General features: G+C 71.3%; 39 protein-coding genes, 1 tRNA gene and 2 pseudogenes. 11 read left to right on the plus strand and 31 right to left on the minus strand.

From position 1 onward, the window contains the following. Window positions 1–208 precede the first annotated feature (208 nt). The 11 genes from BJP40_RS16410 to BJP40_RS16445 all read right to left on the minus strand — a co-directional run bounded on the left by BJP40_RS16410 (window position 209) and on the right by BJP40_RS16445 (window position 14,735). Entirely contained in the window at window positions 209–1,726 is a 1,518-nt protein-coding gene (locus tag BJP40_RS16410) for an ABC transporter permease (RefSeq protein WP_226962527.1), read from the minus strand. A gap of 281 nt (window positions 1,727–2,007) precedes the next feature. Next, window positions 2,008–2,520, minus strand: a complete 513-nt coding sequence (locus tag BJP40_RS35615) for a hypothetical protein (protein ID WP_226962528.1) — start codon at window positions 2,518–2,520, stop codon at window positions 2,008–2,010. Further along, window positions 2,517–3,185, minus strand: coding sequence for an ABC transporter ATP-binding protein (locus BJP40_RS16415; protein ID WP_079171229.1), 669 nt, complete (start codon window positions 3,183–3,185; stop codon window positions 2,517–2,519). Before BJP40_RS16415 ends, BJP40_RS35615 begins: the two co-directional genes overlap by 4 nt. A gap of 90 nt (window positions 3,186–3,275) precedes the next feature. Next, window positions 3,276–3,593, minus strand: a complete 318-nt coding sequence (locus BJP40_RS35620) for a hypothetical protein (protein WP_308310491.1) — start codon at window positions 3,591–3,593, stop codon at window positions 3,276–3,278. A 1,149-nt stretch (window positions 3,594–4,742) separates the two neighbouring features. Next, window positions 4,743–5,423, minus strand: a complete 681-nt coding sequence (locus BJP40_RS16425) for a hypothetical protein (RefSeq protein WP_071281002.1) — start codon at window positions 5,421–5,423, stop codon at window positions 4,743–4,745. Beyond that, window positions 5,420–5,980: a hypothetical protein gene (locus BJP40_RS33650; RefSeq protein ID WP_143065957.1), complete on the minus strand. Its 561-nt coding sequence runs from the start codon at window positions 5,978–5,980 to the stop codon at window positions 5,420–5,422. The genes BJP40_RS16425 and BJP40_RS33650 overlap by 4 nt, the downstream gene beginning before the upstream one ends. Before the next feature lie 135 nt (window positions 5,981–6,115). After that, complete coding sequence (locus BJP40_RS16430) at window positions 6,116–7,693, minus strand: class I SAM-dependent DNA methyltransferase (protein ID WP_256220754.1); 1,578 nt, start codon at window positions 7,691–7,693, stop codon at window positions 6,116–6,118. Continuing rightward, a complete protein-coding gene (locus tag BJP40_RS31880; protein WP_079171230.1) occupies window positions 7,693–9,249 on the minus strand; it encodes a restriction endonuclease subunit S in 1,557 nt (518 codons plus the stop codon). Before BJP40_RS31880 ends, BJP40_RS16430 begins: the two co-directional genes overlap by 1 nt. After that, window positions 9,246–12,821 carry a DEAD/DEAH box helicase family protein gene (locus BJP40_RS16435; RefSeq protein WP_071281121.1) on the minus strand — a complete coding sequence of 1,192 codons (3,576 nt, stop codon included), beginning with the start codon at window positions 12,819–12,821 and terminating at the stop codon, window positions 9,246–9,248. The genes BJP40_RS31880 and BJP40_RS16435 overlap by 4 nt, the downstream gene beginning before the upstream one ends. A 197-nt stretch (window positions 12,822–13,018) precedes the next feature. Next, window positions 13,019–13,501 (minus strand): NUDIX hydrolase, encoded by a 483-nt coding sequence (locus BJP40_RS16440; protein ID WP_218153212.1) that lies wholly within the window; start codon window positions 13,499–13,501, stop codon window positions 13,019–13,021. 10 nt (window positions 13,502–13,511) lie between these two features. Next, a complete protein-coding gene (locus BJP40_RS16445) occupies window positions 13,512–14,735 on the minus strand; it encodes a helix-turn-helix domain-containing protein (protein ID WP_071281122.1) in 1,224 nt (407 codons plus the stop codon). A 206-nt stretch (window positions 14,736–14,941) separates the two neighbouring features. On the opposite strand from BJP40_RS16445, the gene BJP40_RS16450 reads away from it, so the two are divergent. The 3 genes and pseudogenes from BJP40_RS16450 to BJP40_RS16460 all read left to right on the plus strand — a co-directional run. Continuing rightward, entirely contained in the window at window positions 14,942–16,189 is a 1,248-nt protein-coding gene (locus BJP40_RS16450; protein WP_071281004.1) for a methionine adenosyltransferase, read from the plus strand. Beyond that, window positions 16,189–16,512: a hypothetical protein gene (locus BJP40_RS16455; RefSeq protein WP_071281005.1), complete on the plus strand. Its 324-nt coding sequence runs from the start codon at window positions 16,189–16,191 to the stop codon at window positions 16,510–16,512. Before BJP40_RS16450 ends, BJP40_RS16455 begins: the two co-directional genes overlap by 1 nt. After that, window positions 16,440–17,387, plus strand: a pseudogene (locus tag BJP40_RS16460) (tyrosine-type recombinase/integrase); the annotation flags it as partial. The gene BJP40_RS16455 and the pseudogene BJP40_RS16460, both read left to right, overlap by 73 nt. A 122-nt stretch (window positions 17,388–17,509) precedes the next feature. Here the strand turns inward: BJP40_RS16460 and BJP40_RS16465 are convergent. The 11 genes and pseudogenes from BJP40_RS16465 to bldG form a co-directional block, all read right to left on the minus strand. Then, window positions 17,510–17,583: transfer RNA gene (locus BJP40_RS16465), tRNA-Thr, on the minus strand. A 95-nt stretch (window positions 17,584–17,678) separates the two neighbouring features. Next, the gene (locus tag BJP40_RS16470; RefSeq protein ID WP_071281006.1) at window positions 17,679–19,226 is read right to left on the minus strand and encodes an alpha/beta hydrolase; all 1,548 of its coding nucleotides are present in this window, start codon (window positions 19,224–19,226) and stop codon (window positions 17,679–17,681) included. A 586-nt stretch (window positions 19,227–19,812) separates the two neighbouring features. Next, window positions 19,813–21,024 carry a DNA polymerase III subunit delta' gene (locus BJP40_RS16475; RefSeq protein ID WP_071281007.1) on the minus strand — a complete coding sequence of 404 codons (1,212 nt, stop codon included), beginning with the start codon at window positions 21,022–21,024 and terminating at the stop codon, window positions 19,813–19,815. An 83-nt stretch (window positions 21,025–21,107) separates the two neighbouring features. Beyond that, window positions 21,108–24,416: pseudogene (gene tmk / locus BJP40_RS16480) on the minus strand (dTMP kinase). Between the two features lie 149 nt (window positions 24,417–24,565). Further along, window positions 24,566–27,424, minus strand: a complete 2,859-nt coding sequence (gene topA, locus BJP40_RS16485) for a type I DNA topoisomerase (RefSeq protein ID WP_071281008.1) — start codon at window positions 27,422–27,424, stop codon at window positions 24,566–24,568. 449 nt (window positions 27,425–27,873) lie between these two features. Beyond that, on the minus strand, window positions 27,874–28,071 hold the full coding sequence (locus tag BJP40_RS16490) for a hypothetical protein (protein ID WP_071281009.1): 198 nt from the start codon (window positions 28,069–28,071) through the stop codon (window positions 27,874–27,876). A gap of 497 nt (window positions 28,072–28,568) precedes the next feature. After that, window positions 28,569–30,116: a methyltransferase gene (locus tag BJP40_RS16495; protein ID WP_071281010.1), complete on the minus strand. Its 1,548-nt coding sequence runs from the start codon at window positions 30,114–30,116 to the stop codon at window positions 28,569–28,571. 111 nt (window positions 30,117–30,227) lie between these two features. Continuing rightward, window positions 30,228–30,908, minus strand: coding sequence for a small secreted protein (locus tag BJP40_RS16500; RefSeq protein ID WP_071281011.1), 681 nt, complete (start codon window positions 30,906–30,908; stop codon window positions 30,228–30,230). A gap of 232 nt (window positions 30,909–31,140) precedes the next feature. Beyond that, window positions 31,141–33,525 carry a sodium-translocating pyrophosphatase gene (locus tag BJP40_RS16505; protein WP_107416790.1) on the minus strand — a complete coding sequence of 795 codons (2,385 nt, stop codon included), beginning with the start codon at window positions 33,523–33,525 and terminating at the stop codon, window positions 31,141–31,143. A gap of 241 nt (window positions 33,526–33,766) precedes the next feature. Further along, window positions 33,767–34,225, minus strand: coding sequence for an ATP-binding protein (locus tag BJP40_RS16510; RefSeq protein WP_071274039.1), 459 nt, complete (start codon window positions 34,223–34,225; stop codon window positions 33,767–33,769). A 469-nt stretch (window positions 34,226–34,694) separates the two neighbouring features. Beyond that, window positions 34,695–35,048 carry an anti-sigma factor antagonist BldG gene (gene bldG, locus BJP40_RS16515; protein WP_071274042.1) on the minus strand — a complete coding sequence of 118 codons (354 nt, stop codon included), beginning with the start codon at window positions 35,046–35,048 and terminating at the stop codon, window positions 34,695–34,697. A 79-nt stretch (window positions 35,049–35,127) separates the two neighbouring features. Here bldG and BJP40_RS16520 point away from each other — a divergent pair, with 79 nt between their 5' ends. After that, entirely contained in the window at window positions 35,128–37,596 is a 2,469-nt protein-coding gene (locus tag BJP40_RS16520; RefSeq protein ID WP_079171231.1) for a DEAD/DEAH box helicase, read from the plus strand. Here BJP40_RS16520 and BJP40_RS36335 read toward each other — a convergent pair. The 7 genes from BJP40_RS36335 to ssd form a co-directional block, all read right to left on the minus strand. Continuing rightward, window positions 37,576–38,334, minus strand: coding sequence for an Rv3654c family TadE-like protein (locus BJP40_RS36335; protein WP_079171254.1), 759 nt, complete (start codon window positions 38,332–38,334; stop codon window positions 37,576–37,578). The two genes, BJP40_RS16520 and BJP40_RS36335, sit on opposite strands and share 21 nt — an antisense overlap. Before the next feature lie 59 nt (window positions 38,335–38,393). After that, entirely contained in the window at window positions 38,394–38,717 is a 324-nt protein-coding gene (locus BJP40_RS35630; RefSeq protein WP_302848968.1) for a TadE family type IV pilus minor pilin, read from the minus strand. A gap of 142 nt (window positions 38,718–38,859) precedes the next feature. Beyond that, window positions 38,860–39,027 (minus strand): DUF4244 domain-containing protein, encoded by a 168-nt coding sequence (locus BJP40_RS16530; RefSeq protein WP_226962894.1) that lies wholly within the window; start codon window positions 39,025–39,027, stop codon window positions 38,860–38,862. Window positions 39,028–39,152: 125 nt separating this feature from the next. Beyond that, the gene (locus tag BJP40_RS16535; RefSeq protein ID WP_371258646.1) at window positions 39,153–39,710 is read right to left on the minus strand and encodes a type II secretion system F family protein; all 558 of its coding nucleotides are present in this window, start codon (window positions 39,708–39,710) and stop codon (window positions 39,153–39,155) included. 209 nt (window positions 39,711–39,919) lie between these two features. Then, window positions 39,920–40,795, minus strand: coding sequence for a type II secretion system F family protein (locus BJP40_RS16540; protein ID WP_079171232.1), 876 nt, complete (start codon window positions 40,793–40,795; stop codon window positions 39,920–39,922). Next, the gene (locus BJP40_RS16545; protein ID WP_071281016.1) at window positions 40,789–41,940 is read right to left on the minus strand and encodes a TadA family conjugal transfer-associated ATPase; all 1,152 of its coding nucleotides are present in this window, start codon (window positions 41,938–41,940) and stop codon (window positions 40,789–40,791) included. Before BJP40_RS16545 ends, BJP40_RS16540 begins: the two co-directional genes overlap by 7 nt. After that, the gene (gene ssd, locus BJP40_RS16550; protein WP_071281017.1) at window positions 41,937–43,040 is read right to left on the minus strand and encodes a septum site-determining protein Ssd; all 1,104 of its coding nucleotides are present in this window, start codon (window positions 43,038–43,040) and stop codon (window positions 41,937–41,939) included. Before ssd ends, BJP40_RS16545 begins: the two co-directional genes overlap by 4 nt. Before the next feature lie 563 nt (window positions 43,041–43,603). Here ssd and BJP40_RS16555 point away from each other — a divergent pair. After that, a complete protein-coding gene (locus BJP40_RS16555; RefSeq protein WP_071281018.1) occupies window positions 43,604–44,482 on the plus strand; it encodes an HAD family phosphatase in 879 nt (292 codons plus the stop codon). A gap of 391 nt (window positions 44,483–44,873) precedes the next feature. Here the strand turns inward: BJP40_RS16555 and BJP40_RS16560 are convergent, their stop codons facing one another. Continuing rightward, window positions 44,874–45,692, minus strand: coding sequence for a Fic family protein (locus BJP40_RS16560; RefSeq protein WP_071281019.1), 819 nt, complete (start codon window positions 45,690–45,692; stop codon window positions 44,874–44,876). A 103-nt stretch (window positions 45,693–45,795) separates the two neighbouring features. Between BJP40_RS16560 and BJP40_RS16565 the strand changes: the two genes are divergently transcribed. Then, window positions 45,796–46,782 (plus strand): ATP-binding protein, encoded by a 987-nt coding sequence (locus tag BJP40_RS16565; protein WP_071281020.1) that lies wholly within the window; start codon window positions 45,796–45,798, stop codon window positions 46,780–46,782. Between the two features lie 344 nt (window positions 46,783–47,126). Here the strand turns inward: BJP40_RS16565 and BJP40_RS16570 are convergent, their stop codons facing one another. After that, entirely contained in the window at window positions 47,127–48,419 is a 1,293-nt protein-coding gene (locus BJP40_RS16570; RefSeq protein ID WP_071281021.1) for a hypothetical protein, read from the minus strand. 356 nt (window positions 48,420–48,775) lie between these two features. Between BJP40_RS16570 and BJP40_RS16575 the strand changes: the two genes are divergently transcribed. From BJP40_RS16575 to BJP40_RS16595, 5 genes are all read left to right on the plus strand, one after another. Further along, on the plus strand, window positions 48,776–51,199 hold the full coding sequence (locus BJP40_RS16575; protein ID WP_071281022.1) for a bifunctional SulP family inorganic anion transporter/carbonic anhydrase: 2,424 nt from the start codon (window positions 48,776–48,778) through the stop codon (window positions 51,197–51,199). Window positions 51,200–52,015: 816 nt separating this feature from the next. Next, a complete protein-coding gene (gene acs / locus BJP40_RS16580) occupies window positions 52,016–54,028 on the plus strand; it encodes an acetate--CoA ligase (RefSeq protein WP_177204404.1) in 2,013 nt (670 codons plus the stop codon). A gap of 346 nt (window positions 54,029–54,374) precedes the next feature. After that, complete coding sequence (nhaA, locus tag BJP40_RS16585) at window positions 54,375–55,868, plus strand: Na+/H+ antiporter NhaA (RefSeq protein WP_079171235.1); 1,494 nt, start codon at window positions 54,375–54,377, stop codon at window positions 55,866–55,868. Window positions 55,869–56,022: 154 nt separating this feature from the next. Beyond that, window positions 56,023–56,580 (plus strand): phage holin family protein, encoded by a 558-nt coding sequence (locus BJP40_RS16590; RefSeq protein WP_079171236.1) that lies wholly within the window; start codon window positions 56,023–56,025, stop codon window positions 56,578–56,580. Beyond that, entirely contained in the window at window positions 56,577–57,527 is a 951-nt protein-coding gene (locus BJP40_RS16595; protein WP_071274075.1) for an alpha/beta fold hydrolase, read from the plus strand. Before BJP40_RS16590 ends, BJP40_RS16595 begins: the two co-directional genes overlap by 4 nt. Window positions 57,528–57,671: the final 144 nt, after the last annotated feature.

Consider the following 57,671-nt stretch of genomic DNA (forward strand, 5'->3'; position numbering starts at 1 on the left):
GCCGACCGGGGGCGCCGCCGGCCGCCGGTCGGGGCATGGCCGGGCCGACGGCGGGCCGGGCGGCGGCGCGCAGTGGGCCCCAGCGGGCGGCGCGGCGCGTGCCGGCAGGCGGTTCGCACGCGGCCGACGGGCGTTGCCGGTCCCGCACCGAAGGGCGCGGTCAGTCGCGTACCCATAGGGGTTGCCGGTCCCGTACCGAGGGGCGCGGTCAGTCGCGTCTGATCAGCTCGGGGTCGATGCGGCGGCCCACCAGCGGCAGGGTGCCCAGGACGGCCACGGCCACGACGCCGACCGACGCGGCGGCGAGGACGGGGAGGCCGGCGGTGTCCCACTGGATCTCGCTCCCGCCGGTGATGAGGTAGCTGGACTCGGCGAGCTTGCCGCAGACGAGGGCCAGTGCGAGGCCGACGGCCAGGGGCAGGACGACCTGCACCACCTGCACGGCCCGCAGCGTCCGAGGCCTGGCGCCCATCAGCGTGACAGCGGTGACGTGGGCACGCCGTTCCACGGCCCGGTCCGTCACCGACACCAGGAACGCACCGACGCCGATGACCAAACCCATGATCATCCCGAGGGCGAGCAGGGTCTCTATGACAGCGATCTGCTGGAGGCCCTGGATGTTGACACCGACCAGTTCGATCTCCGCGATGGGGGTGACGGCCGCGATGCCGTCGAGCACCTGCCTCACCTGCGCGGGTTCGGAGCTTCCGGCGAGGACGAGCAGGCCCGCCTCCGGGCCGGCGCCGGCCGGCAGCGCCGACGGTGGGACGATCAGCGCCGCGTTGCCGACCGCGGACGGCGTGTGGGCGCTGTACACGACCTGTTCCGCGGGCAGGACGACGTCGACCGTCCTCCCCGTGCCCTTGCCGCCGTCGCCGTCGCCGTCCATACGGAAGGTGAAGCGGGTGCCGGGCGCCAGATCGGATCCGACACTGGAGTTGGGGTCGGTGAGCCGCATGGGCCGGCCGTCGACGCAGCCTTCGGAGTGCCGTACCAGCGCCGCGAGTTGGCCGCAGGTGGCGACGAGTGCCGTGGCCTGGTCGGGGACCGCGTCGTCCGGCAGGGTGTCGAGGTCGACCCAGGAGTCCATCAGCAGCGCGTGGGCACGGACGCCGGGCACCCGGCTGAGGTCGTGCTGCTGCTGGGGGGTCAGGCCGCGCAGGGCGAGGGAGTAGTCCTGCACCGGGCTCGACGGCCGGGTGACCTGTTCCAGCTGGATCAGGACGCCTTGGGCGAGCGACGCGGCGAAGACGAGGACGACGAGGCCGCTGACGACCCGCATGGTGCTCCCCGGTTCGACCTCGTTGCGGCGCATGGCCAGGTTCAGGGTGAGGGAACCGGTGCGGTCGGCGACACGGCGGGCCAGCACGTACGAGACGAGGGGGAGGCTCAGCACCAGTCCCAGCCCCGTGAGGAGCACGCCGGCGGGCACGAGGAAGGCGTTGGGTCCCGTACTGGAGGCCGGGCGGCCGGCCAGTGCGAGGCCGCAGTAGCCCACGACGATGCCGAGCCCGCAGAGCAGGAGCAGGCCACCCCGGGCAGCGGGCCGTGCCGGAGCTGCGACGCGGCGCACGGCGAGCGGGGTGGTGGCAGCGGCGCGGGCGCCGGCCCGTCCGGCGAACCAGGCGAGGGCCGGGCAGCCGAGCAGGCAGACGGCGACCGTGGCCGCGGAGAGGTCACCGTCCTCCGGGTACCAGCGCAGGCTCGGCAGACCGGTACGGGTCATCACCTGGTTCAGGACCTCGTACTCGCCGAGGCCGAGGAGGGCCCCGAGCAGGGCGGCGGCGACGTTCTCGGCGGCGTTGACGCGCTGGGTGCTGCGGGCGCTGAGGCCGAGGAGGCGCAGGGAGGCCAGGCGGCGGGTGCGGGTCGCGGCGGACAGGCGGGCGCAGACGGAGAGGAAGAGGGCGAGGGGAAGGAGGACGAGGGTGCCGAGCGCGAAGCGCAGGATGGTCAGGGTGCCCGGTTCGACCGCGGGGAAGGGCGCGTAGTCGTAGCCGAAGCCCTTCAGGGCGCGCCCTTCGCCGGCGAGGCGTCGGGCGTCGTGCCGACGTAGGCGAGGAGTTCGTCGGGGTGCGCGAGGCCGGCGGGCCGGATGACTCCTGCCTCGTTCCCCGGGAGCAGCGCCTTCACGTCGGGTTCGTCGCGCAGCAGGTCGTGTACGCGGGGTGAGACGAACAGCTCGCCCGGGCCCGGCAGTCGGTCGATGCCGGGGGGCGCGGCGTCCCGGCCCCGGGGGTCGCCCTGCCCCGGGGCGACGAAGACACGGGTGAAGGGACGGGAGCCGTACGGGTCGGAACGCTGGACGATCAGGGTGGCCTGCGCCGACCGGGCGGAGGTGGTCCTCGGTTCGCGGGCGGCGGCACGGCCGTCGTGGGCGTCGAGGATCGACGGGATGGTCAGGACGAGGGCGAGGCAGCACACGCCGACGGAACTGCCTGCGGCCATGAGCAGGAAGCGGATGCGGTTGCTGCGGCCGGCGCCGAGCAACAGGCGCAGGCCGAGCAGGAAGTCCCTCACGCGGCCGCTCCCCGGGAGGTGAGGACACCGTCGGCCATCACGTAGCGGCTGTCCGCCTGGGCGGCGACGGCGTGGTCGTGGGTGACGAGGATGACCGCGGTGTCCTGCGAGCGGGCGAGCTCCAGGAACTCGGCCAGCACGGTCCCCGCGTTGGTGCTGTCGAGCGACCCGGTGGGCTCGTCGGCGAACACGACGGCGGGCCGGTGGACGAGGGCGCGGGCGACGGCCACGCGCTGGCTCTGACCGCCGGACACCTGGGAGGGGCGCCGTCCCCGGAGGTCCCCGAGCCCGAGCCTCTCCAGCACTTCCGCGGCTGCCGCGAGGGCCGGCTTCTTGCGCCGGCCGGCCAGGCGCAGGGGGAGCGCGGTGTTCTCCTCGATGGTGAGTTCGGGAAGCAGCTCCCCGTACTGGAAGACGAAGCCGAACTGCTCGCGGCGCAGGGCGCTGATCTCCTCGTCGCCGAGGCCGCCGAGGACCCTGCCGTCGAAGCGGACCCGGCCGAGGGTCGTGGGCAGGACACCGGCGAGGCAGTACAGCAGCGAGGACTTGCCGGATCCGCTCTGCCCGGTGATGGCGACGACCTCGCCTCTGGCGACCGAGAGGTGGGCGTCGCGGACGGCGGTCTGGCTGCCGTAGGAGAGGTGGACCCCTTCGGCGGTGAGGATCTCTGACGTGTTGATGGTTCCCCCAGGAGGCGACGAGCCGGGCCCCGGTGTGCACCACGGGGCCCGGCGTCGGATGTTCGCTACGGCTCGTTACGGCCGGTAGTGCTTGGTCGGCGAGCAGTTGTCCGGGTTGAAGGAACCCTTGTCGCGGCAGACGCGGATGTAGGCGTCGTCCGTGTAGCGCTGGGCGCCGTCCCAGTTGAGCCGGTTCAGCGACACGGACGACTTCTGCTTGCCGTTGTACCGGCTCCAGGCGTAGCCCTCGACCTTGACCTGCATGTAGACGTTGTGGCCGTCACGGTGGTTGGTGTCGTTGAGCTTGCCCTTCCACTGGAAGGCACCGTGGTTCACACCCGCGGGGTGGAAGGTGTACTGGCCGCCGGTGAAGGACGCGCCGCTGGTGGTCATGGTCGGAATGGTCCTCCACGAGGCAGCCACCGCTGAGGTCGCGCCCACGAGGAAGAGACCGGCGGCGAGAACGCCGGTGGTCAACTTGCGCACTATATATCCCGTTTGATGTATCCGCCCTGGTTGGTCGTGTTGCATGCAGGGCGCGACGGAAAGCTACTGCACAGAAACATGCCGATTGTGCGCTTTTGAGGCGATCGCTGACCACTAGTGATCTTGCCCGGCACGCTTTCCTTGCCGAGAACTGACCATTACATGACAGGAACATCCTTCCGGTACTGATTGCCCGTCAGGTCAGCGCCCGACGTGGCACGACGCCGGCACTGCGCGACTCCCGCGTCACGCCGAGCCCCGGGCACCCGGCGGCGGCCTCTTCCCAGGCGAGGCGAGCGCCGTCGCCCGCGGAGGGAACGGCACGTGCCGGGCGGCCGGGGAAAGGCGATCCCCGCACGCCCACCGCGCAGACAGCACGGCGAGACGCCCGGCGCGGCCGCGCCCTCGACACGGACGGCAACCGACCAGGCGGCACGCACACCGACGCGGCCCGCTCCCGACCGGTGGCAAAGGCGGGCATCGCCTGGTGGGAGAGCGCCCCCTCACTGCCCTCGCACGCCCACAAGGACGAACTGGCACAGGCCGTCGGCCACCGTCCCCGCCGGGGCCCACGAGGCCGAGAAGCCCACCGAGACGACCCGCCGGGCAGGCCGCCCGGCCCCTCACCACGTGCTCGCGTTCGCCCGGGCCGCCGAGCCGACCGCGGCCGCGACTCCACACGGGCCGGAAGCGGGCGTCCGGACCGCGACGGCCCAGCGGCTCCGCCCCACGCCTGCCGCCTCACAGCAACCGGACCGGGCGGACTCCGGGGCGCCTCGGCGAGGGCACGCCCCGGAAACGGAAGAAGGCCAGGTCAGAGAGAATCTGACCTGGCCTTCGGCTGAGCCGCCTTCGGGATTCGAACCCGAGACCTACGCATTACGAGGGCCCGCAAGATCATCCCGGATGGTGTCGGACGGTGCCGCAGAATCCCGTTTCCCCAGGTCAGAGACGTTCGACTGTGATCACCATGATGCTGGGTCCCCCCTAGTGCCACCCAGTCCGCTCACGCAGCGCTCACGCAGATCGCAACAGACGCAGGATCGATCGACTGCTTCAGATCACCGTTGAGGGCGAGTGCTTGTTCAGGTAGCTCTTGAAGGTCTTTCTGATCTCTCCCTGCAGGTACCCCGCCTGCGGTGAGTTGGGCACTACATCACGCTCGAAGCCTCGCTTCCGAGCATCGAGGTACCTCACGATGCTTGGCGACCCGATGTTGGAGACGAAGAGCTCGCTCTGGGTACGGATGTCAGCTCGCAGACCCTCGAAGTTCCGTGCCAGCCCGATGCCGAGGTTGGACACGTAGTACTTGCACTCGACGATGAGGATGCTCTGACTTCCCCGTGGCGCGACGTCCTGCTCACGGCTCAACGCCGCTTCCTCGGCAGGCAGCACCAAAACGTCACATTCGTGGAGGACCCCTGATGAGCCCGTCACGAAGACGCCAAGGTGGACTTCGAGAGCGGGAGCACCGTCGAACTCGATCACAGCGTGAGTAAAGGGCTGGCTGTCCCCGTAGAGATGGCCCGGCCCTGTCCGGAAGACGAGGTTGCTGACCTGAGCCCCGTAGACGTCTTCATACCTGACTGTGGCACCATGCCGACTCGCAGTAGCCACAATCAGTGAGAAGATGAAGCCTTCATAGACATCGGACGGCTTCGAGGCTGCATTGTACGAAAGCCCCCCTGCGGCCAGAAATCCCTTGATCTCCCCGATCAGCTGATTGACCGCAGTCATCCCTGCACCTCCCTCGACACTTCAGCTACCAGGTGGCTGACACGCTCGCGGCGTTCCACAGGCACCCGGTCCGCCATGATCTCCGTCCGACTGCGACTTGACCGAGCGCCTTCGGCTGGTTCGAAGACGACTCCCTCAGCCACGCTGCGACGACCGTCGTCACCGTCAGGCTGTGCCCAGAGCGTCTTTAGTATCGCGCGTTCGATCTCAGGCAACTCAACAAGTACCCGCCTCACCGCATCAAGTAGAAGCTGGACACGTTCCTGGTCCGTCATGGCCCGCGTAGCAATAACCAGCGTCCCTCGCTTACGCGACGCCTCATACTCGCTGGCACCAAGCAGGTTCCGATCGACAGCCTCGTAGCGGAGCGCTGCCGCCGCCGGCGTTTCCCCACGAGTCTCATCACCGCGGCGCTGGGGACGGCGGCGCAGAATCTTCTCCTCCGGCACGCCTGCTGCAATCGCAGCATCGACATCGTCGAGCACCCAGGCCAATGCGGTCCCTTGCAGCGCCTCGCGGAGCTCCCGCTCGGTCCGGCGGAGTTCGAATGGGTTCACGCCTCCCCCTTATCTGGAAGGTCTACGGCCGTTGATGCCTGTTGGCTTGCGGTGCGCCTGCCACGCGTGGCAGGCGCACCGACCGGAGTCTCTGGCAGCTGGACGGTCATGTCGGTGTATAGGCGTCGCGGAGAACTACGCTTCTGCGATAACTTCCTCGGCTGCGATGTCCGGCTTGACCTCGCCACCAAGCGCCTCGGCGATCGCCTCAAACTCGGCGAGGGCGGCCTGGAGGTCCTCCACGATCTCCTGGGCGATGACCTCAGGAGGGAGCAGGCTGTCGGCGTCGTCGAGCGCCGGGTCCTTCAGCCAGGTGACGTCCAGGTTGACCTTGTCGCGGGCGATGAGCTCCTCGTACGTAAACCGCTTGAAACGGCCGTCCTCGGTCTCCTTGCGCGCAGAGCGGTCGTCCGCCTTGTACGCCTCGATGAAGTCGGCCAGGTCGGCCAGCCGGAGGGGACGCTGCTTGAGCGTGAAGTGCATCCCGGTCCGGAAGTCGTACACCCAGACCTCGGACGTGTTGGGTACGTCGTCAGCCCGCGGGGGCTTCTTCTCGAAGAACAGGACGTTCGCCTTCACTCCGCCGGCGTAGAAGATGCCCGTGGGCAGGCGCAGGATCGTGTGGAGGTTGAACTCCTGGAGGAGGCGCCGCCGGATCTTCTCGCCAGCCCCGCCCTCGAACAGGACGTTGTCGGGCAGGACGACTGCCGCACGTCCGTCCATCTCCAGCAGCGACATGATGTGCTGCAGGAAGTTCAGCTGCTTATTGGTGGTCGTCGCCCGGAAGTCGGTCCGGTCGTAGGTGATGTCTTCCCGGTCAGTCTTACCGTCCGTCCCGACGACGGTGATGGCCGACTTCTTTCCGAAAGGCGGGTTCGCCAGAACGAGCGAGGCACGCCGAGAGGGAGCGCTGGCGAGTGCATCGCTCGTTGTGATGAGGGACTCACCGCCGGCTTCACCAATGCCATGGAGAAGCATGTTCATTGCGGCCAGGCGGGCCGTGCCGGGGACAAGTTCGTTGCCCCAGATCGTGCCCTGCCCCAGCGCGAGGCGCTGCTCGCGGGAGAGGCCCTTGAGATGGTGCTCACGGATGTAACTGTGTGCGGCGACGAGGAAGCCAGCAGTGCCGCAGGCCGGGTCAGTGATCCGATCCTTGGGACCCGGCTGCATCACGTGCACCATGGCATCGATCAGAGGACGCGGCGTGAAGTACTGGCCGGCGCCGGTCTTGGTGTCCTCAGCTCCCTTGGCAAGCAAGCCCTCGTACGCGTCGCCCTTGAGGTCGGTGCCCTCCAGAACCCAGTCAGTCTTGCCGATCAGCTCAACGACCAGCTTTTCGAGGAGCGCGGGCTCCGTAATCCGGTTCTGAGCCTTGGCAAAGACGGTGCCGAGCGTCGTGCCGGGGTGCCTACCGAGTTCGGTGAGTACCTTGCGGTAATGGACCTCCAACTCCTCACCACGCTTGGAGGCAAGCGACTGCCAGTCCAAATCGGACGGAACGATCGGCGCTGCAGCCTCCTCCGCGAACGGATCAGCGGCCAGCTCGTCGGCCATCTTGAGGAACAGCAAATAAGAAAGCTGCTCCACGTACTCAATCGTCGACAGACCATTATCGCGCAGCACATTGCAATAGCTCCAGAGCTTAGCAACGAGCGCGCTAGTTTGTGCGCCGGTGAGACCGGACGCGATTTGGGTAGATTCCATATCGCTCATCAGAGCTCGAACTCCTGCTGAACCATTTCGCCAAGGGCGGACTTTGAAGAATTCAATGAAGGCTTGGGCGCTACGGGCTCTGTATGAGTTTGCCGTCGACTGCGCGCTGAAGCCTTGACCGCACCTCTGGATACTACGCGCTTTCGCTCAACACTAATTCGTTGGAGCACAACGGATGCAGGCTCATCACCCGGATCCTGCTCCACAAGGCGACCAGAAAATGCCCGGGTAAGGATGGCTTGGCGCAGCGCTACACTCCTGTGGGATGAACGCGCAACTGCAGCAATAGCCACGTCCACAACCACCTTCCGCTGCTGAACCACTTCAACAATTTCCCGCTGTGTCGAGAGCGGAGGAACCGCTACAGGCATCGCACGAATTGCAGCGATATTTACACCCTTTACCGCAACCCCACGGGCATGATTCTTCAGATACTGCTGCGCGAAGTGACTCTGGATATAGATGTGCAAGTATTCGGAATCGATCCCAGGAAGAGGTGCGATCCGCGCAACATCGCGACTTACATTCGCTCCTGCAAGCGTGTCCGGCGCGACCGCAGAGCGGTCATATGACCCTCGCACAGCCAAAAGGACGTCACCGGAGACGACCCTCGCGCCTGCGAATTTCTCGTCCAATTCTTTGCTTGTACGGTGGAGTTCTTTACCTCTGAGAGTGCACCCCCCTAGATCCTTTACCTCGACATACGGAACCACCCCCGCCGACTTAACCTTGGGCATCAAGATTCCGTACCGAATGATCCGGATCGGATCCGTCAACTCTTCGAGGCTGTAAACCGCCCACCCTTCAGGCAAGTGCGGGGCAGCGGAAAGGTCGGCAGCGGCGGGAGCCTTGTACTTCTTGTTCGAATTCGCCGAATCCCAGAGCCCCTGACGGATTCCACGAAAATCCGGGACAAGGTCCCGAGGAGTTCCGGACACCCGCCCCTCCGAAGCTGCGGTATATAGGGATCGCGATTGAATCGGTGAAAGTGACTTCGCGTGAGCCAACAAGGCGTTTGCCGAATCCAGGCGGGACAGATGATCATCAAGGGTTTCGAGGATTCGGCACTGCTCGGCGATTGGCGCAATCGGAACCTTCAAGTCCATGAGCGCGTCTGTCGAGAGAGAGGCGACCGTTGTTCCGTCTTTTCTGCACTTCTCCATGATCCTGCGCTCCATGGAGCGCAGGGCCCAGGCAACCCACTGCGGTGAGATTCCCTCGTGAGGGAACAGCGCCTTCATGTCTTGATTAAGCGTTGTCGCGAATGGGACAGAAGCGATTGGGACCGTACGCTCCAGGATCCCCGATCGCATGACAATGGCCACCGAACCAGCAGGAACCAAGCGCACAGAGGAGCCAGATAGAGCCGCTTCCGTGATGCGATCCTTCGTTGCTGAGACCACCGCGGTCCCCATGTCCTTAGGCGAGAGCCAGGGAATCGTTCCGCCGTGCCAGAATTCAGGGCGAGCCTTGGACGGCGTGCCTCCGCCGTACCAAGTGCCTAGATCTGCCAAAGCTGCCCAAGCCCATCCCGGGGGGAGCGCTGTGTTGCTCAAGCTAGTTCTCGATTCAGCTCATTCAGGAAGTCGTGCGGGTTACGCCCTGGGAAAGCCAACGCCAGCCCCCTGCCGCCGCCGCGGCTAATGAACGGCTCGGCTCGGAAGTCTGGTGGGGCGATGCCCACGTCGCTGGCGACGACGTCGCGGATGGCTTCCAGCCACCACATTTGATCCTCCGTGAACTCCACGCCGGCCTGCCGCTGCCGGAGCAGCCAGCCTTCGAAGCGTTCCTCTACCGTCTCACGGTACGGCTTCAGCTCCGAATCCACGCCGAGCTCGTACCGGATGAGCGAGATGAGGTCAGGCACGCCGGCTTCCTTACCCGGCTGCTCGATGGCATGGCCCAGGTCCTCGTAGTACGTCCACAGGACCTGCGGGGTCCAGGCGAAGTCCGGACGTCGGATCTTGTCCGCCAGCTCTTTGAGCGCCGCATACGCCTCTGTCGGAGCGACCGAGCGGGGGCTGGAGAGAGCGATGGAGATCGCGGCGATCTTGTCGCGTTCATCCTCGAGCAACCGACTCCAGCGATTGACCTGCTCGCGTGCCCGCTCCTCGCGGGGAATCGCGTGAACGTTGGTGACGGCGACCGCAGTGGTCTCATCCATCACGTAGTCCTTATCCCGGCGGATCTCAATGATCAGCCGGCGCAGGTCGGGGCTGGCGGTGAGCGGGGCGATGGCAGAAACGATCAGTGCGTGGGCTGCCTTCTCGCCGCCCTCCGCTACGGCCCGGTCCTGCCTGTCAGGATCGGCGGCCTGGACGATCTTTCCCGCAATGTCCGAGAGGGTGAGCCCGCTAGCAGCCTTAGTGAGCTGATCACGCTCGCCGTCGTTGAGCTGCTGGTTCAGACGGGCGAGACGACCGGCGAGGATCTCCGCCTCCGAGGCACTGATCGACTTGGTGCCGGCCTTGTCGAGGAGCTTGGCCAGGGAGACCTGGCGCTCCCCGGCCGGAACGAGCGGCCGTGCGTCCACGAGTGGGGAATCGGTGACGCCGACTGCGTCCACGAGGACGAAGCGCTCCTTGCGCACTCGCTCATCACCGCCAGGGGTCACCTCGCGCAGCTCGGTGGCGTCGATAGTGCGGGCGCCTCGTCCCTTCATCTGCTCAAAGAGGACCGCACTGCGCACCTCCCGCAGGAAGATCACACACTCCAACGCCTTGACGTCCGTGCCGGTCGCGATCATGTCGACGGTCACGGCGATCCGCATGCGTGGGGACGTCCGCAGGGCACGAATCAGCTCATCCGGGTCCTCGCCGGCCTTGCGGCTCTTATACGTGATCTTCTTGGCGAACTCGTCGCCCCGCCCGAAGACCTCCTTGGCCTGAGCAAGTACATCCTCAGCATGGTCCTCGCCGACCGCGAAGATCAGCGTCTTGGGGACTTCCTTGCGGCCGGGAAACCACCGCTGCCAGTTGTCCCGATAGGCGGTGAGAACAGCTCGGATCTCATCGACGGTCACCACAGAGCGTCCGATCTGACGTGTGGTGTAGGTGAAGTCGTCCGCCAACTGCTCATAGCGCTGATATCGGGTCTTCCGGTCACGGATCTTGACCGTTGTGCCCTCTTCTATGGTCGCGCCGCCGTTCTCTCGCAAATCTGTATGGATGCGGATGATGTCGAAATCGACGTTGACGCCGTCGGCTACTGCCTGAGGGTAGGTGTACTCGGAGACCAGGTTCTGCCCGAAGAAGCCGAGGGTCTGGAGGGTCGGAGTAGCGGTCAACCCGACGAGGTGGCTGTCGAAGTACTCCAGGACCGCACGCCAGAGCCCATAGATCGAGCGATGACACTCGTCCACGATGATCAGGTCGAAGGACTCGATCGGCACGGCCGGGTTGTAGCCCACCTCGATGGGCTTGTCTGCGGCGTATGACGCTTCGTACGCCTTGTCGCCGTACGCCTTGTCGTCGTTCACCTCATCTGCCGGGTCATCGTCGACGAGCTGCTCACCAGTCAGCAGGCGGTACATCTTCTGGATCGTGCAGATCACTACCGAGCTGCTGTCCTGGAGTCCCGCTGCGCCCAGGCGCTCGACGTTGTAGATATCGGAGAACTTGCGGCCGTCGTCCGGGGTCGTGAACTTCCGGAACTCGTCCAGCGCCTGCTTACCGAGGTTGTTTCGGTCCACCAGGAACAGCACGCGCCGGGCTCGGGCGTGCTTGAGCAGCCGGTATGTCTGGGAGACGGCGGTGTAGGTCTTGCCCGCGCCGGTAGCCATCTGAATCAGGGCCCTCGGCTTGTCCAGGGCGAGCGACTTCTCCAGCTCCTTGATCGCCTCGAACTGCGCCGGCCGCAGGGCGTTACGGTGCAGCTCCGGAACACTGCGCAGTGCGGCGCGGAAGGTCGGGGCCGCCGGGTACTCCTCGGCGCGGCGCATCCAGTCGGCGATGGTCTCCGGCTTGTGGAAGGCGAATACCTCACGAGAGCGCGCTTCGGGATCCAGCCGGTTGATGAAGTACGTCTCCGTGCCTGTGGTGGCGTATCGGAACGCGAACGGCTCCTCCTCGCGCCACACGGCGAGCCGGTGCTCCTTGAGCACTCCGCCTGCGTAGCGGTCGTTCTGCGCGACCGCACTGGCCGGGTGCGTGCCCTCACTCTTGGCTTCGATGACGCCGGCGATCTGTCCGTCCACGTACAGGACGTAGTCGGCCCGTCCCGTGGCAAGCGTGAACTCTCGCACGGCCACGCCCCGACCAGACATGGGGTTGACCTCGCTGCGGTCCTGCACCACCCAGCCGGCAGCGCGCAGCAGCTTGTCGATCTCCTTGCGCGCTTCAATCTCGTTGAGCGGAGCCTTTCGCTGCGCACGATGGATAATCGCGTCGCGAGCCGCCGGATCGACCTTCCGCGGGGCCTGGCGGGCCTCTTCGTACGCGGACGTCTGAGCAACGCGCATCTCGGCGACCTGTGCTGCCAGCTGCTCGATTCGCGCGAGGAGCTCCGCGTTGTTCGCACTGGCACTGGCGATGAGGCGCTCCGCCTCGGCCCGAGCCTTTCGCTCGGCCTCCAGCTCGCTCGTGGACTCCGTGAGGCGCGTGCGCGCGTCAGTCAGGGCCTGGCGGTGGCCGTCCAGGGCCTCATTCAGTTCCGCGACCTCATCCGGATCCGAGAGGCGCTCAACCGCCTGCGGATCCGTAGGCGGCACGAACTCCACGACCGTGCGGCGCCCGGAGATCGCGTCGTGGAACCACAGGCCGAGTTTGTGGCAAACGCGGACAGCGTCCAGCGCCCGTGCCGTATCGAACAGGTGGGCATGGGCGGCCTTGTTGCGGTCCACCCGCAGCTGGTCAAAATCCCGCCGTGTCTCAGGAATCAGGACGCCGGCTCGGGTCAGGGCGGTCAACCGGTCGATCTGCCGATCGCCTTCTACCCGCATGCCGATCCGAGTAATGAGCTCCTCTGCGAGGACTTCGCCGAACTGGCCCGCTTGGACGAGCGAGGAGTTCGGGTTCGTAAAGACCGTCGCCTCGGCCTGTGCGCCGTATAGCGACAGCAGGGGCTTCAGTGGGTAGAGGATGCCGAAGTTCGGAGAGGACTTCGCCAGTTTCCGCAGCCGATCATCCATGTCCCCCACCAGCTACTCCATCCTCGTGGCGCCTGACAGCATTGCCGCCTCGGCTGTGTCGAAGGCACACAGTCTAGGAGGACGTGATCAGTAAGCAGAAGGGAATTGGACAGATAGGGCGACCTCAATCCGCATGCCGACGGGGTTCCACGCCGCGGGCCGTGCTTCGCATTCCCCGTGGCCGAGACGGGGACCAGTCAGGGCCTTGGTTCCGGCGACTGGCCGTGTTCGAGGTAGGCGGTCAGGCCGCTTGTTCGGGCCTGGATGGCTGCTGCGATTCGGCGTGCGAGGCGGGGGATGGTGAGCCCGGACACTTGGTCTGGGTTGTGGAAGTCGTAGCCGCGGAGCTCGTCCGCTTGCAGTGCGATCTGCTCCCGGTGCTCAACGCTCAGGCGACCGCCATCGAAGAGGTAGAGGACCTTGTCGCCCTCTCCCTGGTTCGGCGCCCAGTCGACGGCGAGGAGTCGACCGATGTGTGGTGCGATGCCGAGTTCCTCCTGGACCTCGCGTACACAGGCTTGCCGAGGCGACTCCCCTTCTTCGACGTAGCCCCCAGGGATGTCGCGGTAGTCCTTGTAGGACGGCTCGACGAGGAGGACCCGATCGGATTCGTCGAAGAAGAGAGCGCCGGCAGCCATGCGGGGGCGGGCCATCTTCGCTTCGTGCTCGTTCTCGCTCACGGTTCGGACTCTAGCTGCCCGCGACGACGCCCAGTCTGCGGGCCAGGTCTGCCACGGGATGGGCAGGCCGGCCTCTGGTGCCACGTATCCAGCCGATGACCAGTTCCCGGCTCAGGTAGTGGTGGCGCACCTGCTCGGGGGCCGCCTGTTCGGCTTCCAGCAGGACGGCCAGGGCTTCGTCGGTGCGGTTCCAGGAGCTCAGCGCCCTGGCGACTTCGAGGCTGTGTCGTACGCGCCGCTCCACCGGCAGGGCGCTCGTGTCGATGCGTGAGCCCAGATCTGCGGCGATCTGGATGTCGCCGAGTTCGCCGGCGGTGGCCACGCAGTGGATGGCTACGTTGGTCGGACCGAAGGCCGTCCACATGTGATTGGCGTCGGCGCCGATTCGTTGCGCGGCCTCGTCGGCTTCGCGGAGGAAGGTCTGCGTGGTCGCCCGGTCATCCGCCCGCGCGGCAGCCATCGCGCCGGCGAGGAACAGCGTGCCGTACACCGAGAGGTACTCGTGATTGGCGGCGCCCAACTCCGGTTGCATGACGGCTGCCGCGTCGTTCACCAGCTGGACCGCGGCTGTGAAGCGCCCAGTGGCCAGGAGGCAGTGCGTGACTGCTCGGAAGAGCGAACCCGTAACCTCGCTGCGGCCGCTGGACTGCGCTGCTGCCAGGCCCCGGTCCGCGGCGATCCATGCCAGCTCGGGCTCTCCCAGCTTGCCCAGCACCATGGCCGCCCCGTGGTAGGCGAGAGCGAGCAGCGCGTGGGCTTCCTCCGCCTCGTGCCCCGAGTAGGCGCGGGATGCGGCGAGGGCATCGGCCAGGACAAGGGGGAGACGGCGGGTGGCAAAGCCGTACCGGGATGCCTGGTAGGCATCGAGCACATCGCGCACGTTGCCTCGAAGGTCCTGCAGGGCAGGTGGCTCATCCTCGGCTGCGAGGCTCAGTAAAGGGGTGAGCTGTTTGTAGTCCATGAGTGTTTCGCGCAGCGCAGGGACGGTCCGGCGCCCGCTGTCGGCCGACCACTCCATGACGGTCGGCTCGGCAAGCAGGTCTCCGAGGGAGATATCGAGTGCGTCGGCGAGTGAGGTGATCACCGAAAGGCGATCAAGCTCGATCCTGTTGTTCTCCGCCTTGCTCAGCCAGTCCGTCGTCCGGCCGACAAGGCCGGCCAGGACCTCTTGGGAGAGGCCGCGCCGACGCCGGTACCAGGCGACGCGCTCCCCGATGGTCAGGTTCTGTGTCATCCCGCGCATGTCCTGATCATCACCTCGTGGCCGAAGTGGACCCCGGAAGGATTTTCCGGGGAGCCCTGGGGTGCCCTGGCTACTGTCGCAGCAGACCGAGAACGCCGCAGGGCGATGGGAGCAACTCAGCCCGTGGCAACCGGCTTTGGCCAAGGACGTTCATCCGTCCCACCCGTCTTCCTCAGGCCGAGAGATCGGAGTTTGTCATGCGCGAAACCATCACGACCGAGGGTGGCTACCTGTCCATTGAGACGGACACCGCCAAGCCCGACGCGACCACGATCGTTGAGCGGAAGGGGCTCGGTCACCCGGACACCCTGGCCGACCACCTCGCCGAGCGGCTGTCCCGCGCGTACAGCCGCTACACCGTCGAGCGCTTCGGCGCGGTGCTGCACCACAACTTCGACAAGCTCGCTCTCCTCGGCGGTGCCAGCGAGGTCCGCTACGGCGCCGGCCGCATGACAGCCCCTGTGCGCGTCCTGGTCAACGGGCGGGCCGCGCCCATGTGCGGGGGCGAGAAGATCCCCGTCGAGGGGATCGTCGAGGCCGAGGTCAGGGCGTTCTTCGCCGAGCGGCTCCCGGAGGTGTCGCAGCATCTCAACATCGCCTTCAACATCACCAGCAACTCCAGCCCCGGAGCGGTCCTCACCGGTGACGCGGTGCCGGACCGCACCCGCTGGTTCAACCCCCGCTCCATCGACGACCTGCGTGAGCGCAGGGTCCGGCTGTCGAACGACACCTCCCTCGGAACCGGCTGGGCGCCGGAGAACCCCTTCGAGTCGTTCGTCCGCGAGCTGGTGGACCACTTCTCCGGGGAGAGCGACTTCACCCTCTCGCACGCGTGGTGCGGATCGGACGTGAAGCTCATGGGCTACTGGGACGGCGAGCAGGCAGATGTCGTCCTCTGCGTCCCGCAGAAGTCGCGGCTCGTCGCCAGCCGCGCGGAGTACGTGCGGAACACCGAGAGCGTCCTCGCCGAGTGCCACAGGCTGGCCGGCCTCCGTCTTCCCGGAGCCGAGACGCGCTTCCGGCTCAACGCGCGCGACGTACCGGAGAAGGACGAGCTGTACCTCACCTACACCGGCAGCTCGATCGAGTCCGGCGACGAGGGCGTCGTCGGCCGCGGCAACCGCGTCAACGGCCTCATCACGCTCCTGCGGCCGATGAACCTGGAGGGCGCCAACGGCAAGAACCCCGTCTACCACGTCGGCAAGCTCTACAACATCGCCGCCCAGCGCATGGCCCAGCGGCTGCACGAGGCCACCGACGGGCACGCGGAGGTGCACCTCGTCAGCACCACCGGCCAGCGCCTCGACCAGCCGTGGCGGATCCTGGTCCGGCTGTCCTCCCCGGAGGTCGAGACTGACAAGGTTCAGGCGCTCGTCGCCGAATCCTTGGAGGGCTTCCCCGCCCTCACGGACGAGTTGGTCTCCGACGGGATCGTGCTGAGCTGATGGAGAAGCGGACGCTCGGCGAGGTCTCCGAGGAATGCCAGCGGCGGCTGGTCACGCACTACGGCCCGGGAGTCTCCGGCTGGCTCGACGCCGTGCCCACCTTGATGGAGCGCGCGGCGGAGCGCTGGAAGCTCACGCTGGGGGCTTACCACGACGCCGGACACGCCTCGGTGGTCGTCACGGCCGGAACCTTCGACGGACGTCCGCTGCTCCTCAAGGCATGGGCCGATCCCACCCGGTTCCGCAACGCATGCCGCCCTTCCGCCGGGTCACCGGACCGGCCACGCGCCAGCACATCAAGGCCACCCTCCGCGCGGCCCTGAACGACGCCGTCGGGCAGCAGATCATCATGTTCAACCCGGCGGCCCACGTCGAGATCGACCCGGTACGCAAGCCGAAGGCGCTCGTGTGGACGGACGAGCGGGTCGCCAAGTGGGAACAGACCGGCGAGAAGCCGTCCCCCGTGATGGTCTGGACGCCGGAACAGACCGGCGCCTTCCTCGACTTCGTCTCCGAGGACCGGCTGTACGCGATGTGGCACCTGATCGCCTTCCGCGGCCTGCGGCGAGGCGAGGCGTGCGGGCAGCCCTGGTCGGAGACCAACCTCGACCGGCACTCCCTCACGGTCACCGGCCAGCTTGTCCAGGACGGCTGGGAGGTCGAGGCGTCCGAGCCGAAGACGGACAGCGGCTTCCGCGTCGTGGCCTTGGACGACGACACCGTCCATGTCCTGAAGCGGCACCGCGAGCAGCAGGAGGCCGACCGCGCGGAGTGGGGCTCGGCCTGGGTGAACACCGGGCTCGTCTTCCCCCAGGAGGACGGATCCTGGCTCCATCCGGGCAAGGTCACCGACCTCTTCGAGCGCCTTGTCACCGCCTCCGGCCTCCCGCCGATCCCGCTGCGTGACCTGCGCCACGGCGCCGCCACGCTCATGTTAGCGGCCGACATCGACATCAAGATCGTGTCGGACACGCCCGGGCACAGCGACACCCGGATCACGCGCGACATCTACCAAAGCGTGCTCCCCCACGTCGGCAAGAGCGCTGCCGAGGCCACCGCGAAGCTGGTCCCCCTCCAGCGCAAGGCCGAGCAAGAAGCTCAGGTCCGTCAGGCCGCCGAGGAAGCGAAGAAGGCCGCGAAGGCGAAGGCGAAGCGGAAAAAGAAGGCCAAGGCCAAGAAGGCCGCCAAGAAGGGCTGACGGTCCCTCCGCTCACGCATCGCTCACGCAAGCAAATCCACGGCACCTCGGCCGTGTGACGCGTCATGCCCCGAGCAACAGAAAACCCCAGGTCACGGGCTATTTGACCTGGGGTTTCTCTGAGCCGCCTTCGGGATTCGAACCCGAGACCTACGCATTACGAGTGCGTTGCTCTGGCCAACTGAGCTAAGGCGGCGCGCCGCTTCCACCCGTGGCGGGTGCGGCGGCGACCCCAAGTCTACACAGGTGGCGGGGGTGCTCGTGCACACCCTTTCGGCGGGGCTCCGGCGGCTAGCGGCAGCGCTTCCCCGCGGGGGGCGGGCTGCCCTCCAGGAGGTAGCGGTTCACGGCGGTGTCGATGCAGTCGCTGCCCCGGCCGTAGGCGGTGTGGCCGTCGCCCTCGTACGTCAGGAGGGTGCCGGACGACAGCTGGGCGGCGAGCGAGCGGGCCCACTTGTACGGGGTCGCCGGGTCACGGGTCGTGCCGACGACGAGGATCGGGGGTGCGCCCTCGGCGGTGATGCGGTGCGGGGTGCCGGTGGCCTCGGCGGGCCAGTACGCGCAGTTCAGGGACGCCCAGGCGAGGCCCTTGCCGAAGACCGGGGACGCCTTCTCGAAGGCGGGCACGGCGGCGCCCACCGCGGCCGCGCTGCGGAAGGCCGGCGGCTGGTCCAGGCAGTTCACGGCGGCGTTCGCGGCCATCAGGTTCGAGTACGTGCCGTCGGGGCTCCGCTCGTAGTAGGCGTCGGCCAGGGCGAGCAGCGCGGAGCCCTCCCCGCCCGTGGCCCGCGTCAGGGCCTCGCGGAGCTGCGGCCACGCCGCCTCGTCGTACATGGCGGTGATCACCCCGGTGGTGGCGAGCGCCTCTCCCAGGGGGCGGGCGTCCCCGGTCGGGACGGGTTCGCGGTCCAGGGCGGCGAAGAACCGGCGCAGGCGCGCTCCGGCGTCCTCGGGGGACGTGGTGCCGAGCGGGCAGTCGGGGCGCTCCACGCAGTCGGCGGCGAACGAGCGGAAGGCGGTCTCGAAACCGGCGGTCTGGTCGCGGTTGAGCTCCTCGGCGGTCAGCGACGGGTCCATCGCCCCGTCCAGGACCAGCCGGCCCACCCGGGACGGGAAGAGCTCGGCGTACGTCGCCCCGAGGAACGTGCCGTACGACGCGCCGACGTAGGTGAGCTTCTCGTCGCCGAGCCCCGCCCGCAGGATGTCCATGTCGCGGGCCGCCTCGACCGTGGACACATGGCGCAGGACCCGCCCGGACCGCTGGGCGCAGCCCGCGGCGAACGTCTTGAACGCCGCGGCGAGCCGGTCCTGTTCACGGGTGTCGTCCGGGGTCTGGTCGACCTGCGTGTGGGCGTCCATGGCCGGGCCGTCCAGGCATTCGACGGGCTCGCTGCGGGCGACACCGCGGGGGTCGACGGCGACCATGTCGTACCGGGCGCGCACCGGGGCCGGGTAGGCGATGCCTGCGTACCCCTGGAGGTAGCCCACCGCGGAGCCGCCGGGGCCGCCCGGGTTCACGAGGAGCGAGCCGAGCCGCTTGCCGGGGCCGGTGGCCGCGGCCCGCGCGACCGCCAGCCTCACCTGCTCGCCCTGCGGCTTCGCGTAGTCGAGCGGGGCCTTCAGGGTGGCGCACTGGAAGCCGGGCGCTCCGCAGTCGCGCCAGGCGAGCCGCTGCTCGTAGTACGGCCTGAGGGCGGCGGCCGGCGCGGCGGCCGGGGCGGGTCCCGGCGTGGACGCCGACGCGGTCGGGGCGGGCGAGCTCCCGGTGCAGCCCGCGAGGAGCAGTCCGAACGCGGCGGCCGTGAGGGTGGAGGTGCGCAGCAGGCGACGTGTAGGCATGCCCGGAGCGTAACGGCGTCATGACGCACCGTTGGATTTCGGCGTCCGTTCGGGTGAGGCGCCCCTCGGTTCCGTCGCGGCCGGATCGGTGCGGCGCGGCCTGGTGCCCGGCGGCACCGGTGACGGGTCGCGGCAGGGGCCAACGCGCTGGGGGGCGAGGGCTTTCTGAGTGGACGAGCGCCGGCGGACCCCCACGGTCGATGTCGAGCGCGGACGGGCGCTTGCAGGCACCGCGACGGCTTCGGCAGCCGTGGCGCCCGGGGCCCCTACCCGCTGAGGGCCCAGCCCCCGGGTCGTCCCGACCGCTGACCGTCCCGGCCCCGCGGCGTCCCGTCCTGCGGGTCGCCGCTCTCCGCAGTGCGGCCTGCTCTCGGCAACGTGCCGAGGGGCCGCGACCGCCGAAGGCGCTTCGTCGGGTGGCGGCTCGCGCGGCCGCCCGGCGGCGGCCCGCGCCCGGGTTGTCGTCCCCGCGGCGTTCACGGGCTCCTCCCCGGCCCCGCGGCAGCGAACACGGCCGGTGCCGCGACCTCCCGCCGCTCCGCCGGACGCCTCGCGGACGGAGGTGCGGTCGGCGGCCCGGCGCCGCTCAGCCGGCGCGCAGCGCCACGGTCATGGCCTCCACCGCGAGCAGGGGGGCCACGTTCCGGTCGAGGGCCTCGCGGCAGGCGAGGACCGCGTCGATGCGGCGCAGCGTGCCCTCGGGCGTCGACTCGCGGGCGATCCGGTCGAGGGCGTCCCGCACGTCGTCGTTGGCTATCGCCGTGGCGGAGCCGAGCTGAAGGGCGAGGACGTCCCGGTAGAAACCGGTCAGGTCGCGCAGGGCCAGGTCGAGGGTGTCGCGCTGGGTGCGGGTCCTGCGGCGCTTCTGCCGGTCCTCCAGTTCCTTCATCACGCCCGCCGTGCCGCGCGGCATCCTGCCGCCCTGCGCCGCGCCGAGCGCGGCCTTCAGCTCGTCGGTCTCCTTGGTGTCGACCTCCTCGGCGAGTTGCCTGGCGTCCTCGGCGGCGGCGTCGATGAGCTCCTGCGCCGCCTTGAGGCAGCCGCCGACGTCCTGGACGCGCAGCGGCACCTTCAGCACGGCGGCGCGGCGGGCGCGTGCGCCTTCGTCCGTGGCGAGCCGACGCGCCCGCTCGATGTGGCCCTGGGTGGCCCGGGCCGCGGCCGCCGCGGCTTCCGGTGCGATGCCGTCGCGCCGCACCAGCAGCTCCGCGACGGCGGACACCGGCGGGGTGCGCAGCGTGAGGTGGCGGCAGCGGGAGCGGATCGTGGGCAGCACGTCTTCCAAGGAGGGGGCGCACAGCAGCCACACCGTGCGGGGCGCCGGCTCCTCCACGGCTTTGAGGAGCACGTTCGCAGCGCCCTCGGTGAGGCGGTCGGAGTCCTCCAGCACGATGACCTGCCAGCGCCGCCCGGCCGGGGAGAGCTGGGCCCGCCGGACCAGGTCACGGGTGTCCTTGACGCCGATGGAGAGCAGGTCGGTGCGGACGACCTCCACGTCGGCGTGGGTGCCGACGAGCGTGGTGTGGCAGCCCTCGCAGAACCCGCAGCCGGGTTCTCCGCCGAGCACCCGGTCGGGGCTGACGCACTGGAGGGCGGCGGCGAAGGCCCGCGCAGCGGTGTCCCGGCCCGCTCCGGGCGGGCCCGTGAACAGCCAGGCGTGGGTCATGGTCGTCTTGGAGGCGTCGGGCTGCGCCTCCCCGTTCGCCTCGGCGGTGACCAGGGCGTCCGCGTCCCGGGCGGCGGCGGCGAGCTGGGTCCGGATGCGGTCCTGGCCGACCAGGTCGTCCCATACGGGCACGGGTCACCGCCTTCCTGGGCGTGTCTCGGCTGCGGGTCGTGCGTGGCTTCCCATTGTGGGGCAGGGGTCTGACAGTCCCGGCCTCAGCGGCGACCACCGCCCCGGCGGGGATCCCCCGGGTCGTCGTCCCCGTCGTGCGGGCCGAGCAGTTCGTCGGCGAGGGTCGGCAGGTCGTCCAGCGGGGTCTCCTCCGCCCAGTCGGGCCGGGGCCGCCCGGGGCGGCCCTCCTGGCCGACGCGGGGCAGTTCACGCGTGCGGTCGTCGTCGCCGGGGGCGCCGCCGCCGGCCGGCGGGCGCGCCTCGTCCCGGAAGAAGCCGCGCGGCACCCGGTCGGCCGGGCCCTCACCGCGCACCGGCGGGAGGACGGCCGTCTCCGCGGCGTCGCCCGCCGGCCAGTCCTCCTTGCGGGGGTTGATGCGCTGGGTCTCGTCGTCGGGCCGTGCGGCAGGCTCCGGGCCGCGGGTCGCGCCGCCGGCTTCGGCGTCGTCCTTGCGCATGTCGACGCGGCCACGGGCGCTGTCGGCCCCGGCACCGGCACCCGCCGGGCCTCCCGCGCGGCTCTCGGGGTCCTCGTCGTCCTTGCGGAAGCTGATCCGGGGCGTCGGCACGGTCTGGGTGACGTCATGGGGGTCGACGACCGGGGTGGGCACCGTGAGTTCGTCCGGATCGACGACTGGCGTCGGCACGGTCAGGTCGTCCGGGTCCACGACCGGGGTCGGCACCGTGATGTCGTGCGGCGACACGGGGGGCGCCGACGCCTCCGCTGCCGCCGTTGCCGCCGCCTCGGCTTCAGCGGCCGCCTGGCGGCGCGCCTCCTCCGCGCGCAGCAGCGCCTCCTCGGCCTTCCGCTGCTTCTCCCGGCGGCGCTCCTCGGCCTCGGCCCGCAGCCGGGCCTCCTCCTCCGCCGCCCGGCGCAGCCGCTCCTGCTCCTCCTCGCGCGCCTTCTCCTCGGCTTCGCGCCGCCGCCTTTCCTCCTCGGCGAGGCGACGGGCCTCGGCCGCGCGCTGGCGGGCCTCCTCGGCCTGCCGTTCGGCCTCGCGGCGCCGGGCTTCCTCCTCCTCGCGGCGCTTGCGCCCCTCTTCCTCGGCGCGCAGCCGGGCGAGCTGCTCCTGGCGCTCGCGTTCCAGCCGCTCCTCCTCGGCCTTGCGGGCGGCCTCCTCCTCGGCCCTGCGGCGGGCCTCCTCCTCGGCGGCCTTGCGGGCCTCCTCCTGTGCCTTCACCTCGGCCTCGGACAGCGGCAGCATCTAGTCGAGCCGGTGCCGTACGACGGTGGTGACGGCCTCAGGCTCCTGACCCGCGTCGACGACGAGGTAACGGGCGGGGTCGGCGGCCGCCAGGGCCAGGAAGCCGGCCCGTACGCGCTGGTGGAACTCGGCCGGCTCGGACTCCAGCCGGTCCGGGGCCTCGGTGAACCGCTCCCGCGCGGTCTCCGGCGACACGTCGAGCAGGACGGTGAGGTGCGGGACGAGTCCCCCGGTCGCCCACCGCGAGATACGGGCGATCTCCGTCGAGGAGAGGTCCCGGCCCGCTCCCTGGTACGCGACGGACGAGTCGATGTACCGGTCCGAGATGACGACGGCGCCGCGCTCCAGCGCGGGGCGGACCAGGGAGTCGACGTGCTCGGCGCGGTCGGCCGCGTACAGCAGGGCCTCGGCCCGGTGCGAGAGCCCGGCGGACGACACGTCGAGCAGGATCGAGCGCAGCCGTTTGCCGACGGGGGTCGCGCCCGGCTCCCGGGTGACGACGACCTCGTGGCCCTTGGCCCTGATCCAGTCCGCGAGTGCGGCGGCCTGTGTGGACTTCCCCGCGCCGTCGCCACCCTCCAGCGCGATGAAGAAGCCCGTCGGTGCGGGGGCCTGCACGGGGTCGGAGCCGCGCAGCGCGTCGCGCAGGTCGCGGCGGAGCGGCACACCGGAGCGGTCGTCGGTCCTGGCCAGCACCAGCGCGGCGACGGGCAGCAGCAGCGCGCCGACCAGCATGAGCGTGAACGCCGCACCGCCGTGCGCGAAGACCAGGCTTCCCGCGGCCAGGCGGTGCGCGCCGATGGCGGCGGCGATCAGCGGCGCGGTGAGCGCGCCCAGTCCGATGGCGAGCCTCACGACCGCCTGGAGGTGCTCCGTCACGCGGGGCCTGCGGAACTCCTCCGTCTCCTGGTCGAGCAGGGCGTGACCGGTGTGCGCGGCGACCCCGGCGGCGAAACCGGCCGTCAGGGCCAGCAGGACCACCGTCGTGGTGTCGGGGACCAGGCCCATGACGAGCAGCCCCACACCCGTCGCGGTGAGGGCGAGGGCCAGCAGCCTGCGTCGGGAGAGGGCGGGCAGCACGGATTCGGCACCGCGGATGCCGAGCCCGGTACCGCCGACGAGGGCGAGCACGAGCAGGGCGTACGCGGCGGGGCCACCGTCCAGCTCACCGGCGTGCAGCACGGCGACGGACGCGGCGGAGGCGATGGCTGCGGCCACTGCGGCGCACGCCGACACGAGCAGCGGCACGGCCCCCGTACGGCCCCGCTCGGCCCCCGTGCCGGTGCTCGGACGGCGCAGGCCCTCCAGCGGGGAGCGGGGCCGCGGGGTGGGCGTGCCGGGCAGCCGCAGGGCGGACACCACGGAGGCGGACGCGGCGAAGAGACCGGCCGCGACGTACGAGGGGAGCGCGGCCTGGTGGATCTGGAACCAGTCCACGACGAGGCCCAGGAGCTTCCCGGCGAGGGAGGCGGCGAGCAGGACGGCCGCGGCGGCCGGGATGCACGCGAAGGCCGTGCGCAGCGACAGCCTGCGCAGCGCCCCCAGGTGGTCGGGAAGGGGCCGCACGGCGGCGCCTTCTGGGGGCGGGGCGGGCAGCAGCGCGGGGGCGGCGGTCTCCCTGGCGATGGTCCAGAACCGCTCGGCGGTGCCGGTCAGGAAGACGGTGAGGAGCACGAAGGGGAGGGCCAGACCGGGGGTCCAGACGATCCACAGGGGGGCGACGACCAGCAGGGCGGCCCGCAGGCCGTCGGCGGTGACCATGGTCCAGCGGCGGTCGAGCGGCCCGCCGGCGGCGATGAGCGAGGTCATCGGGCCGAGGAGCACGGCCCCGAAGAGCAGCGTGGACAGGGCGCGGGCACCGAAGGCGGCGGTCACTGCGAAGGCGGCGCCCCGCAGGCCGGGGCCGAAGGCTTCCTGTGTGACGGCGGCCCGTACGGCGAGCATCACCAGGACGAGCAGGGCGAGGGCGTCGGCGGTGCCGCTGACGGCCTGGGCGCTCCACAGTCTGCGCAACGGCTGGTTGCGCAGGAGCGCCCGCACCGCGCGTTCGCGGGAGTCCGCGGTCAGCGCGGCGTCGGCGCCGGTGTCGGCGTCCGAGGGGGCGCCGGGGCCCGTCTGCTGCTCGGCTGGCTGCTCGGCTCGCGTCATCCCCTCAGCCTATCCGGCCCCGCCGACACCCCGGCGCCGTCCGCCACCGTGGGCGGGGGCCGGCGGGAGCCGGGTACGGCGGAAGCCAGGTGCGGCGAGGCCGGGGTTCGGCGGGGGCGCCCCGGGGTGATCCGGGGCGCCGTGCCGCGTCAGTCCTCGGAACCGGCGGAGCGGGCCGCGGCCGTCTTCTTGGCGGCGGTCTTCGTGGCGGTCTTCTTCGCCGCGCCGGCCGTCTTGGCGGCCGTCGTCTTCTTGGCGGTCGTCTTCGTCGCGGTGGTCTTCTTCGCCGCCGTCTTCTTGGCGGCGGTCTTCTTCGCGGTGGTCTTCTTCGCCGCCGTCTTCTTGGCCGGCCCCTTGGCCCGCTTCTCCGCCAGCAGCTCAAAGCCCCGCTCCGGGGTGATCGTCTCCACGCTGTCCCCGGACCGCAGGGTCGCGTTGGTCTCGCCGTCCGTGACGTACGGCCCGAAGCGGCCGTCCTTGACGACCACCGGACGCTCGCTGACCGGGTCGTTGCCGAGCTCCTTCAGCGGCGGCTTGGCGGCGGCCCGTCCCCGCGCCTTCGGCTGGGCGTAGATCGCGAGGGCCTCGTCCAGCGTGATCGTGAAGAGCTGCTCCTCGGCCTCCAGGGAGCGCGAGTCGGTGCCCTTCTTCAGGTAGGGCCCGTAGCGGCCGTTCTGCGCGGTGATCTCCACGCCTTCGGCGTCGGTGCCGACGACGCGCGGCAGCGACATCAGCTTCAGCGCGTCTTCCAGGGTCACCGTGTCGAGCGACATGGACTTGAAGAGGGACGCGGTGCGCGGCTTGACGGCGTTCTTGCCGGTCTTGGGCGTGCCCTCCGGGAGGATCTCCGTCACGTACGGGCCGTAGCGGCCGTCCTTGGCGACGATCGCGTGCCCGGTGTGCGGGTCGTTGCCCAGCTCGAACTCGCCGCTCGGCCGGGCCAGCAGCTCCTCCGCGTACTCGACGGACAGCTCGTCGGGCGCGAGGTCGGCGGGCACGTCGGCGCGCTGGTGGCCCTCGGTGTCCTTCTCGCCGCGCTCGATGTACGGGCCGTAGCGGCCGACGCGGAGCACGACGCCGTTGCCGACGGGGAAGGAGGAGATCTCGCGGGCGTCGATCGCACCGAGGTCGGTGACGAGCTCCTTCAGGCCGCCGAGGTGGTCGCCGTCGCCGTTCCCTGCGTCGGCGGCGCCGCCCGTGCCCGCGCCTTCGCCCTCGCCGAAGTAGAAGCGCCGCAGCCACGGCACGGCCTGGGCCTCGCCGCGGGCGATGCGGTCGAGGTCGTCCTCCATCTTCGCGGTGAAGTCGTAGTCGACGAGCCGGCCGAAGTGCTTCTCCAGCAGGTTGACCACGGCGAAGGAGAGGAACGACGGGACGAGGGCGGTGCCCTTCTTGAAGACGTAGCCGCGCTCCAGGATCGTGCCGATGATCGACGCGTACGTCGACGGGCGGCCGATCTCGCGCTCCTCCAGCTCCTTGACCAGCGTCGCCTCGGTGTAGCGGGCCGGCGCCTTGGTGGCGTGGCCGTCCGCCGTGATCTCCCGGGCGGCCAGCGCGTCGCCCTCGGCGACCTGCGGGAGGCGGCGTTCACGGTCGTCGAGCTCGGCGTTCGGGTCGTCGGCCCCCTCCACGTACGCCTTCATGAAGCCGTGGAAGGTGATCGTCTTGCCGGACGCGCTGAACTCGGCGTCACGGCCGTCCGCGGCCCGGCCGCCGATCTTGACGGTCACCGAGTTGCCGACGGCGTCCTTCATCTGAGAGGCGACGGTCCGCTTCCAGATCAGCTCGTACAGCCGGAACTGGTCGCCGGTCAGTCCCGTCTCGGCGGGCGTGCGGAAACGATCACCCGAGGGACGGATCGCCTCGTGCGCCTCCTGCGCGTTCTTGACCTTGCCCGCGTACGTGCGGGGGGCGTCGGGCAGGTAGTCGGCGCCGTACAGCTGCGTGACCTGCGCACGGGCCGCGGCGACGGCCGTGTCGGACAGCGTCGTCGAGTCCGTACGCATGTACGTGATGAAGCCGTTCTCGTACAGCTTCTGCGCGATCTGCATCGTCGCCTTGGCGCCGAAGCCGAGCTTCCGGCTGGCCTCCTGCTGGAGGGTCGTGGTGCGGAACGGCGCGTACGGCGAGCGGCGGTACGGCTTGGACTCCACGGAGCGGACACTGAACGCCGTGTCGGCGAGGGCCGCCGCGAGGGCGCGGGCGTTCGCCTCGTCGAGGTGCAGCACCTGGGCGCCCTTCAGGCGGCCGTCGGGGCCGAAGTCGCGGCCCTGGGCGATGCGGCGGCCGTCGACGGCGGTGAGCCGGGCCGCGAACGCCGCCGGGTCGGAGGTGTCGCCGGTGCGGCCGGTGCCGAAGGTGCCGGTCAGGTCCCAGTACTCGGCGGAGCGGAACGCGATGCGCTCGCGCTCACGCTCGACGACGAGGCGGGTGGCGACGGACTGGACGCGGCCGGCCGACAGCCGCGGCATGACCTTCTTCCACAGGACCGGGGACACCTCGTAGCCGTAGAGGCGGTCGAGGATGCGGCGGGTCTCCTGGGCGTCGACCATGCGCTTGTTCAGCTCGCGCGGGTTGGCCACGGCCTGACGGATGGCGTCCTTGGTGATCTCGTGGAAGACCATCCGGTGGACCGGGACCTTGGGCTTCAGGACCTCCATGAGGTGCCAGGCGATGGCCTCGCCCTCGCGGTCCTCATCGGTGGCGAGGTACAGCTCGTCGGAGGCGGCCAGCTGCTCCTTGAGCTTGCGGACCTGGGCCTTCTTGTCGGCGTTGATGACGTAGATCGGCTGGAAGTCGTGCTCGACGTCCACGCCGAGGCGGCGCACCTCGCCGGTGTACTTCTCGGGGACCTCCGCGGCCCCGTTCGGAAGGTCGCGGATGTGCCCGACGCTCGCCTCGACGACATAGCCGGGGCCGAGGTAGCTCTTGATCGTCTTCGCCTTGGCAGGCGACTCGACGATGACGAGTCGGCGGCCGCCCTGCGCGGTCTCGCTGGTCGGGGACAACGTTCGCTCTTCTCTCCGGTCGACGCTCGGTGGCACGTGCGACGCGGTGCGTGCCCCGTGACGAGGGCTTCCGCGCACACCGCGGGCACTGCGCCACGGCTGTGGCGCTGCTGTCGCTGCGGAGTGTGACGGTACAACCCGCCCCCGTGTCAAACGGCAAAAGCCCGCAACGGCCACTCGAACGGTAACCCGACTTCTGGCATTCCTGCCGCCCGGAGTCTCCTCACGGCGCGGAGGGCCACGTTCCGGCGAGCGGCCGCGGAGGTCTCCCGCCCGGGTGCGCGACCGGCGGGGCGCCCGGTGTGAGCAGGGCCCTCAGCCGCGGTGCGCCCGGGTCCCGTCGGAAGCGCAGAGGGGGACCGGCGGCGTGCCCGCAAGCGACTCGCGGCCGACGAGGACAGGGAGGGCCGCGCCCTCTCCGACCGGTCCGTCCCCGTGAGGCGAGCTGCTCAGACGCGGCCGAAGCACCACACGCCGAGCGCGAGCAGCACGGCGCCGAACGCTGTTGCGAACACGGCCGCGGTCGTCGGGTCCACCCCGTGCGCGACGGGGGCGCGGTGCCGCACGCGGGCGGCGGTCCACACCAGCAGGCCGGCCCCGAACAGCGTGAACGCCGCGCCGGCGAAAATGGCCGGTCCGCTCTCCATGCCCGTACCCCGTTCCGTCTGTGATGCGCGTCATGGGCACCCCGCGCGCCGCCGCCGGGCGGCGGCCGCGGGTCCCCCCGGGGCCGAGGCTGGCACTTCCGTGCGTCGGGAGCACGAATTGCGGGTGAACGGCGCGGGACCCGCCGCCGCCCTTCACCCGACTGGACCGACACCACGGGTCCTGAGGCGCTGTGGACGCCCCCGCGAGCGGCCGTCCGACTCCTCACCGGCGCCCCGGAACCACGGGCTGCGGCTCCCCGACCGCGGCCTCGTGCGTCGGCTGCCGGAGGGCTCGCGCGAGGAGGCTGCCGGAAGGCACGCCTGCGGACGCGGGCGACGCGCGGGCGGCCGGGATGCCCGCCCCGGGTACGGCCGCAGGCGCGGGCCCAGCCGCCGGGCGGAGCCGGTCGCCACACAGGCGGAGCCCACCCCGCCCCACGTGGCCCGGGCGGCCCCACCGGCGGGGTTCCGGCCCCCGGTGCCCGCAGGGCTCGCCGTCAGACGGACGCGGCGGGGTGAGCGGGCTCGTCGACCGGGGTCAGGAAGCCCTCCTCCACCAGGAGGCGGATCGCCTGGGGCGTGCGGTCCCGCAGGACGACGGGGTCCTCGCCCATGAGCTGGGCGATCGCGTCCAGGATCCGCCCCGCCGTCAGACTGCCGTCGCACACTCCCGCGAAGCCCGCGCCCACGGTGTCGACCCTGGTGGCGCGCCGCATGCCGCGGTTCTGCCGGAGGATCACATGCTCCGGGTCCTCGGCTCCCGGCCGGCCCACCTGCTCCTGGACCACTTCCGGTGCCAGGACGAACCGGTCGGCGAGCAGCGCCGCGTCGTCCCGCCTCCGCAGGTAGTCCTGCCGCGCGAAGTGCGCCACGACCGTGTCGCCCAGCGGCTGCTCGACCGGATGGGGCCACTCCTCCACGACGATCGACGGCCGCTCGGCGGCGGCCTTGCGCAGGGTGATCCAGCCGAAGCCGATCGCCCGGGTCCGTCGCGCCTCGAACGCGTCGAGCCACTCCTCGTACCGCGCCGCGTACTCCTCGGGAAGGGCGCGGTGGTCCCCCGCGTCCCTGAGCCACAGCTCGGCGTACTGCGTCACGTCCTGGAACTCCCGCTGGATGATCCAGGCATCGCACCCGCGCGGCACCCATGAGCGGACCCGTTCCTTCCAGTCCTCGCCCTCCACGTGCTCCCAGTTGGCGAGGAACTGCGCGTACCCCCCTTCGTTGAGCCGCTCCCCGGCCTGCTGGACGAGGGTGCGGCACAGGTCGTCGCCGCTCATGCCGCCGTCCCGGTAGGTCAGCCTGGCCCCGGGCGAGATCACGAACGGCGGGTTGGAGACGATCAGGTCGTACGTCCGCGCGCCCACGGGCTCGTAGAGCGAACCGGTGTGCAGCTCGGCTTCCGGCGCGTCCGACAGGGCGAGGGTGAGCCGGGTGAAGACGAGGGCCCGCGGGTTGAGGTCGGTGGCCGTCACCCGCGTGGCGTGCTGGGCGGCGTGCAGTGCCTGGATGCCGCTGCCGGTGCCCACGTCAAGCACGGACGCCACGGGCGTCCGCACCGTGAGGCCCGCGAGTGTGGTGGAGGCGCCGCCGACCCCGAGGACCACGCCCTCGCCCCGGCCGCCCGCCCCGCCGGCGCCTCCCACGGCGCAGCCCAGGTCGGAGACGATGTACCAGTCCTGGCCCTGCGGACCGCCGTGCGGCCGTACGTCGACGGTTGCGCGCACGGTCTCCGCGGCGCCGTCGCCGTCCCGCACCACCCATCCGTCGGCGAGGGCCTCGTCCAGGGGGAGAGCGGCTTTCGCCTGCTCCAGCGGGACGGACCGCTGGAGCAGGAACAGCCGTACGAGGGAGTCCAGGGGCCCCGTGCCGCTGGTGGCGCGCAGGGCGGGGACCGTCTCGCTGCGGGCGAGGGCGGCGTAGGCCGGGGCGCCGAGCCGGTCGAGCAGCCCGTCGGCGGTGAAGCCGGCGGCGAGGAACGCCGCACGGAGGCGGTCGGCGCGATCGGGCACCGGGAGGCTGGTGGTCTGGCTGGTCGTACTCACCCGCTCATTGTGACCGCCGCCACGAACAGACGGCGAAACGGCCCGGCTGCCTGTGGACAACCGGGCCGCCGCGCGGGTGCCCGGCGGCCCGTACGGTTCGGCGTCCGGCGGCTACTCGGGCTTCGCGCTCGCCGACTCCGCGGCCTTGGCGGACGGGGAGCCGGAGGCGGGCGCCTTGGCCGCGGGCGACGAGGCCCCGGCTCCGGGCTTGGCCTCCGCGTCGGCGGACGCGGACGGCACCGCGGAGGGGGTGGCCTTCTGGCAGCCGGGCTGGCGGGCCATGGCGTCCCGCAGTTCCCCGGACTGCAGCTTGGCCAGCGCGTCCTGGTCCATCTTCTCGATCTTCTTCAGGCCGGCCGCGACGTCCTGCAGGCCGTCGGCGAACGCCTGCTGGTTCTTCGGGTCCAGGGCGTCGACCTGCTTGCGCAGTCCCTCGTACGCCGTGGCCGTGGCGCCGAGTTCCTTGATCGCGTCCTTCTGGAGCTGCTCGCCGTTCTCGATCGGCGGGACACCGGCGCTCTGCACGGCCTTGGCGAGTGCCTTCTCCGTGTCCGCGATGTCCTGGAACGCCTTCGAGTCGGCGGCCTGGACCTCGGCGGGCTTGCTGTCCGCGTGGGTCGAGATGATGGCCTGCTGGGCGTCGGCCCGCTTCTGGAACTGCGGTTTGGCCTGGTCGCAGAACGTCTTGGCCCAGGCGTCCGCCTTGCCGTCGTCGCCGTCGTCGCTGCAACCCGACAGCACGAGTACCAGCACCGCGCCGCCGGACAGTGCGGCTGCAAGCTTCTTGTTCACCGGATCGGTCCCTTCCAAGGCTCTCGGCCCCGGAACATACACGCCCGGTAGGTCGAGCCCGCAGGCCGTACGCCCGGTTCGTACCCCATTGAAGCCATTTGCACCAAGAGAGACAAGGCTCACGACGTGAGCACCACCGCATCGCCCCCCGAAGTGGGCCCCGTCCCGGGGCGCCGAGTGCCGCGACGGGCGGTACGGACTGGGCATCGCAAGGGGCTCACCGGAAGCGGGGCTACGGCACGGGCGCCTCGTCCGGGGATCCCGCGGCCTGCCGGGGCCCGTCGGGCGGACCGCCGTCGTCCCCGGCTACGGACCGCCGCTTGGAGACGTACACCGACGCCACGATGACGGTGATCGCGACGACCGCCACCACCGCCCGTACCGCAGGGCTGGCGTCGTCACCGTGGCCGAAGCGGACGACGGCCGGGGCGATCAGCAGCGCGACCAGGTTCATGACCTTGAGCAGCGGGTTGATCGCCGGACCGGCGGTGTCCTTGAAAGGGTCGCCGACGGTGTCCCCGATCACGGTGGCGGCGTGCGCCTCGCTCCCCTTGCCGCCGTGGTGGCCGTCCTCCACCCGCTTCTTCGCGTTGTCCCAGGCGCCGCCGGAGTTCGCCAGGAAGACGGCCATGAGGAGGCCGGTGCCGATGGCCCCCGCGAGGTACGCGCCGAGCGCGCCCACGCCGAAGGTGAAGCCGACCGCGATGGGCGCCAGCACCGCGAGGAGCCCGGGGGTGGCGAGCTCGCGCAGGGCGTCCTTGGTGCAGATGTCGACGACGCGCCCGTACTGGGGCTTCTCGCTGAAGTCCATGATCCCCGGGTGTTCCCGGAACTGGCGGCGCACCTCGTACACCACGGAGCCCGCGGAGCGGGACACGGCGCTGACGGCCAGCCCGGAGAAGAGGAAGACGACCGCGGCGCCGAGGATCAGCCCCACGAGGTTGTTGGGCTGCGAGATGTCCATGCTGAGCGTCAGCTCGTCCGCCCTGGCGCCGACGTCCGCGACCGCGGTGGCGATGGCGTCCCGGTACGAGCCGAAGAGCGCGGACGCCGCGAGGACCGCGGTGGCGATGGCGATGCCCTTGGTGATGGCCTTGGTGGTGTTGCCTACGGCGTCGAGGTCGGTGAGGACCTGCGCGCCGGCGCCGCGGACGTCGCCGGACATCTCGGCGATGCCCTGGGCGTTGTCGGAGACGGGACCGAAGGTGTCCATGGCGACGATGACGCCGACGGTGGTGAGGAGTCCCGTTCCGGCGAGCGCGACGGCGAACAGCGCCAGCGTGATCGACGCACCGCCCAGCAGGAAGGCCCCGTACACGGCGAGGCTGATGAGGAGGGCGGTGTAGACGGCGGACTCCAGGCCCAGGGACACGCCCGCGAGGATGACGGTGGCGGGGCCGGTCAGCGAGGACCTGCCGACATCCTTGACGGGGCGCCGCCCTGGCTCCGTGAAGTAACCGGTGAGCTGCTGGATGAGGGCGGCCAGGACGATGCCGACGGCTACGGCGACGACGGCGAGGACCCGTGGGTCTCCGGCATGGCCGAGCACGGCGCCGTCGGTGACGCCGTCCAGCTCCGCGTACGTGGCCGGCAGGAGGACGAAGGCGGCGGCGGCCACGAGCGCCAGGGAGATCACCGCGGAGAGGAAGAAGCCGCGGTTGATGGCGGTCATCCCGCTGCGGTCGGCCCGGCGCGGCGCGACGGCGAAGACACCGATCATCGCGGTGACCACGCCGATCGCCGGCACCACCAGCGGAAAGGCCAGGCCGAGGTCGCCGAAGGCGGCGGTGCCGAGGATCAGCGCGGCGACCAGCGTCACCGCGTACGACTCGAAGAGGTCGGCGGCCATGCCCGCGCAGTCGCCCACGTTGTCGCCCACGTTGTCGGCGATGGTGGCGGCGTTGCGCGGGTCGTCCTCGGGGATGCCCTTCTCGACCTTGCCGACGAGGTCCGCTCCGACGTCTGCCGCCTTGGTGAAGATGCCGCCGCCGACCCGCATGAACATGGCGATGAGTGCGGCGCCCAGGCCGAAGCCCTCCAGTACCTTCGGCGCGTCCGCGGCGTAGACCAGCACGACGCAGGCGGCACCGAGCAGCCCGAGCCCGACGGTGCACATGCCGACGACGCCGCCGGTCCGGAAAGCGATCTTCATCGCCCGGTGCGAGACGGCCGTCAGGTCCTTCTCGGGTTCTCCGGCCCCGGGCGTGGCCTCCCGTGCCGCGGCGGCGACCCGTACGTTGCTGCGTACGGCGAGCCGCATGCCGATGTACCCGGTGGCCGCGGAGAACAGCGCACCCACGAGGAAGAAGAGCGAGCGGCCAGCTCTCTGCGACCAGTTGTCGGCGGGAAGCAGCATGAGCAGGAAGAACACCACGACGGCGAAGACGGCGATGGTGCGCAGTTGCCGCCCCAGGTAGGCGTTGGCGCCCTCCTGGACGGCTGCGGCGATCCTCTTCATCGCGTCCGTGCCCTCGCCCGCGGCGAGCACCTGACGGACCAGCAGTCGGGCGACGACCAGAGCGAGCAGGGCGACACCCGCGATGACGAGCACGATGACCCGGTTCCCCGAGGTGAGCTCCGCGGCCGCGAGAGGCGGTGGGTCGAGGAGTCCCGCCATGCGTCCTCCCTGGCGTCTCGCGTGAGCGGCATCCGGCGGCATCCGGATGGAACGGGGCGATGAGGAACAGAATCAGCCGCGGCGCGTCGCTCGGCAAACGCTCGCCGCAACCGCGGCCGGGGGCTGCGGCCGAGCGGCGGAACGCGCGCCTCCGGTGCGCTGGGCGGCGGACAGGGAAAAGGCCCTGCTCAGCAGGGCCTCACCGGGCTTCTCGTCCCGGGCGTGCGTCGCGCGAACCGTGTCAGGCGCGTGCGGCGGAACCGGACCGGGGCCAGCTCATCCGGATGACACCGCCGCGCTCTCCGGCGGAGACCTCCACGTCGTCGACGAGGCCGCTGATGACGGCGAGGCCCATCTCGTCCTCGCCTTCCGCGTCGTCGAAGTCGGGCTGCGACGCGTGCCCCCGCTCCCCCGGCACCCCGGCGGCGTCGGCCGCGGCGACTCCGGCGCCGGGCACCTCGTCGCCGACCTCGATGGAGAACGCCTTCTCCTCCTCGGTCAGCAGCACGCGCACGGGCGCGAGGACGTGGTTGCTGCGGTGCAGCCCGACGGCCCGGGAGCAGGCCTCACCGACGGCGAGCCTGACCTCGTCCAGGACGGCTTCGTCCACCCCGGCCATGCGCGCCACGGCGGCCGCCACGAGCCGCGCTGTCCTGACGTGCTCGGGCTGGGCGCTGATGCGGAGTTCCACGGTGGCCATGCTGTCCCCCTCGGGCTTACGAGCGTGGTTCTCGGAAGGTCCGGGTGCGCTTCCGGGTCCCTCCGCCGTTCCTCCCGGACCGCCCGGGCGTGCCCGGGTATCCGGCGCGTCGGGGCCGCCCGCGTGCGGCCCCGCACGTGGGGCCGGGGCCCCTCTCGGGTCCCCGCGACCCCGTGCCGACGCGTCCGCGGACCGCGAAAGGTGGATCCGCCGCACCGCTGCGCGCCTCACCGCAGGATCACCCGGGGACGACCCGGCCGACCCTTGACCGCCTCGCCACCACGACCGGCGGACCGGTCGGTGGAAAGGCCGGTGACCGGTGCGGGGCAAGGCTGGTTCGCCCCGCCCGCCCGGTTCACGGCGTTCGGGCCCGCCGACCGGGCCCCGAACCGGGTGATCCATCCAGCTCGGGACATCGTCCGGAAGGCCGTTCGACGACGCGCACTGCGGGCCGCGTCGGCCGACCGCCTCAGTCGGTGGCCGCGACCGCCTCGTCGACGGTCGTGTGAATCGGGAACACCTTGGTCAGGCCCGTGATCCGGAAGATCTTGAGGATGCGCTCCTGGTTGCAGACCAGTCGGAGCGAACCCTCATGGGCACGTACGCGCTTCAGACCGCCCACGAGCACGCCGAGGCCGGTCGAGTCCAGGAAATCCACACCCTCCATGTCGACGACCAGGTGGTAGCTGCCGTCATTCACCAGCTCGACCAACTGCTCGCGCAGCTTGGGCGCGGTATACACATCAATCTCGCCACCGACCTCGACGACCGTGCGGTCGCCACCCGGGCCGGACACAGTGCGAGTCGACAGGGACAGGTCCACGGATCCTCCAGCACCTTGCTATCGAGCGGCCGCCCCCCGGGTCTCCCCGACGGAGCCTGGGGACGGATCGCCAGCCGCCATGGCATTCAATCACTTACCAGCAGCCATGCACGACGCCTTGGGAGCATTGTCCGTCATGCCGGTGACACACTCGGTGCCGATGGCAAGGAATCACCGCCCCCGTCACCCCGCCCAGAGCGGGGTGAGCAGCCCCTCCCCCGGCACGGTGCTCGACCGGCTCACCGCAGGGGCAAACCGGGCTGCGCGCATCACTCATACGGAGCACCTGCCCCCCAGAGCGGGTCGGCATGCCCTCTGGCCCGATCGCATCCGCCCAGAAGTGATCAACGCCATTCACCAGGCGGGGATCGACCATCCGTGGGCACACCAGGCAGCCGCCGCCGAGCACGCCCTGGACGGCGAGTCGGTGGTCATCGCCACCGGCACGGCGTCCGGCAAGTCCCTCGCCTACCTCGCGCCCGTGCTGTCCACGCTCCTGGACGGCTCCGAAGCGCCCAACGGCCGCGGCACCACAGCGCTGTACCTCGCCCCGACCAAGGCGCTCGCGGCCGACCAGCGGCGCGCCGTGGCGGCCCTCGCGTCACCTCTCGGCACCCGCGTCCGCCCGGCCGTGTACGACGGCGACACGCCCGTCGAGGAACGGGAGTGGGTCCGCCAGTACGGCAACTACGTCCTCACCAACCCCGACATGCTCCACCGGGGCATACTGCCCTCACACGCCCGCTGGTCCTCCTTCCTGCGCGCACTGCGCTTCGTGGTCATCGACGAGTGCCACACCTACCGCGGCGTCTTCGGCTCGCACGTCGCCCAGGTCCTGCGCCGACTGCGCCGACTGTGCGCCCGCTACGGCTCCGCGCCGGTCTTCCTGCTCGCCTCCGCCACCGCCGCCGAACCGTCCGCCGCCGCGGGACGCCTCACCGGAGTGCCCGTGCACGAGGTGGCCGACGACGCCTCGCCCCGCGGCGAGCTGCTGTTCGCCCTGTGGGAGCCGCCACTGACCGAACTGCACGGAGAACACGGCGCTCCGGTGCGCCGCACAGCGACCGCCGAGACCGCCGACCTGCTCACCGACCTGACGGTGCAGGGGGTGCGCTCCGTGGCCTTCGTGCGCTCCCGGCGCGGCGCCGAGCTGATCTCGGTCATCGCCCAGGAACGCCTGGCCGAAGTCGACCGCTCGCTGGCGCGCCGCGTCGCGGCCTACCGGGGCGGCTACCTGCCCGAGGAGCGCCGCGCCCTGGAGCAGGCCCTCCACTCCGGTGAACTGCTCGGCATGGCGGCGACCACCGCCCTGGAGCTCGGCATCGACGTCTCGGGCCTCGACGCGGTCGTGATCGCCGGGTATCCCGGCACCCGCGCCTCGCTGTGGCAGCAGGCCGGCCGCGCCGGACGGGCCGGGCAAGGCGCCCTCGCGATCCTCGTCGCCCGCGACGACCCCCTGGACACCTACCTCGTCCACCACCCCGAGGCACTCTTCCGGCAGCCCGTGGAATCGACGGTGCTGGACCCCGACAACCCGTACGTCCTCGCCCCACACCTGTGCGCGGCAGCCGCCGAACTGCCCCTGACCGAAGCGGACCTGGCCCTGTTCGGCCCGGCCGCGCCCGGTCTGCTGCCGCAGCTGGAGGCAGCCGGCCTGCTGCGGAAACGCTCCTCCGGCTGGTACTGGACCCGCCGTCAGCGCGCCGCCGACCTGGCGGACATCCGCGGCGGGGGCGGCAGCCCCGTACGGGTCGTGGAGGCCGCCACGGGACGGCTGCTGGGCACCGTGGACGCGTCGGCCGCGCACACATCCGTCCACGAAGGCGCCGTGCACCTCCACCAGGGCCGCACCTACCTCGTGCGAGACCTGGACCTGAAGGACTCCGTCGCACTGGTCGAGGAGGCCAGTCCGCCGTACTCGACCACCGCCCGGGACACCACCTCCATCTCCGTCCTCGAAACCGAGACCGCGATCCCCTGGGGAGACGGCCGGCTCTGCTACGGCTCCGTCGAAGTCACCAACCAGGTCGTCTCCTTCCTTCGCCGCCGCCTCATCACTGGGGAGGTGCTGGGTGAGACCAAGCTGGACCTGCCACCCCGCACGCTGCGCACCCGCGCCGTGTGGTGGACGGTCACCGAGGACCAGCTCGACGCCGCCCGGGTCAACCCGGAGCAGTTGGGCGGCGCCCTGCACGCCGCCGAACACGCCTCCATCGGCCTCCTGCCGCTCTTCGCCACCTGCGACCGTTGGGACATCGGCGGGGTGTCGGTGCCGCTCCACCCCGACACACTGCTGCCGACGGTGTTCGTGTACGACGGCCACCCCGGCGGCGCCGGCTTCGCTGAGCGGGCCTTCCACACGGCGCGGTCGTGGCTGACGGCCACCCGGGAGGCCATCGCGTCCTGCGAGTGCGAGGCCGGCTGCCCTTCCTGTATCCAGTCCCCGAAGTGCGGCAACGGCAACGATCCTCTGCACAAGCGCGGCGCCGTACGCCTCCTCACGGAGCTGCTGCGGGGCGCCCCACAGTCACCCGAAGGCTCTTCCTAGGCAGCGCCCGCAGCCCTGAGGACCGGGCACCGGGGCCGCGGAGCCGGTGCCGCCGGACGGGGTGTCCGGACGACGTGGTGGGGCGCCTTTCACCCGGGTGAGGTGTCCGGGGCACGCGGCCCGGCGCCGGCCCCACCGGACGCGTGTCCAGGACACGGGCGGGGCGTTGCGGTTCCTGCCGGACGCCGTCGCCGACACAGGCGGGGCGGTGCCGCCCCCGCCGTCGGACGCCGTAGCCGAGGCAGGTGGCCTGCTGCCGGCCCCGCCGGACGCCGTACCTGGGCCACGTGGCCCGGTGCCGCCCTGGCCAGACGCCGTGCCTGGGTCAGGCAGGGCGGCGCAGTCCCCAGCCTCGGGGGGCGCGCGCCCGCCGGTCCGAGGCCGGATGTCCTGCACATTCGGGCCTGTCGGAGCCCGCGCTGCCGGAACGGGAACCGCCTGTGCCTCCGGATCCGCAGGGCCCGCCCTCGCCCTGACGTCGGCCGTGCAGGGGCCGAAACGGGCCCGGGCCGTCACGTCCGCGACCTCGCCGTGGACGGTGCACCGGACCAGCTCCGTGCGCTGAGCCTCGGCGACGCGGGCAGCCGCCGCGCAGGCGGCAGCCGGGCCGCGCAGCACCGTGTCGGCCGCGGCGAGCGCGGCCAGGTCCGCCGCGCCGCCCGCCTGGTGCCGGGCCGCCACGGCCTGCCCGAGAGCGAGGACCGCGGCGAAGACGAAGCACAGCGTCCCCGTGACCATCGTGGCCCACACCGTCGCCGAGCCCCCGTCACCTGTGGGCTTCCCCCGCGGCCAGGCGATCACAGCGCCTCCACCGGTTCGGATCCCACCGCGTCCTCGGCGAGGGCGGCCGCCTCGGCGGTCAGTGTCAACGTCCAGGCGGCGGGTCCGGGGGCAGGAGCCTCGACGCGGACCCGCCAGAGCTCCCCGTCCCTCCGTACGGCCACCCGCGCGCCCTGCGGTGCGGCCGCCCGCGCGGTGGCCACGACCGAGGTCGCCGCCTCGGACCTCGCTGCCGCCCGTGCACCCGCACGGGCGGCGTCCACGCACTGGATGTGGGCGGCCGCGGCGGCCAGCCCCCACAGGAGCGCCAGCGCGAACGCCATCAACGCAGGCACGCTCACCGCCGCCTCCGCCGTCACGGACCCGCGGTCGGCCGGTCCCCGCGGCCGGGGGGCCGCGCCGCGTGCCCGTGGCAGGAGCACCGGCGCTGGCTTCCCCGGCCTCCGTGCCCGCCCGCAGCGGCTCCCGTCCCCGTCTCCGCCGTCAGAACGGCGCATCGAGTGCCCTCCCGATGACGGCCTGCACCCCGGAGGACACGGCGTCGCTCGTGACGACCTTGTACAGGACCGCTGCGAAGGCGCATGCAGCGATCGTGCCCATGGCGTACTCGGCGGTGTTCATGCCCGCATCACGGCGGGCGGCCGTCCGCATCGCCTCCCAGGCGGTCCCGGTCCAGTTCCTCACGCACCGCCACATGGCGGCCTCCTCTTCTCGTACGGTTGCGTTCGTGTCGTCCGTGTACATGCCGTCCGTGTGCGTGCCGTCAGGTCCGCCGCTCACAGGAGCCGGGCCGCCAGTCCGATGACGACGGGCGCCACGCCCACGGCCAGGAAGGCCGGAAGGAAGCAGAGCCCGACGGGCGCGGTGATCAGCACCTGGGCGCGCTGGGCCCGCGCTGCTGCGGCTCTCGCCCCGTCGGCCCGCAGTCCGGCTGCCAGCCGTGCGACGGGGACCGCGGCCGGGGCTCCTGACGCGGAGGCCCGTTCGAGGCAGCGGGCCAGCGGCTGCGCCCCCGGCACCTCGCCGAGCCGGCCCCATGCCTCTGCCGGGTCCCCGCCCAGGGCCAGTTCCGCCGCCGTCCACCTCAGCCGCCCGCCGACCGGGCCCCCCAAGGACCCGCCCACCGCCTCGGCTGCCTCGCGGGGTCCGGCTCCTGCGGACAGGCACGCCGCCAGGAGGTCGGCTGCGAGCGGCAGCCCCTCGGCCGCACCGCCCCCCGCGGAGCCGGGGCGGGGGAGCCGCCGCCATCTGCCCAGGCCATAGCCCGCGGCGGCCCCGACCGCCCATCCGACAGGCCACCCGACCATCGCCCAGCCCAGGAGCGCGCCCGCCACCGCGGGCACCCACCGGCGGGTGCCCGCCGGCAGAGCGGGCAGAGCCGGCAGCTTCCGGCCGCGCTGGGGGCCCGCCCGGTCGGCGGCGGTGCGTCCTCCAAGGCGCGACCGTGCACGGTTTCTCCGTCGCGTCTCGCCCAGTGCCCGAACGGCCCACACCGCCGCCGTACACACGGCCGCTGTCCACAGGCCGTGGAAAAGGTCGCCACTCAAGGCCCCTCACCCGCCCGTACGATCCGACCGGCCCACCAGAGCCCCACGGCCTCCAGAGCCCCTCCGAGCAGCAGGCAGGCGAGGCCGGCGGGCGTGTGGAGGAGTACCCGCAGCGGCTCTGCACCCAAAGCCGCCCCCATGACGAGACCGACCAGCGGCAGCACCGCCAGAAGCACGACGGTCGTCCACGAACCCGACAGGTGGGCGCGCAGCCGCTCCCGCTGATCGCGCCGGTCACGCAGCGCCGACTCCACCCGGTCGAGCCCGGTGGCCAGTCCCGCGCCACCGTCCACAGCCACCTGCCAGCAAGCGGCCAGCCCTGCCAGCCCTTCGGCGCCGTCCGCACGCGCCGCCACACGGAGCGCCTCGGCCACATCCCCACCGAAGCGCGCGGCAGCCAGCACAGCGGCTTCGTCAGCGCCCAGCGCTCCCGTGGCGTCCACCGCGAACCGAAGTGCCTGGCCGGGCTGGGAACCGGCACGAAGCTCCGCCGCGACCACCCCGCACAGGTCGATCACCGCTTCCTCCCGCCGGACGCGGTCCCGTCGCCGTGCCCTCGCCCGCAGCTGCCGGCCCACCAGGGGAACCGCGACCACCCCGGCGACGAGCGGCAGCGGCGACTCACCCAGTACGGCGAGCACCAGCGCCGCGGCCAGACACAACCACTCGGGCCGGGCACGCGCCCGCAGCCTCGGGCCGAGCGCGGGCCATCGCCTGACCGCCCCACGCCACCGCGTCCGGCCCCGCGCCGCCACGGACACGCCTCCCCCGGGCAGCACGAGGTGCCGCCGATGTGCGCTGCCGCCCGCGCAGAACCAGGCCGCTGCGCCCGCACAAAGCGCTGCCGCGTACCACGGCTGCCCGGTCACCACGGCGCACCCCCGAGGAGGTCGCGCAGACGTTCCCAGCCGGCCTCCCGGACGAAGCCCCGGGGTGCCCAGCACAGCGCGGGCACCGTGGCCACAAGGCCGTCGCCGCGCCGCTCCAGGACGTGGACTTCGGACACCCGGCGCACCCCGTGGGGACCCCGCACCATGTGCAGCACGGCGGTGAGACCTGCTGCGAGCTGGCTGTGCAGGGCCGCCCGGTCGAGACCCGCCGCCGTTCCGAGGGCCTCCAGCCGGGCGGGCACGTCGGCCGCGGTGTTGGCGTGCACGGTCCCGCAGCCGCCTTCGTGGCCCGTGTTGAGCGCGGCCAGAAGTTCGGTTACTTCGAGGCCCCTCACCTCTCCGACGACGAGCCGGTCCGGGCGCATCCGCAGCGCCTGGCACACCAGGTCCCGCAGGGTGACGCGGCCCGCGCCCTCCTGGTTCGGGGGGCGGGCTTCGAGCCGTACCACGTGAGGGTGGTCCGGCCGCAGTTCTGCCGAATCCTCCGCGAGGACGATCCGCTCCCGCGGCCCCACAAGGCCCAGGAGGCTCGACAGCAAGGTCGTCTTGCCTGAGCCGGTCCCACCACTCACCAGGTACGACACCCGCGCTTCGACGAGTGCACGCAGGATGCGGTCGCCGCCGGGTGGCACAGTGCCCGCCGCGGTGAGTTCGTCGAGGGAGAAGGCCCGGGGCCGTACGACGCGCAGCGACAGGCAGGTGCAGCCGACGGCCACCGGGGGCAGCACCGCGTGCATGCGCGTGCCGTCCGGGAGCCGGGCATCGGCCCAGGGCCGGGCGTCGTCCAGCCGCCGTCCCGCCACCGCGGCGAGCCGCTGGGCAAGGCGGCGTACGGCGGCCGCGTCCGGAAACGTGACAGCGGACAGCTCCAGGCCGTCACCCCGGTCGACCCAGACCCGATCGGGGGCCGACACGAGGACATCTGTCACCGCGGGGTCGGCCAGGAGGGGCTCCAGCGGGCCGGCCCCCACGAGCTCGCCCCGCAGTTGCCGGGTGACGCCCAGGACCTGGGCATCGCCGAGCAGCCTGCCCTGCGCCCGCAAGGCCGCGGCAACCCCCGCAGGGGTGGGCTCCGTGCCGCTCTCCGCCAAGGTCTGCCGTACTGCTTCGAGGAGCGCGGCGGTCATGAGGCACCGCTCCCGACGAGGGCACGCTGCCAGAAGGCGGCACAGAACCGCCCGAGCGGGCCGGAGGCCGCGCCTCCCGGCGGCAGGCCCTCGTCCAGTGCGACCGGCAGACGAGGTTCCTCAGGCACTTCGCCGGCGAGCGGCAGCCCGAGCACGTGGGCCATCCACTCGGGGTCGACGCCTGCCGTGTAGGGGCCTCGGGTGAGGAGGCGCAGGTCCCCCAGCACCATGGCCGCGGTCTCGGCAACGCGCCGGGCGGCCGCGACGGCTCTGAGCTCGCCGGGCACCACGAGCAGCCCCAAGTCCATCTGGGCCAGCGCTTCGACGGTGGCGTCATCGGTGCGCCGAGGCAGGTCGACGACCACGATGCCGCCGCGTCGTCGGGCCGCCGCGAGCACGGAGCGGACTGCTTCGGGGGGCAACGCCACCGACTGCCCGCGGTCCCAGCTCAGGAGGCGCACACCGTGCAGCAGAGGCAGTGACTCCTCAAGAGCCGTACCGGCGACACGGCCTGTGGAGGCGGCGAGATCCGGCCATCTCATCCCGTCCGCCTGCTCGCCGCCCAGAAGGACGTCGAGGCCCCCGCCGAGCGGATCGGCGTCCACCAGAACCGTTCGCCGGCTGGTCCGTGCCGCTCCGACGGCCAGGGCGCAGGCGAGCGTCGACGCGCCTGCCCCACCGCGTCCGCCGAGCACTCCCACGGTCAGGGCCTGCCTCCCGACGCCTTCGGCCACGTCCGCGATCCGGTCGACGAGCCGGGTTTCCGCGTCGGGCAGGCACAGCACGTCCTCGGCGCCGATCTCGACGGCGCGCCGCCAGACGTCCGGATCATCCTGGTCCCTGCCGATGAGCAGGATTCCGCGCCTGCGGGCGACATCGCGGCAGCGCACCGCGGCGTCGGCGCCGACCAGAACCAGCGGCGCCGCGTCCCAGGCCGCTCTCCCGCACGGGGGAGCGGGATGGACGTCGGGGTGCGCGCCGGCGGCCGCGCACAGTCTGAGCAGGTCGTCGAGGAGTACCGGGTCGTCGCTCACGATCAGCGGTGCGGGCCGCTGCCCTTCCGCAGTCGGTGTCCGCCCGGTGGTGATGGGTGCCACCACGGGTCCGCCCCCTTTCTTCCGCCCGCCGTGCCTTCCGCGTACGCGTTGTAAGCGGGCGGACACGGCTCGTCCACGAGTCATTCGGCGCGCGTTCGCGCCACCTCCACCCGTCCGGGCCGCGTCGGGAGATCTGCGTTTCCGGCGCCGCGGTCCGGCCGTTCGGAATCACGGTGGCGGGGTTCCGGAAATCGAGTGGATCTTGGTCAGAAACTGTGGACAACCGCCCGCTTGTGAATATCCCGCTCACCCATACCGGCGACTTCCACTACGCAGCCTTTCAGCTACGCTGAGTAATGAATCGCGGGAGGGGTCACCACCCGCGCCTCCACAGGGGGAAGGGGTGGCGATGCGCGCATCAAGCCGCCTGGGCCAGCGGAAACGCGTCCGGACATGCGACGACCCCCGCCGGGGGGGAGAGCGGGGGTCGTCTCTCCGGCCGACTCGGGGGGGGAGGAGCCGGTCCGGGTTAGCACGGTCGCGAACGATCCGTGACTTCAATGGTGTACCCGAGAGCCTTCTCAAGCAAACCCACAGGCCCCGGCGTACACCGAATGGCGGCACCTATGCTCGGGTTCGTGGAAAACCACTCCTCGCCTCGCACAGCGGCCTTCTTCGACCTGGACAAGACGGTCATTGCCAAGTCCTCGGCACTGACCTTCAGCAAGTCCTTCTACCAAGGCGGGCTGATCAGCCGCCGCGCCGCGCTGCGCACGGCCTACACGCAGTTCGTCTTCCTCGCCGGCGCTGCCGACCACGACCAGATGGAGCGGATGCGCACCTACCTCTCGGCGCTCTGCAAGGGCTGGAACGTCCAACAGGTCAAGGAGCTGGTCGCGGAAACCCTGCACGAGCTGATCGACCCGATCATCTACGACGAGGCGGCGTCGCTCATCGAAGAGCACCATGCCGCAGGCCGGGACGTGGTCATCGTCTCCACGTCGGGGGCCGAGGTGGTGGAACCGATCGGAGAGCTTCTGGGAGCCGACCGGGTCGTGGCCACACGGATGGTCGTCGGTGACGACGGCTGTTACACCGGCGAGGTGGAGTACTACGCGTACGGCCCGACCAAGGCGGAGGCCGTCCGCGAGCTCGCGGAGAGCGAGGGGTACGACCTGGCGCGCTGCTACGCGTACAGCGACTCCATCACGGACGTCCCGATGCTGGAGGCGGTGGGACATCCGCACGCGGTCAATCCGGACCGTGCACTCCGGCGGGAGGCGATCACCCGGGAATGGCCGATTCTCGTCTTCACCCGCCCGGTACGACTGAAGCAGCGACTGTCCTCGTTCTCTCTGCCGCCGCGACCCACCCTGATCGCGGCGGCAGCCGTGGGGGCGGCTGCCGCAGCCGGCCTCGTCTGGTACGCCAGTCGGCGTCGGCACGTTGCGGCCGCGAACGCAGCGACGACCCGCAGGGCGAGCGTCCGGGTTGTCCCGATGTGACGGCGAAAAGTAAAGAAGTCGGACCAGGACTTTCCCCGTCCCGCGCGCGGAGGTACAAAGGAGGTACGGCCCGCGAGACCTAGGGCATCCGAGAGGATCTCCTGTTGAGCAAGAAGGCCCCACGGACCGAACAACACGGAAGCCGAGTACCCACGCGACGTCGACCCGTCGATTACGGGCCAGCCGCACCAGGCGTAGGGCCAAGTTCCCCGCCTGATGGGTACATTTCGAGGACGCATGGTAACTCGGCGGACGTGCCAGCGGCGGTACCGGATCCGGTACCGCCGCAACCCTGTACGGGCTCGTGAGCAGCCCTTTTCCCCATGAGCGTCAAGGGATGTCGCCCCGGCCACCAACCCTGGCAGGCCGGCGGGCGGGGCTCGATGAGAGGTCAGGCGGCGCCGCGCTGCAACGCTTCACAGACGGCCGTCGACTCGCGGACGCCCAGTTCGACGGCGCGTCCGCAGTGCGCGATCCAGCGGGCCATCCCTTCGGGCGTGCCGGAGCAGTAGTCCTCGAAGGCCGCCACGTAGGCCGCGCGCCCCAGCTCCGCGTGACCGACCTCGGCCGGGCAGACCGCCTTGGGGTCCAGTCCACTGCCGATCAGCACGATGCGCTCGGCCGTCCGCGCCACCAGACCGTTCCCTGAGGTGAAGGGCCGCAGCGCCAGCAGTTCGCCGTGCACCACGGCGGCCACCACCAGAGCGGGAGCGGCGCTGCCCGCGACGACGAGTGCCGACAAGCCGTCGAGCCTGCCGTTGACCTCGTCCGCACCGGGCAACGGCGCCTCGATCAGCGGTTCGTCGACGGTCTCGCCTTCCTGCCGCGGCCGTCCGACCGAGTCACCTGCGTCGCCGACCGCGACCAGGTGCAGCCGGGCCAGCACGCGCAGCGGCGACTGCCGCCAAACGGACAGCAACTGCCCGGCCTCGGCGGTAAGCCTCAACGCGGCGCCGACCGCACGCGCCTCCGGGCCGGCGCCGAAGTCGCTCCTCCGCCGCACTTCCTCCAGGGCCCAGTCGGCTCCGGAGAGCGCCGCCGACGCGCGCGCCGCACGCAGGGCCGCCTCCGAAGAGACCTCGTTGCTACGGCGGCGCATCACTCGGTGCCCGTACACCCGATCGACGGCCTTGCGGACGGACTCCACGGTGTCGGGCACCCCCGGAAGCGCCCCCAGGGCGGCCAGCGGGTCAGCGGCATGCGTACTCATAGGTAGCGAGGCTACGCGCCCGCGCCACCCGCCCTCACCCCTGAGTGGCCTTCCTCATACGGTTCGGCAACCTGAGGCACGCGAACCACTACCCTAGGTGAGCATGAAGATCGCTTTCGTGGGGAAGGGCGGGAGTGGCAAGACGACGCTGTCCTCCCTCTTCATCCGCCATCTCGCGGCCACCGGAGACCCCGTGGTCGCGATCGACGCGGACATCAACCAGCATCTCGGCACCGCTCTCGGCCTCGACGAGGACGAGGCGGCGTCCCTTCCTTCGATGGGCGGCCACCTACCACTGATCAAGGACTACCTGCGGGGCGCCAACCCTCGGATCTCCTCGGCCGACGCCATGATCAAAACGACTCCGCCGGGCGCGGGTTCCCGGCTGCTGAGGGTCCACGAGGACAACGCCGTCCACGCGGCATGCGGTCGGCCGGTCACACTCGACCCCGGCGCAGTCACGCTCATGGTGACGGGGACCTTCACCGAGGCGGACCTGGGGGTGGCGTGCTACCACTCGAAGGTCGGGGCGGTGGAGCTGTATCTGAACCACTTGGTGGACGGCGCCGGGGAGTACGTGGTCGTCGACATGACAGCGGGGTCCGACTCGTTCGCGTCGGGGCTCTTCACCCGCTTCGACATGACGTTCCTGGTCGCGGAGCCGACCCGCAAGGGTGTGTCCGTCTACCGCCAGTACAAGGCGTACGCGCAGGACTTCGGGGTCGCCTTGAAGGTGGTGGGCAACAAGGTCCAGGGGCAGGACGACGTGGATTTCCTGCGCGCCGAGGTGGGCGACGACCTGCTGGCGACGGTGGCCCACTCCGGCTGGGTGCGTTCGGCCGAGAAGGGCCGTCCTGCACCCTTCGCCGCACTGGAGGAGGAGGTACGTACAGCGCTCAGCGAGCTGAAGGCCGCGGCGGACGCGGCGTACAAGCACCGCGACTGGGAGCGCTACACGCGACAGATGGTCCACTTCCACCTCAGGAACGCGCGGAGCTGGGGCAGTGCGAAGGCGGGGGTGGATCTCGCCGAGCAGGTCGACCCCGACTTCGTGTTGCGTGAGCCGGTGCCCCAGCACGCCTGGTGCTGACCCGATCATCCGCACGGACAGCCGCCGCATGGCAGCGTTCCGGCCCGCCCCCGCGCCGACGGGCAACCGCCGCCAGGGCACGCATCTTCCCCGCGCCGCCGGCACCCTCAGCCGTCACCCGTCAATGCCCGTCCCCGCCCGCGGTACTGCCGCCGCACCGCCTGGGCCCGTGCCCGCGGTAGCTGCCTCGCCTGAGGGGATCACGGTCCGGTGCAAGAGCCTCGGCGTACGGTCCGGATCGGACCGCGGGCCCCGGAGGAGTGGAGGTTCGGGTCCGCCCGATCAGCCCGGGGCGGGCCGGGCGGGCTCGCGGCACCAGCCACTCCTCCACAGGGGCGCCTGGTTCAGCTGGCCTGTCCCACTGCGGCAGCCGGCTTCCGGGGGCCGGCCCCCGCCGTGGAGGAGGTGGCCGGCGCGTCGGGCCTCGCAGCGAGGAAGCGCGCCCAGCCGTCGGGCGGGGCCTGACCGACCTTCAGGCTCTGGAGCTTCGCCAGCACGGCGGGGTCCTGGGCATCGAGCCAGTCGGCGAGTTGCCGGAAGGACACACAGCGCACCTCGGACTGCACACACATGTGAGCAATCGTTTCTTCGATGGCACGCATGTACGTGCCGCCGTTCCACGACTCGAAGTGGTTGCCGATGATCAGCGGGGCCCGGTTGCCCTGGTAGGAACGGTTGAACGCCTGGATGAGTCCGTCGCGCATCTGGTTCCCCCAGAAGCGGTGCATCGACGGGTCGCCCTTGGTGGTGCCCGACTGGTTGACCATGAAGTTGTAGTCCATGGACAGGGTCTGGAAGTCACGCCCCGGGACAGGGACGAGCTGCATCGAAAGGTCCCAGAGGCCTTCCTTCCGCTTGGGCCAGACCTGGTCGTTGACCCCGCTGGTGTCGTAGCGCCACCCCAGCTCCGCGGCGGCCCGCACGAAGTTCTTGCGGCCTTCCAGGCAGGGAGTACGCGCGCCGATCAGCTCCTTGTCGTAGTCGAACGGCAGGGGCTTCTCCGCTGTCAGTCCGGAGTTGGTCTTCCAGTTCTTCACGAAGGACTTGGCCTGGGCGATCTCGCTCTTCCAGTCCTCCACCGACCACGTGCCCACGCCCCGCCCCGGGCCACAGAAGTGGCCGTTGAAGTGGGTGCCGATCTCGTTGCCCTCGAGCCAGGCACCGCGGAGCTCCCGCACGGTGTCGCGGATGCCCTCGGCGTCGTTGAAGCCGATGTCGGAGCTGCCGGGGGCGTGACCCGGAGGGCGGTACAGGGAAGCCTTGTCCTCAGGCAGCAGGTAGACGCCGCTGAGGAAGTACGTCATGGTGGCGCCGTACTTCTTGGCGACGCTCCGGAAATGGGAGAAGAGTTTCTGGCTGTCCTCCCCTGCTCCGTCCCACGAGAAGACCACGAACTGGGGCGGCCGCTCGCCCGGCTTCATCCGCTTCGGCGGTGTCAGCCCGGGCTGCGGCCCGGTGAACGACGTCGAGCCGTCCCCGATGAGACGCACGGCGTTCTTCGGCGGCTCGGCGACCCGCTTGGCCCCCGCAGCGCCCTCGGCCTGCCGCGCATCGCCCGCGTCCGCGCATCCGGCAAGCCCTCCGACCAGCGCTGCTGCGACAGCACCGGCCGTAATCGTGTTCCTGACGGCCGTCATCGACCCGCCCTTCCGTGCTTCAGGTGCCTGTGATCGGGCCGCCAACGTCGCATCACGGGGGCAGGGCAGGAGGCATGCCGGGCCGAGATAAGACGACTAATCACCTTTACGGGTGAACGGATGCACCATTTGCGCGGAATGTCATGCCAGCGTCTTTACTCTGCATTACGATTCGTTTACTGAGAGTTGGCAGACCGATTAGTTGACGCCTGACGGCATCCGCCGGCGTTCTGCCCTTGCCCGGTCTCGCCCGGGCCCCTGCCCGGGTGGCGTCGAGCCCGTACGCCGTGAGCAACGCCCCTGCAAGCCGACCGCCTCACCTTTCCGGCAACCGCACTTTCGAGGAGACGGCAGCCATGACGTCCTGTATGCCCCCGCACACGAACGCAGCAGACCCGCCCGCTCCGTCCTCCTCATCGGAGCCGGCGGGCAGCCGCGCGCCGGACACCTCACATCGACCGCGGGAGCACAGCCCCCCGCCCCCGGGCCGGAGGTTTCGCATCGCCGGTGCCGACGTCTCGGCCTCGATCGCGGTCTTCCTGATCGCGCTGCCACTGTCCCTGGGCATCGCCCTGGCCACCGGAGCCCCGCTCCAGGCCGGACTCGTGGCGGCCGCCGTGGGCGGCATCGTCGTGGGTCGGCTCGGTGGCGCACCCCTGCAGGTGAGCGGGCCGGCGGCCGGACTGACCGTGGTGACGGCCGAACTCATCCAGCGTTACGGATGGCGCACGACCTGCGCCATCACCGTGCTCGCCGGTCTCGCCCAGCTCGGACTGGCCTCCCTGCGGGTCGCCCGTACGGCGCTCGCCGTGTCGCCGGCCATCGTGCACGGCATGCTGGCCGGCATCGGCGTGACCATCGCCCTGGCGCAGCTGCACATCGTCCTGGGAGGCACACCGCAGAGTTCCGTCGTCGACAACCTCGTCGAACTGCCGCAGCAGTTGGCTGCCGTCCATCCGGCCGCCCTCTCGGTCAGCGCGCTCACCATCATCGTGCTGCTGCTCTGGCCGCGGCTGCCCGGACGCGGTGGGAGGATCGCGCGCAAGGCGCCCGCCGCGCTCACGGCGGTGGCGGTGGCCAGCCTGTTCGCCTTCGCGGCCGGCCTGGACGTGCCCCGTGTCGATCTTCCGTCGTGGAGCAGTCACGCCCTGCCCGGACTCCCCGAGGGACCCGTGCTCGGTCTCGCCGCGGGGGTGCTCACCATCATGCTGGTGACCAGCGTGCAGTCGCTGCTCTCCGCGCTGGCCATCGACAAGCTGGTGGCGGCGCGCAAGAACCCCTCGACCCGGGTGCCCCGCGCGAACCTCGACCGCGAACTGGCCGGACTCGGGGCGGCCAACATCGCGTCCGGCGCGCTGGGCGGCCTCCCCGTGGCCGGCGTCGCGGTGCGGAGCGTGGCCAATGTGACGGCGGGCGCGGTGAGCAGGAACTCCACGATCCTGCACGGCGTGTGGGTGGTGCTCGCCGCCCTGGTCCTCGTACCCGTGATCGACCTGATCCCCCTTCCTGCCCTGGCCGCCCTCGTCATGGTCATCGGCATCCAGATGGTCAGCATCACGCACATCCGCAGCGTCACCCGGCACCGCGAAGCCCTCGTGTACGCGACGACGGTCCTCGGCGTGGTCCTGATCGGGATCCTGCAGGGCGTGGCCCTCGGCATCGTCGTCGCCACTGGCGTGTCCCTGCACCGGCTCGCCAGGACACGGATCACCCGGGAACGGCACGGCGGCACCGAGCACGTGCGGGTGCGCGGCCAGTTGACCTTCCTCGCCGTCCCGCGGCTGAGCCGCGCCCTCCACCAGATCCCGGGCGACGCCGACGTGGTCGTCGAGCTGGACGGCTCCTTCATGGACCACGCCGCCTACGACACGCTCCAGGACTGGCAGATGTCCCATGTGGCGCACGGGGGCCGGGTGCGGCTGACCGGCCGTTCGGGGAGCCGCATCGCCGAACCGTCGACCGGCAGGAACAGCTGCTGCCGCCCCTGGACGCCGTGGCGCAACCACCACTGCGGCGACCATCCCGCGGAGCCGTCCCGTACGACGGGGCATCAGCTCGCGAGCGGCCTGAGCTCCTTCCAGCGGAACACCGCTCCTCTCGTACGGGACGAGCTGGCGCGGCTCGCCCGCGACGGGCAGCGGCCGTCGCAGCTCTTCCTGACCTGCGCCGACTCACGGCTCGTGACCAGCATGATCACGTCGAGCGGGCCGGGCGACCTGTTCACCGTGCGCAACGTCGGCAATCTGGTTCCGCTGCCCGGTGAGGAGAGCGGCGACGACTCGGTGGCCGCAGCGATCGAGTACGCCGTGGAGGTGCTCCGCGTCCGGTCCGTCACCGTGTGCGGGCACAGTGGATGCGGGGCCATGCAGGCCCTGCTGACGAACCCGCCGCCCGCCGGACCCGTGACGCGGCCCGGTGCGGGCGCCCCGGCCGGCCGTCAGGAAACCTCCACCCCGCTGTCCCGCTGGCTGAGGCACGGGCTGCCGAGCCTGGAGCGCATGGGGAGCGGCGATCCCGGCCGGGTGCGGCTGTCCGGGCGACGCCCGGCGGACGCGGTGGAGCAGCTGTGCCTGAACAACGTGGTGCAGCAGTTGGACCATCTGATGACCCACGAGTGTGTGGCGCGGAGGGTGGCCGAGGGTTCCCTGGAACTCCACGGGATGTACTTCCATGTCGGCGAGGCACAGGCGTACCTGCTGACGCGCACCGGGGACGGACACGGCGTCTTCGAGCACGTGCCGGCGGCGGAGCTGCCGCGCAGGGAGGAGGCACCTGCGTGAGCCGGGTCCACCCGAGGGCGCGTCTCGGGCGGACGCCGTCCCGGGTGCACCGGGCCCGGGGCGGTGGCCCCGCCCCATGACGCGCAGGGAGGGGCAGGCGCCGAAACGCCCCGGCCCGGGGGCGGCGGACTGTCAGGCTCGCCGACGGGCAGCAGCAGGTTCCGGGTGCCCCGGCCGCAGACGGACGTACGGCCCCTGGGGCAGGCGGCAACCGGCAGACAACCGGGGCGCAGGCGGCAGCCGAACTGTCCGGTGCCCGGCAGCGGGCAAGCCGCTCGGTGCCGGGCAGCACCGGTGCCGGGCAGCACCGGTGGGCCGTCGGCACGCCCGAGCGGCAGGAGGCTGAAGCGTTCCAGCGCCCTCCAGGCGGCACGCCGCCAGGCGCCGGCCGGACCCCGAGCCCTGGGCCGGCGGCGTGGCCACGAGCCGGGGGAGGCCGGCCAGGCCGCGGGCCGCGAGCCCGAGCCGCCAGAAGCCGGCGTGCCCGATGAGGCCGGCATCCGGGAGGCAGCGGCGCGACGAGAGGCCGGCAGTCGCGTGCCGCGCGGGTACCCGCCGCCGCGACCGGAGGAACGCACGCGTGCGGGGCCGTGGTGGCGGTGAACCTCTCGGGGTGCGGAGACGTGAGGGTGGGTGTGGTGGTCCGGTTCGCCGCGGGTCGGCGGGGCCGTCCACCTGACCGTACAGTCCGTCCACCGCGTCACCGGCCGGCTCCGCGCCGGGTCCCGCACCCGCCAAGGACCCCCACCCATCGAGACAGAGGTCTAAACCAATAGCCGGGAACCCCTTGTCACCCGGGCATCCGGCTGGTGAGCTATGGGCCGGGACACAACGGACGCCCTGGGAATGGGAGATGTCGTGAGCAACGAGAGCCTGGCCAACCTCCTCAAGGAGGAGCGACGGTTCGCACCGCCTGCCGAGCTGGCCGCGCACGCCAACGTGACGGCGGAGGCGTACGAGCAGGCCACGGCGGACCGGCTCGCCTTCTGGGCCGAGCAGGCGCGTCGGCTGAGCTGGGCCAGTGAGCCGACCGAGACCCTCGACTGGTCGAACCCGCCCTTCGCGAAGTGGTTCGCCGACGGCAAGCTGAACGTGGCGTACAACTGCGTGGACCGCCATGTGGAGGCGGGTCTGGGCGACCGTGTGGCCATCCACTTCGAGGGCGAACCGGGCGACGGCCGGGCGATCACGTACGCGGAGCTCAAGGACGAGGTCAGCCGCGCGGCGAACGCGCTGACCGAGCTGGGTGTACAGAAGGGCGACCGGGTCGCCGTCTACATGCCGATGATCCCCGAGGCGGCCGTGGCGATGCTGGCGTGCGCCCGCATCGGTGCCCTGCACTCCGTGGTCTTCGGCGGCTTCTCGGCTGACGCGATCGCCGCACGGATCGTGGACGCCGACGCCAAGCTCGTGATCACCGCGGACGGCGGCTACCGGCGCGGAAAGCCGTCCGCGCTGAAGCCCGCGGTCGACGAGGCCCTCAGCCGGGTCTCGCAGGTCGAGAAGGTGCTCGTGGTGCGCCGCACCGGGCAGGACGTGGCCTGGACTGAGGGCCGCGACGTGTGGTGGCACGAGGCCGTCGGGCGGCAGAGCGCGGAGCACACGCCCGAGGCGTTCGACGCGGAGCACCCGCTGTTCATCCTCTACACCTCCGGCACCACCGGGAAGCCGAAGGGCATCCTGCACACCTCGGGCGGCTACCTCACGCAGGCGGCGTTCACCCACCACGCGGTGTTCGACCTGAAGCCGGAGAGCGACGTCTACTGGTGCACTGCGGACATCGGCTGGGTCACCGGCCACTCGTACATCGTCTACGGGCCGCTCGCCAACGGCGCCACGCAGGTCATGTACGAAGGCACCCCGGACACGCCGCACCAGGGCAGGTTCTGGGAGATCGTGGAGAAGTACGGCGTCACGATCCTCTACACGGCGCCGACCGCGATCCGCACGTTCATGAAGTGGGGCGATGACATCCCCGCCAAGTTCGACCTGTCCAGCCTCCGCATCCTGGGGTCGGTCGGCGAGCCGATCAACCCGGAGGCGTGGGTCTGGTACCGGGAGCACATCGGCGGTGGGCGGTGTCCGATCGTCGACACGTGGTGGCAGACGGAGACCGGAGCGATGATGATCTCTCCGCTCCCGGGTGCGACCGAGACGAAGCCCGGGTCGGCCCAGCGCCCGTTGCCGGGCATCGCGGCCACCGTCGTCGACGACGAGGCGCGCGAGGTGCCGAACGGCGGGGGCGGCTACCTCGTCCTCACCGAGCCGTGGCCGTCGATGTTGCGCACCATCTGGGGTGACGACCAGCGGTTCATCGACACCTACTGGTCCCGCTTCGAGGGCCGGTACTTCGCGGGCGACGGGGCCAAGAAGGACGACGACGGCGACATCTGGCTGCTGGGCCGGGTCGACGACGTGATGCTGGTGTCCGGCCACAACATCTCCACCACGGAGGTGGAGTCGGCGCTGGTCTCCCACCCGAAGGTCGCCGAGGCCGCGGTCGTGGGCGCGGCGGACGAGACGACGGGCCAGGCGATCGTGGCGTTCGTGATCCTGCGCGGCGCGGCGGCGGCCCAGGCGGAGTCCGACGCAGAGGGGCTCGTCACCGAGCTGCGCAACCACGTCGGCGCGACCCTCGGTCCGATCGCGAAGCCGAAGCGGGTCCTTCCGGTGGCGGAGCTGCCGAAGACCCGCTCGGGGAAGATCATGCGCCGGCTGCTGCGGGACGTCGCGGAGAACCGGGCCCTCGGGGACGTGACCACTCTGACTGATTCCTCCGTTATGGACCTTATTCAGGCGAAGCTGCCCGCAGCGCCCAGCGAGGGCTGAGTCCGCCCGGAGGTGCGCCCGCAGCCATGACGGCGGGGCGCACTGGGCCGGCCACGCGCCGTACAACCCGCACGTCGGATGCGCGAACGGCACTCCGACCCACCCTTCACCGGCGCGGACACAGCACCGCCCCAGCGCGACAAAACCACCCGAGACCACCCGGCGCCAGCGCGCCGGGTGGTCATTTTGTGGCTAGAGTGCATATTGTCCGAAATTCCCTTGCGCTCGCCTTGTAGGGTATGGGTCGCATCAACCAATCGATAAAGAGTCCAAGGGGTGCCGGGAAGTCTGGTCGGCATGTGCTTCGTCATGCCCGCTTACTGACACGACCGGAGGTCCCTGGACCGTGGCCGCGCCCAAGACGACCAACAACAACTCCGAGCGCAAGTTCCTCGGCCGTCTCTCCCTCCCCGAGCGGACGTTCGTCGCGGAGGCCCTCCGCACGGAGACGGTGGGCGGCGTCCTGCTGCTCCTCGCCGCGGTCGCGGCACTCATCTGGGCGAACTCCCCGCTCGGCGACACCTACGAGTCGGTCCGCGACTTCCACATAGGCCCCGAGTCGCTCCACCTGGACCTGTCACTCCAGCACTGGGCTGCCGACGGACTGCTCGCGATCTTCTTCTTCGTCGCCGGCATCGAGCTCAAGCGAGAACTCGTGGCGGGCCAACTGCGCGACCCCAGGGCCGCCGCCCTCCCGGTCGTCGCGGCGCTCTGCGGCATGGTGGCACCCGCCCTCGTGTACGTCGTGGTCAACACCACCGGCGGCGGCTCCCTGAGCGGCTGGGCCGTGCCCACCGCCACCGACATCGCGTTCGCCCTGGCCGTGCTCGCCGTCATCGGCACGTCGCTGCCCTCGGCGCTCCGCGCGTTCCTGCTCACGCTGGCCGTCGTCGACGACCTGTTCGCAATCCTGATCATCGCGGTCTTCTTCACCAGCGACCTGAACTTCGCCGCCCTGGGCGGAGCCGTCGCCGGTCTGGTCGTCTTCTGGCTGCTCCGGCGCCTGGAGGTGCGCGGCTGGTACATCTACGTGCCGCTCGCCCTGGTGATCTGGGGCCTGATGTACAACAGCGGCGTCCACGCCACCATCGCCGGTGTCGCCATGGGCCTGATGCTGCGCTGCCACCGCCGCGAGGGCGAGGAGGCGTCCCCCGGTGAGCACATCGAGCACCAGGTGCGCCCCCTGTCGGCCGGCTTCGCCGTCCCGATGTTCGCGCTGTTCTCCGCAGGTGTGTCCGTCTCCGGCGAGGCCCTCGGTGACGTCTTCACCAAGCCGGAGACGCTCGGCGTCGTCCTCGGCCTGGTCGTCGGCAAGGCGTTCGGCATCTTCGGCGGCACGTGGCTGACGGCCCGCTTCACCCGTGCACAGCTCAACCCGGACCTGGCCTGGGCCGACCTCTTCGCCGTCGCCACACTGGCCGGCATCGGCTTCACGGTGTCGCTGCTCATCGGCGAACTCGCCTTCGAGGGCGACTCCACGCTCACCGACGAGGTCAAGGCCGCCGTCCTCATCGGCTCGCTCATCGCCGCACTGCTCGCCACGGTCCTGCTGAAGCTGCGGGTGCGCAAGTACCAGGCCCTCGTCGAGGTGGAGGAGCGCGACGAGGACATGAGCGGCATCCCCGACGTCTACGAGGCGGAAGACCCGGAGCACCACCGCAGGCTCGCCGAGATCTACGAGCGCAAGGCCGCCGAGCACCGGCGGCGGGCGGAGCAGCACCGGCTGAAGGCCGAGGAGGCGGCGCAGCACGCCGACGAGGCCGCGCAGCAGGCCGCAGGGAACGGGCGGCAGGCCGACGACACGGGGGCATCGCGCGGCGACGCCGACGGTCCGGCATGATCTGAGGTCGGACCCCGAGGCGGGGCACCGCACGCAGGACGCCGTACGCGGCGGGCCGCAGGCCCCGACCGGACCGCGGCAGCCGCACGCGGGCCGCCGTGCACCCGCCGGAAGGGCCGACCCACAGGCCGTACCAGGAGAGAGGGAGCTAGACATGAGCGACCCCGCCGACAAGACCGCGAGGGCCGGCAGCGCCGCGTTCGCCACCCGCGAGAACAGCGCCGCGCCGGGCGCGAGCGGTGTGCCGGACCTGAACGGCGGTCAGCCGACGCTGGGGCAGCTGGTCGCTTCCGCGACCACCGAGATGTCCGCTCTGGTGCACGACGAGATCGCGCTGGCCAAGGCGCAGCTGCGGCAGGACGTCAAGCGCGGCGCCGCCGGCAGCGCCGGGCTGGTGGCCGCCGCCACCGTGCTGCTCTTCTCGCTGCCGATGCTCAGCTTCGCGCTGGCGTACGGCTTCCAGGCGTGGACCGGCTGGCACCTGTCCGTCTGCTTCCTCCTGTCGTTCGCGGTGAACGTCGTCGTCGCCGTGGTGTGCGGGCTCGTCGGGGTCTCCCTGATGAAGAAGGCCAAGCAGGGCAAGGGTCCGCAGAAGACGGCCGCATCCGTCAAGGAGACCGCCGCGGTGCTGCAGAACGCCAGGCCGCACCCGCGCCCCGACAGCCGTCCGGCACTGGAGAAGGCCGAGCCTGTGGCACGCTCGTCTGCATGACCGTCCCTGAGAGCAGCACCGGCAACCCTCCCGGCCCGTCCGGCCACCCCGTGCGGATCGAGGGCCCCTGGACCCACCGCGACGTGGCCGCGAACGGGGCGCGCTTCCACATCGCGGAGCTGGGTGACGGTCCGCTGGTCCTGCTGCTGCACGGCTTCCCGCAGTTCTGGTGGACCTGGCGGCACCAGCTGACCGCGCTGGCCGAAGCCGGTTTCCGGGCGGTGGCCATGGACCTGCGCGGGGTGGGCGGCAGCGACCGCACGCCCCGGGGCTACGACCCCGCGAACCTGGCGCTCGACATCACCGGGGTCGTCAGGTCCCTGGGTGAGCCCGACGCCGCTCTCGTGGGCCATGACCTGGGCGGCTACCTGGCGTGGACGGCGGCGGTGATGCGGCCGAAGCTGGTGCGGCGCCTGGTGGTGTCCTCGATGCCGCACCCGCGTCGCTGGCGCTCCGCGATGCTGTCGGACGTGAGCCAGTCCCGCGCCGGCTCCTACGTGTGGGGCTTCCAGCGCCCGTGGCTGCCGGAGCGGAAGCTGGTCGCGGACGACGCGGCACTGGTCGGTGAACTCATCCGGGAGTGGTCCGGGGCGCGGACCCCCGACGACGAGACACTCGGCGTCTACCGGCGGGCGATGACGATCCCGTCGACAGCGCACTGCTCGATCGAGCCGTACCGGTGGATGGTGCGGTCCATGGCACGCCCGGACGGCTACCAGTTCAACCGGCGCATGAAGCGTCCCGTGCGGGTTCCCACGCTGCATCTGCACGGCTCGCAGGACCCGGTGATGCGCACGCGCAGCGCCGCGGGGTCGGGTGAGTACGTCGAAGCACCCTACCGCTGGCGGCTGTTCGACGGGCTCGGCCACTTCCCGCACGAGGAGGACCCGATGGCCTTCTCCACCGAACTCGTCGGCTGGCTCAAGGACCCCGAACCCGATCGCTGAGCACCACCGCACCGCTTCCCGTCCGGGGCACGGCGGAAGCCGCACGAAGCCGCAGGAACGGTTGTCCTACGAACAGCCAAATGCCGTCCGCATAGGCCAATTGGCTGTCCCTCAGGCGGTTACCGACCTTGGGGCACGGGCACA

The organism is Streptomyces sp. CC53 (assembly GCF_001865245.1).
Classification (GTDB): domain Bacteria; phylum Actinomycetota; class Actinomycetes; order Streptomycetales; family Streptomycetaceae; genus Streptomyces.

Excerpts from the sequence above, each read along its gene's own strand:
- BJP40_RS16410 (WP_226962527.1), bottom strand. The coding sequence starts at position 1,726 with ATGACCCGTACCGGTCTGCCGAGCCTGCGCTGGTACCCGGAGGACGGT.
- BJP40_RS35620 (WP_308310491.1), bottom strand. The coding sequence starts at position 3,593 with ATGACCACCAGCGGCGCGTCCTTCACCGGCGGCCAGTACACCTTCCAC.
- BJP40_RS16425 (WP_071281002.1), bottom strand. The coding sequence starts at position 5,423 with ATGACTGCGGTCAATCAGCTGATCGGGGAGATCAAGGGATTTCTGGCC.
- BJP40_RS16430 (WP_256220754.1), bottom strand. The coding sequence starts at position 7,693 with ATGAGCGATATGGAATCTACCCAAATCGCGTCCGGTCTCACCGGCGCA.
- BJP40_RS16435 (WP_071281121.1), bottom strand. The coding sequence starts at position 12,821 with ATGGATGATCGGCTGCGGAAACTGGCGAAGTCCTCTCCGAACTTCGGC.
- BJP40_RS16445 (WP_071281122.1), bottom strand. The coding sequence starts at position 14,735 with ATGACACAGAACCTGACCATCGGGGAGCGCGTCGCCTGGTACCGGCGT.
- BJP40_RS16450 (WP_071281004.1), top strand. The coding sequence starts at position 14,942 with ATGCGCGAAACCATCACGACCGAGGGTGGCTACCTGTCCATTGAGACG.
- BJP40_RS16455 (WP_071281005.1), top strand. The coding sequence starts at position 16,189 with ATGGAGAAGCGGACGCTCGGCGAGGTCTCCGAGGAATGCCAGCGGCGG.
- BJP40_RS16470 (WP_071281006.1), bottom strand. The coding sequence starts at position 19,226 with ATGCCTACACGTCGCCTGCTGCGCACCTCCACCCTCACGGCCGCCGCG.
- BJP40_RS16490 (WP_071281009.1), bottom strand. The coding sequence starts at position 28,071 with ATGGAGAGCGGACCGGCCATTTTCGCCGGCGCGGCGTTCACGCTGTTC.
- BJP40_RS16505 (WP_107416790.1), bottom strand. The coding sequence starts at position 33,525 with ATGGCGGGACTCCTCGACCCACCGCCTCTCGCGGCCGCGGAGCTCACC.
- BJP40_RS16510 (WP_071274039.1), bottom strand. The coding sequence starts at position 34,225 with ATGGCCACCGTGGAACTCCGCATCAGCGCCCAGCCCGAGCACGTCAGG.
- BJP40_RS16520 (WP_079171231.1), top strand. The coding sequence starts at position 35,128 with ATGGCATTCAATCACTTACCAGCAGCCATGCACGACGCCTTGGGAGCA.
- BJP40_RS36335 (WP_079171254.1), bottom strand. The coding sequence starts at position 38,334 with ATGGTCACGGGGACGCTGTGCTTCGTCTTCGCCGCGGTCCTCGCTCTC.
- BJP40_RS16530 (WP_226962894.1), bottom strand. The coding sequence starts at position 39,027 with ATGCGGACGGCCGCCCGCCGTGATGCGGGCATGAACACCGCCGAGTAC.
- BJP40_RS16545 (WP_071281016.1), bottom strand. The coding sequence starts at position 41,940 with ATGACCGCCGCGCTCCTCGAAGCAGTACGGCAGACCTTGGCGGAGAGC.
- BJP40_RS16555 (WP_071281018.1), top strand. The coding sequence starts at position 43,604 with ATGCTCGGGTTCGTGGAAAACCACTCCTCGCCTCGCACAGCGGCCTTC.
- BJP40_RS16560 (WP_071281019.1), bottom strand. The coding sequence starts at position 45,692 with ATGAGTACGCATGCCGCTGACCCGCTGGCCGCCCTGGGGGCGCTTCCG.
- BJP40_RS16565 (WP_071281020.1), top strand. The coding sequence starts at position 45,796 with ATGAAGATCGCTTTCGTGGGGAAGGGCGGGAGTGGCAAGACGACGCTG.
- BJP40_RS16570 (WP_071281021.1), bottom strand. The coding sequence starts at position 48,419 with ATGACGGCCGTCAGGAACACGATTACGGCCGGTGCTGTCGCAGCAGCG.
- BJP40_RS16575 (WP_071281022.1), top strand. The coding sequence starts at position 48,776 with ATGACGTCCTGTATGCCCCCGCACACGAACGCAGCAGACCCGCCCGCT.
- acs (WP_177204404.1), top strand. The coding sequence starts at position 52,016 with ATGGGCCGGGACACAACGGACGCCCTGGGAATGGGAGATGTCGTGAGC.
- BJP40_RS16590 (WP_079171236.1), top strand. The coding sequence starts at position 56,023 with ATGAGCGACCCCGCCGACAAGACCGCGAGGGCCGGCAGCGCCGCGTTC.
- BJP40_RS16595 (WP_071274075.1), top strand. The coding sequence starts at position 56,577 with ATGACCGTCCCTGAGAGCAGCACCGGCAACCCTCCCGGCCCGTCCGGC.